Origin of the sequence: Micromonospora sp. NPDC047620 (assembly GCF_043205005.1) — a bacterium.
Taxonomy (GTDB): Bacteria; Actinomycetota; Actinomycetes; order Mycobacteriales; family Micromonosporaceae; genus Micromonospora.
Window position 1 is genome coordinate 171933 of sequence record NZ_JBIDDG010000011.1, and the last position, 57671, is coordinate 229603.

A 57671-nucleotide genomic window follows, 5' to 3' on the forward strand; every position below is an offset into this window, starting at 1 on the left:
GCGGGGCGAGCGACATGAAGGCCGGCCTCGCCGGCGTCATCCACACGCTCGTCGTCCTGCACCGCCTCGGTGTCCCGCTCGCCGGGAAGCTGTCGCTCGCGGCGGTCCCCGACGAGGAACAGGGCGGCTCGCGCGGGGCGGACTGGCTGCTCGACCAGGGGGTCCTCGACGGCGCGACCGGCGCGATCATCGCCGAGCCCGCCGAACGTACGCACCCGACGATCGGCCAGAAGGGCAGCAACTGGTTCCGGATGACGATCGACGGCAAGCCGGGGCACGGCAGCCTCCAGCCGTTGCACGGCGTCAGCGCGAACCTGCTCGCGGCCAAGGCCGTCATCGCCCTGCAGCAGCTCTGGGACATGAAGCCGTCGGCACCTGAGGACGTGCGCGACCTCATCGAGCGGTCGAAGACGTTCGCCGAGGAGCGTGAGGGCTACGGTCCCGGCATCGGTGCCGTCTTCGAGCACGTCACCGTCAACATCGGCACGATCCACGGTGGCACCTCCTCCAACGTCGTCGCGGACCGGTGCGTCGTCGACGTCGACACCCGCGTGCCGATCGGGTTGTCGCGGGCCGAGGTCCTCGCCCGGGTCGACGAGCTGCTCGCCGAGGCGGGTATCGAGGCGACGATCGAGCCGACCGGCTTCCGCAGCGAACCGAACTGGACGCTGCCGAGCGACCCCATCGTCGCCGAGCTCGTCGCGGCCCTGCGCGAACTGACCGGGGACCCCACCGCGGAGGGCGTGCTCCAGTGGGCGTCGTCCGACGCCCGCACCTTCCGCAGCCACGGCATTCCCGTGCTCCAGTACGGGCCGGCGGAGCTGGCCACCATCCACGGCTTCGACGAGAGGGCGCCCGTCGCCGACGTCGTCCTCGCCGCGAAGACCTACGCCCTGACCACCCTCCGGTACCTCGGCGTCGCCGAGACCGCTGTCGAAAGCGAATGATCGTGCTGTCCCACGTCCTCACGGCCCTCGACCTCCTCGACCGTCCCGATGCCTCCGGGAAACTCGTCGCCGATCACCTGCGCACCCTCGGCGACGACGCCTGCTCGATCACCGTCGAGACGGTGGCCGGCGAGCTCGGCTCGACCGACTTCATCCAGGTCACCGTTCCGGGCAGCCGCGGCAGGACCGCCGGCGGCGACGCCCCGACGCTCGGTGTCGTCGGGCGCCTCGGCGGCCTCGGCGCCCGGCCGGAACTCATCGGCTACGTGTCCGACGGCGACGGGGCCACCGCCGCCGTCGCCACGGCCGCCAAGCTCCTCGCGATGCACGCCCGCGGCGACATTCTGCCCGGCGACGTCGTCATCTCGACGCACATCTGCCCCGACGCGCCGACCCGCCCACACGACCCCGTGCCCTTCATGGACTCGCCCGTCGACATCACCGCGATGAACGAGCACGAGGTCACCTCGGAGATGGACGCCGTCCTGTCCATCGACACCACGAAGGGCAACCGCCTCATCAACCACCGCGGCATCGCGATCTCCCCGACGGTCCGCGCCGGCTACATCCTCCCCGCGAGCGCCGACCTCGTCAGCGTCCTGGAGACCGTGTCGGGGGAGCCCGCCGTCGTCTTCCCGCTGTCGACGCAGGACATCACGCCGTACGGCAACGGCCTGCACCACCTCAACTCGATCCTCCAGCCGGCCGTCGCGACGGCCGCGCCCGTCGTCGGTGTCGCCATCACCACGGTGACGCCCGTCGCCGGCTGCGCGACCGGCGCGAGCCACGAGGTCGACATCGCACTGGCCGCGCGCTTCGCCGTCGAGGTCGCCAAGGGCTTCACCGCGGGTGCGGTGTCCTTCCACGACGAGGCCCAGGCGGCGCTCCTCGAGAGCCTCTACGGCCTGGCCACCCACCTGCAGACGAGCGGGAAGGCTTCCGCGCGCGCCTGAGCGGGCGCGCGGGACCGAGCCCAGCGGCATACGGAACAAGGAGCACGGACATGGCTGAGACCCTGCTGTCGATCGAGAACCTCTCGATCCGCATCGACACGTCGCGCGGCCCGATCCACCCGGTCCGGGGCCTCGACCTGACCATCGCACGCGGCGAGATGGTCGGGCTGGTCGGCGAGTCGGGCTCGGGCAAGAGCGTCACCGCCATGTCGATCACGGGACTGCTGCCGGCGCGGCAGGCGCACGTCACCGGCGGGCACATCCGCTTCGACGGGCGCGACCTCGCCGCGCTGTCGGACCGGCAGATGCGCAGGATCCGCGGTAAGGACGTCGCGACGATCTTCCAGGAGCCGATGACCGCGCTCAACCCGGTCTTCACGATCCGTGACCAGCTCACCGAACCGTTGCGTCAGCACATGCGCCTCGGCCGACGGCAGGCGGCGGACCGGGCGGGCCAACTGCTCGACATGGTGGGGATCCGCAACACCGCACGCGTCCTCGCCGGGTACCCGCACGAGCTGTCCGGTGGAATGCGCCAGCGGGTCATGATCGCCATGGCCATGGCGTGTGAGCCGAAGCTGCTCATCGCCGACGAGCCGACGACCGCGCTCGACGTCACGACCCAGCTGCAGATCCTCGACCTCATCATGGACCTGCAGGAGCAGCACGGAACGGCGGTCCTGCTCATCACGCACGACCTCGGCGTCGTCGCCCAGACCTGCCAGCGGGTCGCCGTGATGTACGGCGGTGAACTGCAGGAGACGGCACCGACGGAGCAGCTTTTCGCCGCGCCACAGGCCGACTACACGAAGCGGCTGCTCAGCTTCATCCCCTCCGCCAACGAGCACGTCATCGAGGCCGTCGAGGCGCTCGCCGAGGAGAGCGCGGCGCCCGACGGCTCGGGGCCGGTTCGCGTCGAGGCAGGCACGGACGCTCCCACGGCATCCGACGACGACGCGCCGGTGCTGCTCGAGGTCACCGACCTGACGAAGATCTTCACCGGGCGGCGCCGCCGTCTGGGACGTCCGGCCGACACCGTCAAAGCCGTCGACGGCGTGTCCTTCCGGGTTCGCCGTGGCCGCACGCTCGCCATCGTGGGCGAGTCCGGTTCGGGCAAGTCGACGACCGGTCGGGCCCTGCTGCGCCTGCATGAGCCGACGTCGGGGTCGGTGACCTTCAACGGGGCCGACCTCCTCGCGGCGAGTGACGACGAGTTGCGTCGCCTCCGCTCCGAGATGCAGATCGTCTTCCAGGACACGTACGCCTCGCTCGACCCGCGGTGGACGATCCACCGGGCCCTCGCCGAGCCGCTGCGGTTGCACACGGACCTCGACGACGCGGCGATCCGCGCCCGCATCGTCGACGTCCTCGAGACGGTCGGCCTGCGGGAGGAGGACATCGACCGCTTCCCGCACGAGTTCTCGGGGGGTCAGCGCCAGCGGATCGGCATCGCACGGGCCCTCATCCTCAACCCGAGCCTCGTCGTCTGCGACGAGCCCGTGTCGGCACTCGACGTGTCGGTACAGGCCCAGGTGCTCGACCTCATGAAGCAGTTGCAGCGGGACCTCGGGCTCACGTACGTCTTCATCTCGCACGACCTGTCCGTCGTCGAGATGATGGCCGACGAGATCGTCGTCATGAGCCAGGGCCGCGTCGTCGAGCAGGGCAGCGTCGAGCAGATCTTCACGGCGCCGCAGCACCCCTACACCAAGGCGCTCCTCGCTGCGATCCCGATCGCCGACCCCACCGCGCGGGTCGACCGGGCCGTGCGGCGCCGCATCGTCGAGCGTGGCGTCGCGGCTGCCGACCTGCCCGAGAAGCAGGTGGCGTGATGCGCGAACCGGCTGAGGGCGGGGCGCGCAGCGTGAGGCCGGTGCTCGGTCTCGTCACGATCGGCCAGGCACCCCGCGTCGACCTGATCCCCGATGTCGAGGATGCCCTCTCCGGCGTCGACTGGGTCGAACACGGCGCGTTGGACCTCCTCGACGTGGAAGGTATCGCCCGGCTCGAACCACGCGGCGGAGAGCGTACCCTTGTTTCCCGGCTGCGGGACGGTTCGCGCGTCCGCCTCGGCGCGACGAGCATCGCCCCGGCGCTCGACGGCGCTCTCCGACGTTGCGTAGCCGATCACTGCGGGGCCGTCCTCGTGCTGTGTACCGGCCGCGTCGAGCACGGTCCGGCGTCGGTGCCGGTGCTCCACGCGGAGGACCTCGCCCACGACCTCATGGTGCGGCTCGTCGGTGAGGGACGGTTGGGTGTCCTGTGCCCCGTGCCGGAGCAGTTGACGGACATCCGGCAGCGGTGGGAGGGGCGCCTGGGCCGCCCGGTCGTCGCGGCAGCCGTGGACCCCTACACGGCCGGCCTCGACGAGGTGGCGGCCGCCGGACGAAGGGTCGCCGCGGGCGGAGCCGACGTGGTCTTTCTCGACTGCATCGGCTACACGGGGGAGCAGCGGGAAGTGCTCGCCGCCGAGGGCATCCGAGCCGAGACCGCCCGCCACCTCGCGGTGACGGCTGCGGTGGGTCTCCTGTCTTCCGCCTCGTGCGCTGACCAGGAGCGTTCACCGGGTTGGTGACCCGACAGGGGCGGCGTTCGGTCCGGAAATCAGGCGAGCCTGGACGCGAGCAGACCCGTCAGATCCGTGAACGATCGAGATTGGTTCACAGTCGGCTTCCGGCCCGCGGCGCCGAGTATCCAGACCTCGTCCGGACTCGGGTGAGAGGCCTCGCCGATCGCCACCTGGATCACCGATTCCTGTACCGGCGCCGCCGGCATGCGGTCTGTGACTGGCGCTCACCGATCGACTACGAACGGTCAACTGCCTGTCCGCGTGGCGCTACCAAGATGCGGGCCGGTGCTCCGCCCTTTAGGGCGGGGGTGAAGGCCCGCGCGGGAGGCCGGCTAGGCCCGAGCGTGCTCTAACCCGGCTGGTTCTGCTGCTCGATGTACTGGTGAAGGGCTGTCAGGGGTGCGCCGTCCCTCCGGTGTGCCCCGAGCCTGTGGCGGCCCCACCGTGACGTGGGACCGGGGTGATGCCGCCTCACCCGGAACGGGTGAATTCACCCGCGGGCCCGCGGACGTCCGCCAGGTTCATCCGTTCCGGGTGAGGTCCCCCCACCCCGGTCCGAATGATGCTGCCCGTGGTCCGGCGGATTCTGTGGGAGGTGGTGCCATGTCGGAGGCGACCAGGACGTTCTTCGAGGCGCTCGAACGCCACGGCCACGAACGCCTGCTGAGGAAGACGAACGGCAGCATCCGCTTCGACCTCGAGCACGGCCACGAGGTCGACCACTGGCTGGTGGAGATCCGCGGTGGCACCGTCCGGGTGTCGCAGCAGAACAGCGACGCCGACGCGGTCGTCCGCGCCGACAGCGCGTTCTTCGACCGGTTGGCGCGCGGCGAGGCCAAACCGCTCGCGGCGTGGCTGCGGAACGACATAACCTCCGAAGGACAGTTCCGGTTCATCCTCCTGTTGGAGCGGCTTTTCGCGCCGCCGCCCGGCGCGCGTCACCCGCGGATCGCCGCCCGTGGCCGTCGGAGGCAGGGATGAAAAGCGACCTCGTCAGAGTCCTGGACGGCAACATCTTCGTGTTGAGCGACGGCAGTGGCGACATAGACGCCGGCCCCAGCGTCCCCTTGGGGTTCTTCTCGTTCGACACCCGGTTCCTCTCCCGGTGGCGGCTGACCGTCAACGGCGAACGGGTGAGCGCGCTGGCCGTGGACGACGCGTCGTACTTCGAGGTGCGGTTCTTCCTGGTGCCGGGGGCCCCGACGCACTACGTGGACGCCAAGGTGTCGGTGATCCGGGAACGGTCGGTGGTCGGCAGCAGCTTCGAGGAGCGGTTGACGGTGCTCAACCATTCCGGGGAACCGGCTGACTTCACGGTCCGCGTGGACGCGGCCGGTGACTTCGTCTCGGTGCTCGCGATCGGGCAGGAATGGGTAAGACCCGGTCGGCTCTACCAGCACGTCGAGGACGGGCGCCTGCACCTCGGCTACGTGCGGGAGAAGTTCCGGCGGGAGACGGTGATCTCCACGACTGAGCCGGCGCAGGTCGACGAACAGGGGCTGACCTACCACATCCGGATCGAACCCCACGGGCAGTGGACCACCATGCTGCACGTCCAGGGGCTGGTGCTGCGCCCCGACGGTCAGGATGTCCGAGAGCACATTTCTCCCGGCCGCCAACGACGCGACGCCGCACGGCTGCAGGACGACCTGCGGCAGTGGCTCGACAAGGCTCCGCAGTTGGGCTGCGACTGGAAGCCGGTGGAGCGGGCCTACGAGCGCAGCCTGGTCGATCTCGCCGCGCTCCGGTTCGCGCCGCTGACGCTGCCGACCGAGCCGTTGCCGGCGGCGGGACTGCCGTGGAACGCGACTCTCACCGGCCGCGACGCCATCCTCACCAGCCTGCAGGTGTTGCCGTTCACGCCGGAGTTGGCCGTCCACACCCTGCGGATGCTCGGCATCGACCAGGGCTCCGTGCTCGACGACTTTCTTGACGAGGAGCCGGGCAAGGTCGCGCGCGAGGTCCGCTACAGCGAGCTGGTCGCGTTCGAGGAACGCCCCCAGTCGGAGTATTTCGGTGCTGCCGACAGCACCCCGCTCTACGTGATTCTGCTCGACGAGTACGAGCGGTGGACGGGGGACGCCACACTCGTGCGCGAATTCGAGGACGAGGCGCGTGCGGCGCTGCACTGGATCGACGAGTACGGCGACATCATGGGCGACGGCTACGTCTGGTACCAGCGCCGCAACGAGCGGACCGGGCTGGAGAACCAGTGCTGGAAGGAATCCCCGAACGCCATCTCGTTCCGGGACGGCCGGTTGCCGAGCCAGCCCCGGGCGACCTGTGAGCTGCAGGGCTACGCCTACGACGCCAAGATCCGCGGCGCCCGACTCGCCCGCCAGTTCTGGCACGACCCCGCGTACGCCGATCGGCTGGAAAGAGAGGCCGCCGAACTCAAGGACCGCTTCAACCGCGACTTCTGGATCGACGACGGCGAGTACTACGCGCTTGCCCTCGACGGCGACGGCCGCCAGGTCGACGCACTCTCCTCCAACATCGGCCACCTCCTGTGGAGCGGCATCGTCGACGAATCCCGAGCCGCGAAGATCGCCGAACATCTGCTCGGACCCCGCCTCTTCTCCGGCTGGGGCGTACGCACCCTCGCGCATGGAGAGGGGCGGTACAACCCACTCGGCTACCACGTCGGCACCGTCTGGCCGTTCGACAACTCCTTCATCGCCTGGGGCCTGCGCCGCTACGGATTCCACCAGGAGGCCGGGCGCATCGCCGAGGGAATCATCGGCGCGTCCCGATATTTCCAGGGGCGCCTTCCGGAGGCCTTCGGCGGCTACGACCGCGAGTTGACCCGGCACCCCGTCCAGTATCCGGCGGCGAACAGCCCGCAGGCCCTGGCCACCGCGGCCCCCCTGCTGCTGGTGCGCACGCTGCTCGGCCTTGAGCCGTACGGCGAGGATCTGGTGGTCGCGCCGGCACTGCCTGAACGGTTCGGTCGGATCGAACTGCTCGACATACCAGGGCGGTGGGGCCGCATCGATGCCATCGGCACCGTCGCACCCCAGGAGGCGACGCTCGGCGGATGAGCCTGGCGCGGTCACCTCGCTGACGGTGTCGGCGGTTGGCGCCGGCTGGCGGGGGCGGCTGGTCCGGGACGGCTGCCTGGTTCCGGAGTTGCCGGCCCTGGCCACCGCCAGGCTGTCTTCCTCCACGACTCCACAGGATGCAGCTTGACCAGGCCATTGTCATTGGGCGGTTATTGGTCTACGGTTCAGGACCAATAACCGCCCAATGTTCGAGGTGATCATGTACGAGCCCGCCGACATCAGCGATGTCGTCGTCGACGAGACCCGGCCGGTACCCGCGTACTACCAGGTCTACGAGGCGTTGCGGCAGCGGCTCGGCGGCTCCGACCTCCCCCCGGGCAGCCGGCTGCCCACAGAACGGGCCATGGCCGAGCAGTTGGGCGTGAGCCGGGCCACGGTCCGCGAGGCGCTGACCCGCCTCGAACGCGATGGGCTCGTCAACCGGCGGCAGGGCGACGGCACGTACGTGGCCGAACCCCGGGTCGAGCACGACATGCGGTTCCTGCACGGGTTCTCCGCCGAACTGGCCCGGCGCGGGCACCGAGTCCGCTCGAAGGTCCTCGCCATGGGCACCGTCCGTCCCTCCGCCCGGCTCTGCGAGGTCCTCCGGGTCGCCGACGGCCCGGACACGGTGATCGAGCTGCGCCGGGTCCGTTCCCTCGACGGCAGCCCGGTGTCGCTGGAGACGGTGTGGCTCTCCGCCGACCGGTGCGCCCCCCTGCTCGGCGTCGACCTGAACGACCGGTCGCTCTACGACTCGCTGCGCGCCTTCGGTATCCAGCCGGTACGCGGGCACGAGCAGCTCACCGCCACCATCCTCGACGACTTCGAGGCGACCTGCCTCGACCAGAGGGTCGGCGCCCCCGCCTTCCTGGTCGAACGGGTCACCTACGACGCCGCCGATCACCCGGTCGAGTACGTCAAGAGCGTCCTGCGCGCCGACCGGTTCACCATCCGCACCGACCTCGACCTCGAGGCGGCCCGTTCTCCTCACACACCCCCCACCACCGAAAGCTGACCGGAGGTTCCCCCATGAGCGAGCGCAGCGAGCGAAACATCAAGCACGGTCCGGATGCACCTCGTGACGGCCGCCGAGCGCAGGAAGAAACCGGCCCGAGCAACGCCGAAGCCCGGCGGGTCGAACGCCGTCGCGGTGCCGCGCGCTTCTTCACCCCCCGCCGGATCGCCCGCATCGCCATCCTCGTCGCGCTCAGCGCCGTCGGCGCGTTCATCAAGCTGCCCAGCCCGACCGGCACGGTGGCGCTCGACTCCGCGCCCGCCTTCCTCGCCAGCGCCGCGTTCAGCCCGCTCGAAGGGTCCATCGTCGGGGCGCTCGGGCACCTGCTCTCGGCCCTGACCACCGGTTTCCCGCTCGGCCTCCCCGTCCACCTGCTGGTCGCGGCCGAGATGGCCGTCTTCGTGGCGATCTTCGGCCTGCTGGCCCGCCGGGTGAACATCTGGCTCGCGATCGTCGTCGGCATCGTGCTCAACGGGGTCGGCGGCGCCGCCATCATGATCCCGATCGGCGGCGTCGGACTCTTCGCCGCGCTCGTGCTGCCGCTCACCGTCGGGTCGGCGATCAACATCCTGGTCGCTGCCGCCGCGACCCGGGCCCTGCGCTCCGCCGGCCTCGCAGAGGAGGAGACCAGATGACCGGCGCGGTACGCGGCGTCCGGCGAATCCGGGACCTCACCGTACTCGACCTCACCGACAGCTGCCTGGTCGTCGCCTGCGACTCCGTGGGCGGCATCGGCCCGAAGCCGCACGACACGGTGGCCGTACCGGCGTCGACCACCGCGCACTTCGCCACCCGCGTGCCGTTGCTGGAGGTGCTCTGCGCCGGAGCCACTCCGACCCTCGTGGTCAACACGCTCTGCGTGGAGGCCGACCCGCAGGGCCGGGAGATGATCGCCGCGGTCGTCGCGCTCGCCGCCGAGGTCGGCCTCGACGCCGACCGGGTCACCGGTACGACCGAGGACAACGTCCCCACCGTCGCCACCGGCATCGGCGTGACCGTCCTCGGCGAGGCGGCTCACGGGGCGCTGCGCCCCGGGGCCTCCCGCTCGGGGGACGTGGTGGTCTGCCTGGGGCTGCCCCGCTCGGCACCCCGGGACCGGGTCGTCCCCGGCCACCCCGACCTGGTCGGCCTCGCCGACCTGCGGGCCCTGCTCGACAGCGGCGTCGTCCACGACGCGCTCCCGGTGGGCTCCAAGGGCCTGGCCTGGGAGGTGCCGCAGCTCGCGGCCAGCGCCGGGCTCACCGTCGACTGGCGGAGCGACCATCCCGTACCGGTCGACCGCTCCGCCGGCCCGTCGGCCTGCGTCCTGGTGAGCTGCCGCCCGACTGACCTGACCACGGTCCGTGCCGCCTTCCCCGATCCGCTGCCGGTGAGCGTGGTCGCCGACCTGACCGAGGAGGCACCATGACCACCCGAGGACTGACCCGAGCCCCCGGCGGCGAGCCGCGGGGCACCGGCGACCCGGACGCCGTGCTGCGCGCCGACGGCGTCGGCTTCCGGTACCGGTCGGCCACCGAGCGCCAGCTCACCGACATCTCCTTCCAGATCCGGCGCGGCGAGCGGGTCGCCGTCATGGGCGCCACCGGGGCCGGGAAGACCACCTTGTTGATGATGTTCAACGGGCTCATCCCGCACCACCACGACGGTGAGATGCACGGGTACCTGACCGCGGTCGGCCTGGACACCGTCGAACACGACGTGGTCGACCTGGTCCGGCACGTCGGCCTGGTCATGCAGGACCCGGAGTCGCAGATCACCGGCCGGCTCGCGCTGGACGACGCGGCGGTCGGCCCGGCAAACCTCGGGCTGCCCCGCAGCGAGGTGCTGGACCGGGCCCGCCGAGCCCTCGACGCGGTCGGCCTCGGCGAGCTGGCCGACCGGGACACCGGGCAGATGTCCGGTGGGCAGCAGCAGCGGCTGGCCATCGCCGGCATCCTGGCCATGGCTCCGGAGATCCTCGTGCTCGACGAGCCGACCAGCGAACTGGACCCGGCCGGCACGGCCCAGGTGTTCGCGGTGGTGGAGCAGGCCGCCGCCGACCGGGACCGGACCGTGGTCCTGGTCGAGCACGAGCCGGAACTCGTGGCGCAGTGGGCCGACCGGCTGATCGTCCTGCACGACGGTGCCCTCGTACACGACGGCCCACCGGCGGAGTTCTTCGCCGCCGCGGAGCGGGCCGAGGCGGTGGGACTGCGACCACCGCAGGTGACCACCGTCTGCCACGCGCTCCAGCGGGCCGGCCGGCTGCCCGCCGACCGGACGGCGGTGACCCTGGACGAGGCGGTCGCCGTGCTCCAGGACCGGCTGCCGGTCACCGCCTCGGCACGCGCCGGCGCCCGAGCCCCGCAACCGGCGGTTGCGGCGGACGCGGCCGTCGTGATCGAGGCGGCCGGCCTCGGCCACCGCTACCCCTCCGGGGTGCAGGCCCTGTCCGACGTGGACGTCCGGGTCCGGGAGGGCGAGTTCGTCGCCCTGCTCGGCCGTAACGGCGCCGGGAAGACAACCTTCGCCCGGCACCTCAACGGCCTGCTCCGTCCCACCGCCGGCCAGTTGCGGGTGTACGGCCGCCCCACCGGCGACCGCTCGGTCAGCGACCTGGCCACCGACGTCGGGTACGTCTTCCAGAATCCGGACCACCAGATCTTCGCCCCGACCGTCCGCGACGAGGTCGCGTTCGGGCTGCGCAACGCGGGTTGGGCGGACGACCGGATCGAGGAGAAGGTACGCGAGGTGCTCGACCTGGTGGGCATGCGCGCCCATCTTGACCACCACCCGTTCCGGCTCGGTAAGGGGCAGCGGCAGCGGCTGGCGGTGGCCAGCGTCCTGGCCCTGGAACCCCGGATCCTCATAGTCGACGAGCCGACGACCGGCCAGGACTGGCGCGGCGCGCGGGCGATTATGGACCTGGTCCGCGAGCTGAACAGAGCCGGCCGGACCATCCTGATGGTCACTCACGACATGCCCCTGGTCGCCGAGTACGCACATCGGGCGCTGGTGTTCGATGCCGGGCGGCTCCGCGCCGACCTTCCGGTGGCCGACCTCTTCGCCGACGAGGACCTGCTCGCCGGGACCCAACTCGTCGCACCCCAGGTGACCCGCCTGGCCCGGCGGCTCGGGCTGCCCCCGGTCACCACCGTCGGAGCGTTCGTCGAACTGTGGGAGGAAGCCTGATGTTCCTCGAGTACCGGCCCGGCACGAGCTTCTTTCACCGGATGGACGTCCGCACCAAGCTCCTCGTCTTCGTGGTCGCGGTGGTGTTGACCTTCCAGTTCGCCCACCCGCTGCCCAACGCGCTGCTGGCCGTCGGCTCGCTGCTGCTCCTGCCCGCGCTCGGCGTGCCAGGGCGGCAGGTGGGCAAGCTGCTGGCGCCCTTGGCCCCGGTCGTCGTCCTGATTCTGGTCTTCGCGGCGCTCAGCCGGGGCCCCGGCGACTTCGACTCGTCCTCCTCCGCCCGGGTGCTGGTGCACCTCTGGTTCGGTGACGGCCTGCCGCTGACCGTCGGCGGCCTGGCCCACGGCGCCAACCTGGGCCTGCGGATCCTCACCATGGTGTGCCTGACCGCCGCGCTGATCGTCAGTACGCCGGTGGAGCACTTCGTCGCCCTGATGCGCATGGCTCGGCTGCCGTTTCCGGTGGTCTTCATCGTGATGACCGCCCTGCGGTTCGTCCCGACCATGCAGCACCGGGCCAACCAGGTACTGGACGCCCAGCGGGCCCGGGGCGCAAAGATCGACGGCGGGATGATCGGTGCGATTCGCGCCTACACCACCATCATGGTGCCGCTCTTCTCCACGGGCATCCGGATGTCCGAGGAGTTGGCCGCCGCGATGCTCAACCGTGGCTACGGCATCACCCGGCAACCCACCGCGCTGACCATCCTGCGTCCGACCTGGCGTGATCCCGCCATAGCCGTGGTGACCGCCGTGGTGGTCGGCGTGGTCGTCTGGGCCCGGCTGACGGGTTGGGGATCGTTGTGACCACTGTAGAACCGATGAATGGAGTACCGACATGACCGACCGAGCGACGCTGGACACCGTGACCACAGCGGATCGGGCACGGGGCTGCCTAGCCGGAGTGGCGCTCGGCGACGCCATGGGCATGCCCGGCGAGCTGTGGCCACGCCAGCGGGTCGTGTCGACCTTCGGCTGGATCGACCGTTTCCTTCCCGGCCCGGACGGCCACTTCGTGGTGGACGGCTTCGTCGCCGGCCAGGTCACCGACGACACGCAGCAGACGTACATGCTTGCCGAGGCGATCCTCGCCGCGGGCGGCACCGTGGACACCGCCGTGGTCGCCCGGCACCTCGTCGAGTGGGCCGACCGGGTGGGAGCGAGCGAGGGTAATTTCCTCGGCCCCAGTTCGGCCCAGGCGATCCGGCGGCTCCGGGAGGGGGCCGACCCGGCGGAGACCGGCAAGGGCGGGGAGACCAACGGCGCCGCGATGCGGATCGCCCCGGTCGGTCTGCTGCACCGCAGCGACCGACTTGACGCGCTGGTCGACGGGGTGGTGGCCGCCTCGCTGATGTCCCACAACACCAGCGTGGCAATCAGCGGCGCCAGCCTCGTCGCGGGCACCATCAGCGCCGCTGTCGAGGCGCCTGGTTCGGCCGACCGGCCCACCCGGCTGGCCGAGGCGCTGGAGGTCGGTTACGAGGCGGGCCGGCTCGGCGCGACCCGGGGCGAGCAGGTGGTCAGCCCCTCGGTGGTCCGCCGCGCCCGGTGGGCCGCCGACCTGGCGCGGCAGCCCGGGGACGACGCCGACTTCCTCGCGGACCTCTACGACCTGGTCGGTGGCGGCGTGGCGACCGCCGAGACGGTGCCCGCCGCGATCGGTCTGCTGGTCCGCTCGGGCGCGGAACCGTTGCGCTGCGCCGTGCTGGCGGCGAACCTCGGCGGGGACACCGACACCATCGGCGCGATCGCGACCGGGATGGCCGGCGCGGTCAGCGGGTTCTCCGCCATTCCCCGTGACCTGTTCGACCAGCTCCGGGCGGTCAACGGGATCGACCCCGAAAAGCTCGCCGACGCGCTGCTCGACCATCGTCACTGACCTGCATCGGGTGTGATCCTCGGCGACCCGCACGGGTTGGTCCGGGGGTTCGACGCCCGCCCCGACCGGGGCGGGCGTCGACGCGGGGCTCGCGATTGTCGGGCCCCGCGTCATACCCACGATTCGGTTTACCCTTCATGGGGACGGCTTGCCGCCGCGATCGAGTCCGAGACCCGGGCGACCACCGGCGGCCCCGCCACCGCGCCGCCGCCCGCGGCCCGCCGCCACCATCGCCACGACCGTCGTTGTCCTGGTCGGCGCCCGGCGATTCCGCACCCGCGGGGTCGACTCCGCCCGATGTTCGTCCGCGCCGCCGGACAGCCGCTCGTATGCGACCGTCGCGGCGGTCCCCGCCGCCTGCAGCCCAACACGACGGCGACCGACACCCGGACCGGCAATGCCGCGAGCATCCGCTCCAGCGGCGAACTCGCACACGCCTTCGCGGTATCGGAGCAGGAGCCAAGACGCGTACGCCCTACGCCTTTGCTCGACCTGATCTGCGTCGGCCAGGTGACGCCATCAGCGCCGACGGGAACGGGTGACGCGGCCGGTCAGGCCGGCGCCGCTTCGCCGATCGCCTGGTCCAGGATTTCCAGACCGAGGGCCAGTTCCTCTCGCGTCGTGGTGAGGGGTGGTGCGATCCGGAAGGTGCTTCCCATGCCGGGCAGTTGCACGACGTTCATGTGGAGGCCAAGTTCGAGGCAGCGGCGGGTGACCTGGGTGCCGAGGATGTCCGAGCCTTCACGCGTTTCCCGGTCGATGACGAGTTCGATCCCCTGCATCAGGCCGCGCCCCCGTACGTCTCCCACCACGTCGTGCCGGTCTCTGATGTCGAGCAGGCCGGCGCGCAGGAACCCGCCCAGCTCCCGTGCCCGTATGTCCATGTGCTCCTGCTGGAGGACGTCGAGCACGGTGTTGCCGACGGCGGCGACGAGAGGGTCGGACACGTGTGTGGTGTAGAAGAGGTAACCCAGCTCGTGTGCCCGTTGTTCGATCTCTTCGGTCGTGACCACCGCGGCGAGTGGTAGGCCGGCGCCCAGCGTCTTGGACAGCGTGAGGATGTCGGGCACGATGCCGTCGCGTTGGAAGGCGTACCACGTGCCGGTGCGGCACAGGCCGGTCTGCGCCTCGTCGACGATCAGCAGCATGCCGCGCTCGCGGCACTTGCGCGCCAGGGCGGCGAAGTAGCCCGGCGGTGGCTCGATGATGCCGCCAGAGCTGAGGATCGGCTCGACGATGCACGCCGCGAGACTCCCCGACGACTGGGCATCGACGAGGGCGAAGCCGTAGTCGAGCTGCCGCTGCCAGTCAAACTCGCCGTCGGAGGTGGTGAAGTCGGGGCGGTACGGGTTGGGCGTGGGGATCGCGAAGTTTCCCGGCGGCGTAGGCCCGTAGCCCCGGTGGCCGGCGCTGTATGTTGCGGCGGCCGCGGCATGCGTCATGCCGTGCCACGACTTGGCGAAGGCGACGATCTCGTGTTTGCCCGTCACGAGCTTGGCCATCCGAATGGCCGCCTCGTTCGACTCGGCGCCGGTCGTCAGCAGCAGCGCCTTCTCGAGTGGCGGGGGGAGGGACTCGGCGAGCCGGCGCGCGAGGTCGACGACCGAGCGCGACAGCATGCCGCTGAACAGATGGTCCAGGCTGGCGATTTCCCGCCGCACCGTGTGGACGATCGCGGGATGACAGTGGCCGAGAATGGCGCTCATCTGACCTGAGGTGAAGTCCAGGATCCGCCGGCCGTCAGCGGTGTACACGAAGCTGCCGGCCGCGCGCTCGATGATCTCGGGCGTGAACGGACCGCCGTAGCGCACCAGATGGCGGTCGACGTCAGACCAGAACTGTTCGGCGGCGCTCTGCTCCGTAGTCAGCGTCATACGCCTCACGATAGGGCCGTTCGTTATGCGCGAAAAGCTGAGGTTTCTGGCTACGCTGTGCGGAATTCGCGCACAAGGAGTTTCCGATGCGGCTGAACACAGCGCGCCTGGAGATGCTCAGCCTGCTGGACGGCCTCGGCACCATGCGGGCCGTCGCCGCGGCCCTGCACATGAGTCCGTCGGCAGTGTCGGCGCAGTTGGCGGTCCTGGAGGCGGAGACCCACACCGAACTCCTGCGGCGCACCGGCCGCCGCGTACAACTCACGCCTGCTGGGCATACGCTCGCCCGACACGCCCGCATCATCCTCGACCAGGTCAAGGCCGCCGAGGTGGACTTACAGGGTCTCTCCGGACAACCAACGGGACCGGTACGCCTCGCGGCCTTCTCCAGCGCCATCCGGTCCGTCGTCATTCCGCTCGCCGTGCGGCTCCAGAAGACGCATCCAAGGGTCGAGCTTGAGGTCGCCGAACTCGATCCGCAGGCCAGCCAACCGGCCCTGCGTCGCGGTGACTACGACATCATCGTGACGGCGGATTTCATCGACGGGTCCATGCCGCTGCACCCTGACGTGCATACGATCCCGCTGCTCACCGATGCCATCGTGCTCGTGCTGCCACGGTCGCAGGTCGCACCGGACGAACCGGCGGACCTGGCCGACTTCGCCGATGCGGCCTGGTCCATCGACATGCCCGGCACGTACCTGTCCAACCTGGTGACGAGCACCTGCCGGCAGGCCGGCTTCGAGCCAGTGGTGGCTGGCCGCTTCGCCAGCTACGAACTGCTTCTGGCGCATGTCGAAGCCGGCCTGTCCGTGTCGCTCCTGCCCGAGCTTGCCGTCGACCGTCGCTACCGCGTCGACACCCGCCCGCTGCGCCGACCGTTGAGCCGCCACGTCTATGCGGCCGTGCGCAGCCGATCAGCTCTCACCGCAGCGAGCCAGATCGTCCTGGACGAACTACGCGGCCTCTCAAGGACGTCCTCCAACGTCTGGCGAGACGGGTCCGACCGCCAGCCGTTGGGGGGCCGGGTGGTCGGCCGTGACGGCGGAGGCGGCGACGAGGAGCATGTGAGGCATCTGCCGGATCGGTACGAAAGACGCGGTCGTCCCTGAACCGGTGGGCCGGAACCTGTCAACAACGCCCTGCCCGTCCGATGCGCGCACGTGCCTTGAACGCCGAGAGCCACCGGCGGGACGAGAGGCTGCCCCCGGGCAACGGGGCTCCCAAGGCGACCTGACCCTGCCCCGACTCGGACGGGTCGGCACGGCAAGCCGATCCTGGCCCCGCCGTTCGTCGAGTGACTCATGGGGCTGCCCGGCCACTGGCTGTTCTTCGCGGGCAGCCGACCGCTGCCCGCGAAGAACCCCCCAAGCCTTCGTCACCCCGACCACCCCGTAGCCGGCATGCTGGCCCACCGGCGAGCCGGACCCGCTGATACCGGCATGCTGGAGCGACCCGAGCAGTTCCTGGTCCTACTCCACGTCGACGTCCACGTCGATGTTGCCGATGCAGACGACGACGTTGTTGGGCTGAGTCCTGTTGTCGTTCGTCGTCTCGACCGCTGCGGACTGCTCGACGCTGACGTCGCTGTCCCGGATCGTGTTGTCGCTGATGATTTGGGCGACGGTCACCTCGTTGCTCTGCTCGTTGGTCGCGCAGACAACCTCGGTGCGGTCCCAGGCCCCGGGCTCCGTGTGTCCGTAGGGCGCGGCGAGTGCGGCGGCGGGCGCACCGAGCAGCAGGGCGGCGCTGCCCAGCGCTACCCCGCCGGCGAGCCTGATCAGAAACCTCTTGGACATGTCCCTCACTCCCTTCTGGTCGGCTCAGGAAGACGAGCCACGACGAACATAAGAAGGATTCATGTCCGGTCGGAGCGCTTTCCAGGTTCTTGAGGCGAACATGCCTTCGGCTGCTATAAGTAGTTGTTTCACATTTCCGGGTGGTAGGCCCGGTTCAGGTCTGGTCTGCGACGACTCAGACGGCCTGTCCGGCGAGAGGAAACCCGAACGGGTGGAGCTGCGCCGAGGCGGGGGAGTCATCCTGCCGAGCGGCGGCGAGCGGAAAAGCTGAGCGTCCAGCCGGACGCGGCCACAGCGGCGATCGCGGCTGCGACAGCGGTGTCATGCGCGCCGCGGTGTGTCGGATGCTGGCTCGCCCTCGCTCCGGCGGCTGGGGCGAGGCGAGGGCGTGCCCGCCCTTTCGGCCAAAGTCTGATACGGCCTGGGGGTAGGGGTAATGCCCGTGCTGCTCATCGGCCTCCTGAACCTTCGTTGTAGCAGGGAATGGGTGGGTCATGGGCCACCGTTGCCATATACCCCTAGGGGGTATATGGTGCCGGTGGAGGTGGACGGCATGAGACACGAACACGCGACCCATACCGACCCGGCGCACGTGACCGGTGAGGCGCGACACCACGGGCATCACGTGCAGGTGGGCGAGCAGAGCCCTGGTGGGGCGCATGAGGGGCATTCAGACGGTCCCGGATCGGCGGGTAGCCACGCCGGCGGCCACCACGACCACGCGGGGCACGGATCCGCCGGTGGGCACGGCGGTCATGACAAGCACGCGGGGCACGACCCGGAGCAGTTCCGGCGCAAGTTCTGGCTGAGCTTCGCGCTGACGATTCCGATCGTGGCGACGAGCCACATGGTGATGGGCTGGTTCGGCTACACCCTCGACTTTCCCGGCATGAGCTGGGTCGGCCCGGTCCTCGGCTCGGTGGTCTTCCTCTACGGAGGCTGGCCGTTCCTGCTCGGCGGGATCCGCGAGGTACGCGACCGCGCTCCGGGGATGATGCTGCTGGTCTCGATGGCCATCGCGGTGGCGTACGTCGCGTCGCTGGCGACCAGCCTTGGCGCGTTCGACCTGGACTTCTGGTGGGAGCTGGCGGCGCTGGTGACGATCATGCTGTTGGGGCACTGGCAGGAGATGAAGGCGATCGGCCAGGCGCAGGGTGCTCTCGCCGCGCTGGCCGCGTTGCTGCCCGACGAGGCCGAACGGGTCGACGACGACGGTACCCCGCGCCGCGTGCCGCTGGCCGAGTTGCGGGTGGGCGACGTGGTGCTGGTCCGCTCCGGTGCCCGGGTGCCGGCCGACGGCTCGATCGTCGACGGTGCCGCTGAGCTGGACGAGTCGATGATCACGGGGGAGTCCCGGCCGGTGCCGCGCGGCGTGGGCGATCGGGTGGTGGCCGGTACGGTGGCCACCGACTCCGCGTTGCGGGTCCGGGTCGACGCGGTGGGCGAGGACACGGCACTGGCCGGCATCGGTCGGCTCGTCGCCCAGGCGCAGGCGTCCAGTGGCCGGGCGCAGGTCCTGGCTGACCGGTTCGCCGCGATGCTGTTCTACGTCGCGACCGCCGCCGCGTTGGTCACCTTCGCCGCCTGGTGGGCGCTGGGGGACCTCGACCAGTCCGTGGCCCGCACGGTGACGGTGCTGGTGATCGCCTGCCCGCACGCCCTCGGGCTGGCCATCCCGTTGGTGATCGCGCTGTCCACCGCGGTGTCGGCCAAGGCCGGCATCCTGGTCAAGGACCGCCTCGCCCTGGAGCGGATGCGCACCGTCGACGCGGTGCTGTTCGACAAGACCGGCACCCTGACCAAGGGCGCCCACACCGTCACCGCCACGGCCGCCGCCGGCGGCACCACCGAGGACGAGGTGCTGCGGATCGCCGGCGCGGTCGAGGCCGACAGCGAACACCCCCTCGCCAAGGCTCTGGTCAAGGTCGCGCAGGACCGGGGGCTGCGTGCGACCGCCCGGGACTTCCGATCGCTGCCCGGTCGGGGGGTCCGGGCCGTCGTCGACGGCACCACCTGGGCGGTCGGCGGCCCCGCCCTGCTGCGGGAACTCGGCGCGCAGGTTCCCGAGGAGCTGGACACCGTTGCGCGGGGATGGTCGGCCCGTGGTGCGGCGGTGCTGCATCTGATCCGTCTGCCGGAGACCGGCCAACCGGCCGCGGTGGGTGCGTTCGCCTTGGAGGACGAGGTCCGTCCGGAGGCCCGCCAGGCCATCTCCGACCTGCGCGAACAGGGCGTCAAGAAGATCGTGATGATTACCGGAGATGCCCGCCCGGTTGCCGAGGCGGTCGCCGCCGACCTCGGGTTCCGGCCGGGAATGGACGAGGTCTTCGCCGAGGTGCTCCCCGCCGACAAGGACCGGGCGGTCGCCGAGCTGCAAGCCCGGGGGCTGACCGTGGCGATGGTCGGCGACGGCGTCAACGACGCTCCCGCCCTGGCCCGCGCCGACGTCGGCCTGGCCATCGGCGCCGGCACCGACGTCGCCATCGAGTCGGCGGGGGTCATCCTGGCCTCCTCCGACCCGCGCGGTGTCACCGGCGTGCTCCGGCTGTCCCGCGCGTCGTACCGGAAGATGATCCAGAACCTGGCCTGGGCCGCCGGCTACAACGTGGTGGCGATCCCACTCGCCGCTGGAGCGCTGGCCTGGGCCGGCGTCACGCTCAGCCCGGCGGTCGGTGCGGTGCTGATGTCCGCCTCCACCATCGTGGTGGCGCTGAACGCCCAGCTGCTGCGCCGGGTCAGGCTCACCCCCGGACAGCACTGACACACGCACGAACGGCGGCCCGGTCGGGATGATCCGACCGGGCCGCCGCGCGCCTGAACAAATGCAGGCGATTCGGTACGTCGGTCAGGGCGTCATCGGTTGCCACGTCGCGCCCGAGTCGGCGCTGCGCAACACCTGGCTGTCCTCGGTGGCCAGGTAGATGAGGTTCTCGTGCACGGTGAGCGCGGGTCGACGGCCAGGTCGTAGGCCTCGATCGTGGAACGGGTCTGCCACGTGACCCGGTCAGTGCTGGCCACCAGGGCGCCGCTGGTCGAATCGAGGCCGTACACGACGCCGCCGGAAGAGCGCAGCAGGTGAAAGTCGGCCTGCCCGGCCACGCCGCCACGCAGCCGCGCTTCTCGCTGGTCGAGGCGAGTCCGCAGGTCCTCATCCGTGGGCTCGACCAGGAAGGTGCCGTCCGGCCGCAGCGGCGTGGGGATGCGTCGACGTCCGTGCTGCAGCCGCCGGACGAGCGTGGTGGCGGCTCGGTCCTGGTCGAGGTCGACGTAGTGGTAGGCGCCGCCGGCGGCGTCGAGCACGGCTCGACTGCGTCGCACGTCGGGGTACCAGTCGGTGCCGTAGACCACGAGCCCAGGGCTGGTGGGGTAGTGGTCGGAATGATCTGCACCAGTCATGTCGACTCCTGCGACCGTGTTGATGCGGCCGGTCGTGCCCGTGCCGGGACGGACACGACCGGCCAGGTGGTCAGCTGACGAGCTGGTAGCCGGCCTGTTCGACCGCGGTGCGTACGTCGGCGGCCGCCAGTGCGGCGTCGCTGGTGACGGTGACCCGGCCATCGGTCACATCGACCTCGACGCCCGTGACGCCGGCGACGGTGCTGAGGTGCTTGCGCACCGAGTTGGCACAGCCCCCGCAGGTCATTCCGGACACGGTGTAGGTGGTCCGGATGCCGTCCAGGGTGGCGGTGGCCGGCGGGGCGGTGTCAACGGCAGTGGCGCAGCCGCAGCTGGATTCGCTGTCGCACATGGACATCTCCTCTGGTGGGTGTGGGTAGGCAAGGCAGATCAGGACTGGACGGGGCGGTCAGAGGCATCGAAGCCTCCGCAGCGTGGCTTCGGGGTTGGGTCGCCGGCTGGGCGGCACCGCATACATCCGCGCCGGTGCTCGTCTGCCCCTCTGGTCACCCGGAGCCCTCCCTCAGCGCGGCGGAGCTGCGGTGTGGTCCCGTCCTCTGACTGGGTGCCGGTGTCCCGTCACGATCCGCCTCTCTCGATAAGCGCAAGCTACCCCAGGGGGGTATATGGCGCAAGGGGTTCGCGTGATCGGGCGTCGTTGACGTGGATCACTTGACGCGCGATACCCCTAGGGGGTAAACATTCCCCACTTACCCGTACCCCCTAGGGGCATAAAGGAGTGGTTGTGATGTCATCCGGATCCAAGCGGTGGTGGGCGCTCGGCCTCATCGCGCTCGCCCAGTTCATGGTCATCATGGACACCTCGATCATCGGCGTCGCTCTACCTCGGATGCAGACGGACCTCGGCTTCTCGCCGGAGAACCTGTCCTGGGTGTTCAACGCCTACGTCGTCGCCTTCGGCGGCCTGCTGCTGCTCGGCGGCCGGTTGTCCGACCTGTTCGGCGCCCGCCGCATGTTCACCACCGGCTGGCTGATCCTCCTGGTCGGGTCGGCCGCCGCCGGCCTGGCCGACAGCGTCGCCGTCGAGCTGGCCGCCCGCGCCGTCCAGGGCGCCGGCGCCGCCCTGATCGCGCCCTCGGCGCTGACCCTGCTGATGATGCTCTTCGGCGCCGAGCCGCGGGAACTCACCAGAGCCCTTGCTCTCTACGGAGCCGCGGCACCCGCCGGCGGCACCGCCGGTGTCTTCCTCGGCGGCGTCATCACCGAGTACGTCAGCTGGCCCTGGGTCTTCTACATCAACATCCCGATCGCACTGGTCGCCGTCCTCGCCACCCCGGCGCTGATGCCGGCCGGTGGCGCCCGCCGAGGCTCCCTCGACGTCGCCGGAGCGCTCACCGTGACCCTCGGTCTCGGGGCCGCCGTCTACGCCATCGTCCGCGCCCCCGAGGTCGGCTGGTCCTCCGGGCAGACCTGGTTGGTCCTGGCCGGCGCCGTCGCCGCCCTGGCGGCGTTCCTCGCCATCCAGGCCGCGCGCCGGGAGCCGCTGATGCGCCTGTCCATCTTCCGCGCCACGAACCTCGCCGCCGCGAACATCGCCCAGCTGCTGCTCGGCGCGGCCTGGATCCCGATGTGGTTCTACCTCAACCTGTACCTGCAGCAGGTCCTCGGCTACAGCGCCTTCCCCAGCGGTGCCGCGCTGCTGCCCATGACCGTCCTCATCATGGTCGGGATGATCGCCCTCGCACCGCGGGCCATCAACCGATTCGGCCCCAAGCCCATGGTCGTGACCGGCCTCGCGGTCCTCGCCGCCGGCCTCGGATGGCTCGCTCTGATCCGCCCCGACGGCACCTTCGTCGCCGACGTCCTGCCCGCCTCGCTCGTCGCGGCGCTGGGCATGTCACTCGCCTTCATCCCGTCGCTGGGCACCGCGATCTCCAGCGCCCGCCCCGAGGAAGGCGGACTGGCATCCGGCATCGTCAACACCAGCTACCAGGTCGGCTCCGCCCTCGGCCTGGCCGCCATGACCGCCGTCGCAGCGTCCTACGGCGCCGACCAACTCGGCGACCTCCCGGCCCTGACCGACGGCTACTCCGCCGCCTTCATCGGCGCCGGGATCATCGCCGCCGCAGGAGCTGTCATCGCGGCGATCACCCTGCGCAGCACCGCACCCCACCCGGAACAGACCACCGACGCCCAGCCCGCCCAGGATCAGCTGATCTGACTTTCCGCCACTCGCGACGCCTCCGAACGGCTCGCCGCGGAGATCGCTGCCGTCGCAGACAACGCTGGCCCCACCGCCGAGCGCCGCTAGGGCGAGGACATCGGAACCACTACTCGCGGGATCCGCCACCTGGTGACGTCTTCGGGGCGGTCGGCCGTAACGGCCGACCGCCCCGAAGCTCGGCAAGGGGAGGAAGGTCAGGTGATGTCGCGGCGCATGGGGATGATGACGGCGATCAGCGAGGCGGCGAGTGCGTACGTGGTGAGCAGTAGTGCGCCGGTGGCTGGTGGCAGTAGCTGGATGGCCGTGCTGCCGACCTGTTCGGACATGGCGTCAGCGAGGTAGGTGAAGTCGGTGAGGGAGGCGGTGGCGCCACCGGGCAGGACTGGATAGAGCGCGTTGATGCCGGGGATCATCATGAGCAGCGTCTCGCCCAGGTACAGGTAGCCGATCACGACGCACAGGGCTATGACCTGGTGGCGGATCAGGGCGCCCATGCCCACGCCGATCAGCAGATACACGACCATGGCCAGGCCGATGCGGGCCAGCAACGCCAGCACCGTGCTGGCCGGCAGGCCGAGCGCGACGCCGCGGGCGGCGGCGACCGCGAAGAGGGCTGCGGCGGCGGTGCCGGCGAGGATCAGCCCGTACGCCAGTCCACCGACGCCGTACGCGGCGAGCTTGGCCGCCAACACCTGCCAGCGGCGCGGCGCGAACAGGAACGTGACGGCGGCGGTACGGTGCCGGTACTCGGACGTGACGGCGAGTGTGCCGATGGCGGCCGGCACGAACGCGGTGTAACCGAGGATGCCGAGGATCGAGCGGATGCCGGTTTCGGTGTCCAGTCCGGGCATGGGTGGGTCGAAGTTCTCCGGACCGACCAGCGCCATCGCGCCCATCATGCCGCCGCCGATCAGCACGGCGGCGAGCAGCAGCCCACTCCACATGCGGGTGGCCAACAACCGGCGGAACTCGGCCTTGATCAGGTGGTTCATCAGATTTGCGGCGTGGAAACCAGGCCGTTCAGGGCCGGAAGGAAACGCCGCTGCCTCCCCCCAACGGTCGTGCAACACAATGGATTGATAGCTTGTGAAATGTGGGTGGGGTGGTGAAGCGGGCATACAAGTACCGCTTCTATCCCACCCCCGAGCAGGCTGAACAACTCCGCCGCACCTTCGGGTGCGTGCGCCTGGTCTACAACAAAGCCCTCGAGATGCGGACCCGCGCATACGCCACGGAACGCCACTCGATCAGCTACGCGGAATCGTCGGCGGCCCTGACCGAATGGAAACGCGGCGAGGAACTGGCGTTCCTCAACGAGGTGTCCAGCGTTCCGCTGCAACAAGCGTTGCGGCATCTGCACGCCGCCTACGCGGCGTTTTTCGCCAAGCGCGCCCGATACCCCCGTTTCAAGTCGAAGAGGAAGTCGCGGGCCAGCGCCGAGTACACCCGGTCGGCGTTCCGCTGGCGGGACGGGAAGCTGACTCTGGCGAAGATGGACGCCCCGCTGGACGTTGTGTGGTCGCGTCCGTTGCCCGAGGGCGTCGTACCGTCGACCGTCACCGTGTCTCGAGACGCGGCCGGCCGCTGGTTCGTGTCCCTGCTCGTCGAGGACCTGACCGTCCAGCCGCTTCCACCGGTGGATACGGCGGTTGGCGTCGACGCGGGGCTGACCAGCCTGGTGACCTTGTCCACCGGGGAGAAGGTCACCAACCCCCGTCACGAGCGGGCCGACCGGCGGAAACTTGCCAGGGCCCAGCGGGACCTGGCCCGCAAGGAGAAAGGCTCGGCCAACCGGGCCAGAGCTCGACTCAAGGTCGCCAAGGTTCACGCCCGGATCGCCGACCGGCGACGGGACCACCTGCACAAACTGTCGACTCGACTCGTCCGCGAGACTCAAACGGTCGTGATCGAGGACCTGACTGTGCGCAACCTGCTGCGCAACCACCGGCTGGCCCGCGCCATCTCCGACGCGGCCTGGTCGCAGTTGCGGGCCATGTTGGAGTACAAGGCCGCCTGGTACGGGCGCACCCTGGTGGCGGTGGACCGCTGGTTCCCGTCGTCCAAGCTGTGCTCGGACTGCGGGAGACTGACTGAATCCCTGCCGTTGAACGTTCGATCGTGGCAATGCCCGTGTGGTGTGACCCATGACCGGGACATCAACGCAGCGAGAAACCTTCTGGCCGCCGGGCTGGCGGACAGGTAAAACGCCTGTGGAGCTGGTGTAAGACCTCAACGGAGTCCCTCCGGGCGGGCAGTCGGCCATGAAGCAGGAAACCCCCACGGGCGACCGGGGGAATCCCGGCCCTTCAGGGCCGGGAGGATGTCAAGCGGTGGTCGCCCTGTCGGTGGTCAGGTGGAGGAAAAGTTGTTCGAGGCTGGGGTTCTCGGTGACCAGCTCGTGTATCCGCAGCCGGCACGTGGCGGCCAGGTCGGCGACGTGCGGCGCGTCCAGCCCGTATACCCGTAGCCGGCCTGCCGCGACGGCTTCGACCCGCGGTGCGTCGCCGTCTGGCCGGCTGACTCGCAGGGCGGCGGCCAGCCGGTCGGCATCCGGCGAGCTCACCAGCACCGCTGGCGGTCCGGCGAGCCGTGACCACGGTCCAGCGGCGACGAGCTCGCCGTGGCGGACTACCACCACGTCGTCGACGAGCTGCTGGATCTCGCTGAGCACGTGGCTGGAGATCAGGATCGTGCGTCCCTCATCGGCCAGCCGGCGCAGGAAGCCACGCAACCACAGCATGCCTTCGGGGTCGAGGCCGTTGCTCGGCTCGTCCAGCAGCAGCACCGAGGGGTCGCCGAGCAGGGCGGTGGCGAGGTTGAGTCGTTGCCGCATGCCGGTGGAGAACCCACGGGTGCGGCGGTCGGCGGCCTCGGTGAGGCCGAGCAGGTCGAGCAGGTCGGTGACCCGGCTGTCCCGGTAGCCGCCCATCGCGGCGTAGACGCGCAGGTGGTCGCGGGCGGTGTGGCCGGGGTGGAACGCGCTTGCGTCGAACACCGCCCCGACGGTGCGCGACGGCCGTGGCAGCCGCCCGTACGGCTGGCCGCCGATCGTCGCGGTGCCGGAGGTGGGTGACACGAGGCCGGTCAGCATGCGCATCGTGGTGGTCTTGCCCGCGCCGTTCGGGCCCAGGAAGCCAGTGACCACGCCCGGTTCGACCGTGAAGGTCAGATCACGTACGGCGGTGACCTCGCCGTACCGCTTGGTCAGGTGCGAGACCTCGATCGTCAGGCGGTCGCCGTTCACGCGCCGGCCGCCAGCGCGCGTCCGATCGCGTCCGCGATCTCCGGCGCGGCGGGATTGGAGAGCACGACCTCGTCGAACTGACCACCGGCGGCCGCCCGGTCCAGGCCGAGATGCAGCCCCAGCTCGCCCCGGCGTGCCGCCACGAGCTGACGGGGACCGGCGAACAACCCCCAAACACCGATCTCGACGAAGCCGGACACCACCATTCCGCGCCGGGCGCCCCGCGCCAGGCGCAGCGGGTCGGCCACAACGGCCACACTCCGCACCGCGGTGACGGGGACAGCCAGCCGCTCCCGCCCGATCCAGAGCCGCTCCCACCCGGTGAACCGGATGTCGACCAGCTCGATGGCAACCGTGACTGAGGCCATCAGCCATTCCCTTCCCTCGGGTCGGAGCCTTCGCCCCGCTCCGGCGTCTGTTGTGGACTGTCGGTGGCTGCCGGCTGATCGGCCGGCAGCAGGATGGTGGCCAGCAGTCGAGGCACCCTTCCCTCGCCGGGCTCGTTGCCCAGCAGCGGGCCGATGACCTGGCTGAGGTCGGCGGCGAACTTTGCCAGCTCCGCGTCGGTCAGGTGGAGCACGAGCTGCTGGTACCCGACCCCGTCGGCGGCGAAGTCGATCCGCTCGCGGGCGAGGTAGCGGGAGAACTCCGACAGCAGGCTCGACACGAAGGCGGTGAAGTAGCGGGCGTGATCTTCGGGCGTCGCGGTGGCCAGGGCTGCGGCGTCCAGCGTCGCACCGTGGGCCGGCAGGGCGTAGACCCGCTCGACGGCCCCGCGGATCCTGCGCTCCTCCACCACCTCGATCAGGCCGGCCTTGACCAGCGTGGCCAGGTGCCGGTACAGCGTGGCCTGCGGGATGTCCGGCAGCAGCGCCGCCAGGTCGTGCGTGGTCAGTCGCGCACCCGCCACTGCCCGCAGGACCCGGATGCGCACCGGGTGCAGCGCCAGCTCCGCCCAACGTTCCCTCGACAACTCCACCGGGCAACGATATCACTATCGAGAATGATAATGGCAGGCGTGGTGGTTCCGGAGGCGGACAGGTGTGTCCGGTGCCCGCGTGGGTACCCGTCCGGCCGACCCGGAGGAGACTGCGGTGACGGACGAGGCGCCCGACTACTTCCAGCCCGAGCACGGGCTGGTGCTCACCCACCTGTTGATCGTGCGGGACGTGGACCGTTCGCGGGAGTTCTACCGCAGCGTGCTGGGAGCGACGGTGGTGCGCGAGCGGCAACCGGCCATTCTCCGACTGCACAACGGCTACATCGTGATCAACGACGAGGGCGGCCCGACCGACGACAAGCCGACCGTCCGGGCGCAGGCACCGGCGGACCCGGACGTGCTCAGCGGCGCGCTCAACATCCGGGTCACCGACGTACGCGCCGTCTACGAGCTGTGGCGTTCCCGCGGCGGACAGTTCCTTACCGAACCGAAGGATCACGGGGTGGAGATCCGCTGCTACCTGCGCGATCCGGACGGCTACCTCATAGAACTCGGTCAGGGCACCGGAATCCTCGCCGAGATGGGACGACCGGCCTCCACCCAGCGGTGACCCGCACACGTCGACTTCGAAGCGGACGGCCTGGGTCGAAACGCCACTCGGTCGAGACAGCCCCGCGGACCTGGCCGCGGCGGTGTGCCGCCGGGCGCGGGGATGGTTATCCCGTGGTCAGGCCGACGATAAACGGGAGCGTGGCGATCGAGAGTAGTGTCTGCGCGCCGGTGATGGACGCGATGAGGTGCGTCGCCGCCCATCCGCCTGGCGAGGACGTAGGCGGATGGTGCGGTCGGGACCGCGCAGATGATCGCGATGCTGGTGAGCGTCGCGCCGCTGACACCGAGGGCTGTGGCGATGGCGACCGCCGCGAGGGGCAGGGCGACGAGCTTGAGTGCGGATGCCGAGAGGATGTCGACGACATCACGCCGCCGCAGGCGGAAGGTGATTGCCGCACCTGCCGCCAGCGTTCCGCACACCAGCGCGGGCGCGGACCCGCGTACACGTCGCAGACCTGCAACGCCTGCAGCATGTCGCTCCGGAGTCCCGCGAGAGCCAAGCGGTCTTCCGGTGTGTCGCCTGCGGGCACCAGGACAACGCCGACGTGAACGCGGCCAAGAACATTCTCGCCGCCGGGCTGGCGGTGACAGGGCGTGGAGACCTCGCCGTTAGACGGTCCGTGAAACGCCAACCACCCAAACGGCTCGCGGCGTGAACGTGCCTCAGCCACGGGAATCCCCCGGCTTCAGCCGTGGGGAGGAGGTCAAGCGGATGCTGCGCTGGACCAGCGAGGTCAGTTGCGGGCCGTTCGCGCGGAGCGGGCGACGCAGCCCGATGATGAGCACGGAGACGACGACGACCGGGACGGTCAGACTGGGCAGCAATGCCGCCGGCGAGGCCGCGGCCAGGTCGGTCGCGGCGATCGAGGTGACGAACAGTGCGGGCGTGAAGAAGCGGTAGCTCATCCACTCGATGCCGCGCCAGAATCCCGGGTCGGTCACCAGCCGCCGGCGCAGCACCGTGCCGAGTCCGAGCAGCAGCACGATCGGGACGACCGCCATGACGACGAGATGCATGTCAACGACTGTGTTGCAATGGGTCAGTGCAGTTCAACCATGACAATATGACCGGGGTCCGGCTCGCCGCCGATCTCGCCAACCTCGTGGTCGAGGGCCGGCCCGGCATGGGCGGGACCGGGGCGGGCGAGATCGAGGCGGTCCTGCGTACGCACGAGATCCGCCGACCGGCGCTCATGCCCGGGCAGGCACAGATCCTGCGGGTGTGGGGTGTGCGGCTGCGAGCCGTGTTCGAGGCGCCCGGGGCCGACGAGCGCTGCGCGGCGATCAACGCGCTGCTGGTCGAGGGGACTGCCGGGGCGTTTCTGACCACCCATGACGGGCTGCGTCCGCACCTGCACTTCACGCCCGAGGACGATGATGTCGTCGGCCGGGTACGAGCGGTCACGGCCGGCGGTCTGGCGATCTTCGCGGTCGAGGCGGAGGGGCGGCGTCTGGGCGTATGCGCTCGGTCGACATGCGTGACGGTGTTCGTCGACACCAGCCGCAACGGGCGTCGCGATTACTGCTCGACGCGGTGCGGCAACCACGACGCTGTGCATCGCCATCGGACCCGGCACCGAGCAGGCAGGTGATCGATGATCGGTCCGCGCACCGGATGGCAGGGCCCCTACCTCGGCCGGAACCTGCACTCGCATCGAGAAAATCCCAGCTCTCTATTGCATCCGGCCATCCGGGCAGGCCAAGATCACCCAAAGCAAGAGGTGGTCTGCTCCCCGAGCGTCACCAGCGCTCTTCTGCGCGCCGCTCGGTGGTAGGTGGATCCACGAGAGGAGTACGCGTGCAGGTTCACACGAAGTCGACGATTCTTCGCTCCCGCGCGGCCCTGGCTGCCGCCGTGACGGCCGCGCTGGCCGGTTCCATCCTCACCGCTCCGGCCGTCTCCGCCGCCGCTCCCGAGGGACCGGGGCAGGGCAGCTGCAAGATCGCCGAGGACCCGTCCTGGTCGGGCTGGAGCAACCACGAGCAGGTCGGCGACCAGCTGGCGCAGATCGAGCGCGCCAGCGGCGGCCGGGTGGACGTCGAGGTGGTCGGGCGCTCCCCGGAGGGCCGGGAGCTGTACACGGCCCGGGTCGGCACCGGCGACAAGGTGCTGCTGGTCACCAGCGCGATCCACGGCAACGAGCGGACCGGCACCGAGGCGCTGCTCGGGATCCTCAAGCGCCTGGGCAGCGCCGGTGACGCGCAGACCCGACAGATCCTCACCGAGGTCACCTTCGTCGCCATGCCGATGGTCAACCCCGACGGCGGCGAGCTCAATCGGCGCATGAACGTACGGTCCTGGGACGAGACGGTCGCGGAGTTCCCGCAGCTGGCCGGCGCCCCGCGCGCCTGGTACCACCGGCTCAACGGGGACGGCATCAACCTACCCGGCTACGACCTGAACCGCGACTTCAACCCCGACCTCGACTACGTGCCGCGCGCCACCGACCTTCCGGGCCGTGACACCGACGCCGGGTTCTTCCTCTCCCCGGAGTCGCGGGCCATCCGCGACGTGTACGTGGGTCTGCGGGAGGAGAAGGGCGCCGTCGACGCGTACATCGACCTGCACCACATGGGGCCGTGCGACCGGCTCACCGGCGGGGAGCAGGACGGCAACCTCATCTCCGTCTCGCTCGACTACCCGCCGCTGGGCGTGCAGGACGGCGCCGCGTACAAGGCGACGTGGCCGGCGCTGGACCAGGACAAGTCCCGCCGCTACGCCCTCACCGTCGCCAACGGCATGACCGCGAAGTACGGCGACCAGTCGAAGCTCGCCGCGATCGGCCGGTACTACCACCCGGACAGCCGGGAGTACGCGGGCCAGGGCCGCTCGGCGTTCGCCCTGAACGGCACCGGCACGGTGCTGTTCGAGGTGCGCGGCCAGCAGGACGACCTGGGTCAGAAGCAGCACGGCATGCTCGTGCAGAGCGTGCAGACGGGCGTGGAGTCGCTGCTCAACGGCCTGTCCGACGGCACCGTCGACCGGGTCGACGGTGACGACTTCTTCGACCTGCCCGACTACGGCTGGGACACCACCAACGACTGACGATCCTTGACGGCTGGCGGCCCCGGGGCAGGAGCTCCGGGGCCGCTGGCGTCGGCTGGATGGCGCCCCGTTCCGGGGCCGAGTTGCTCGTCTGGCCGGTGGCGGGGAGGTGTTACTAGACCGCGCGGGCCACACAGATCCTGGCGTCGAGGCGGGGCCCGGCCTCGTAGAGCATGTAACTCACGCCGCCGTCGGTGCCGAACGCCGGCGCCGCCACCCGGCCGTTGTCCGACGCGATCGGCCGGTGGAACACTCCGAGGTGGACCTCGCGGTCGAAGTTGTTGCCGATCTCGGTCAGATACATGTTGCCGCTGTTGCCGTGATACGCGAGATACGCGGTGCCGTTGCGCTTCAACAGGTGCGCCGCGGAGATGTCGGTGAGCCCGTCGCCCGACGGTGACACCAGCGGGTTCGGATCGAACTGCCAACCGCTCCAGCCGTTCGGCGACCAGCCCCAGAAGATCTTCCGGGCGCCGGGGCCGATCGTGTGGAGGCCCATGAACACCATCACGTAGCGGTTGCCCTTGCCGGCCACCGAGTGCTCGAAGACCCGCGCGTAGGAGGTCTCGGTCGTGTCGGGCACCAGCCTCGTCGACAGGATCGGCGTCTCGTCGGTGAAGTGGATGCCGTCGGTCGAGCGGGCGACCCGGGTCGTGTAGTTCTCGCCGTGGAAATACAGGTAGAACTGCCGGGTCGGCGCGTCCCAGACGACGTGCGGCGACGACACGTGGCTCACCGTCGTGGTCGGCAGCACCCGGTCGACGATGGGGTTGTTGGCGTACTCGGTGTAGGGGCCCTCGAGTCGGTCGGCGTAGGCGAGGCAGATCCCGCCGGGCGCGTCGTGCGGCGCGTAGTAGAGGTAGTACCGGCCGAGATAGCCGCTGATCTTGTCGTAGACTCCGCGCACGCACGGGAAGATGAACTCGCCGGTCGGGTTGTAGCGCAACGGGCCGGCGAACGCGTCGCGCACGTACCGATAGTTGGGGAAGCCGGCCGGTGCGGCGAGCGCCGGCGTGGGCGTCGCGGCAAGGCCGGCGCCGGTGGTCGCGACACCGACGGCCGCCGCACCACGCAGCAGCGTGCGTCGGGAGAAAGAGCCTTCAGGGGTACGCGTCATCGCGTTCCCTCCGTTCGTGAGGCGGGCCGATGGGGGCAGGGGAGCGGGCCGGCCGTGACGAGTCAGCGGGTGTCGTTCAGCTTCGCTGAGCGGCCGTGCGGTGTGGACGGCCGTCGCGGACGGGTTTGTTGGTTGACGAGTCTGCGCGCGCCGTCTCGGCGGCGTCAAGATGCTAATGCGAATTAGCAAGGCGGTTTCGGCGGGCTTCGGCCGGTGCTGCCGCCAGCATCATCGGCCTGTCGGCTGAACCCGTTTCGCTCGCCGTGAACCGCGACCCGCTTCCCTACGTGCAGGGAGCGTAGCTCGATGACGACGCGCATGTGCTCACGAGGCGAGAGCCGAATGTGATGTTCTCCCGTGCCATGAGAATCACTTCGGGAGCCGCTGCGATCACCTTGTTCGCGGCTCGACGATCGGCTGCGAAATTGTTCCTGCCGCCCAGGTAGTAGTCGTACATGCCCGCAGCAGTGGGGACGGAGGGGCCGATGCCGTCCGACTGGACTGAGCTTTCCGTGGTCATCTGTTTCTGAGTCCTACCCCAAGAGCGTCCACATGGGTTGCCCAGATCCGATGTGACCTGACAGCCCCGCGAAGCAGCCCGGTCCAGTAAGGGGCGTTCAGTAACCTTGTGACGGAATCATCATCCGCGAGCGGTCACGAGCGTGATGTAGCCGGTGGAGTACACCGTTGTCGCGGCGTTCGGTCCGAGCGTGACGCGTCCCGCCGGCACCTTTTTGGCGAACACGACGAAGTGGCGCTGGTCCTTGTCGTTGGTTGGGATGATCATGTCAGTGCGTTGGAAGCCCTGCTGGTTCAGCCACGTCGGCCACCAGTTGTCCACCTCCGGTGCTCCGCGTCTGTCGAAGGCGGCGTACACGGTGGCGTCGCGTGCGACATCGAAGACCAGGTAGTCCGCCGGGGAGGTCAGTCGCTTGTCGTCGCTGGCGCCGGGGATCAGCACTGCTCCGGTGAGCGGGTCGGGAAGGCTGGTGAAGACGGGCGGCCGGTCGACGAAATGCTTGGTACCTACTACCGCAGGGCGGACCGTAGTCAGCTTCGACGGTTTGTGTACCTGGACGTCCTCCAGTTTGAGCATTGGCCGCTTGCTCGGGGTGTTGGTCCCGGGCGTTGCGCTGGGTGTCTGCGGCCGGCCGCTCGGGGTGTTGGTCCCGGGCGTTGCGCTGGGTGTCTGCGGCCGGCCGCTCGGGGTGTTGGTCCCGGGCGTTGCGTTGGGCGTCTGCGGCCGACCGTCCGGGACGTCGGTCCCGGACGTTGCGTTGGACATCTGCGGCCGGTCGCTCGGGGCGCCGTTGCCGAACACGATCCCTATGCCCAGCAGGCCGAAGACCACGACCAGCGCGACGACGACGCGCGCGATCGCGAGCCGAGACCACCGCCGCCGCGCCGGGGGCGGCACGGCCGCCGGGGGGGTGCTTCCGGCCGGGCCGCTGACCGGGCGTACCGACGTGGCCGGCGGCTGCGCCCGGTGCTTCGCGCCGCGCCTCGTCTTGGGCGCCGGCGCGTCCACGGCTGTGCCCGCGTCCACGGCTGTGCCCGCGTCCACGGCTGTGCCCGCGTCCACGGCTGTGCCCGCGTCCACGGCTGTGCCCGCGTCCACGGCCGAACCGGGTGCTACGTGTCGACTAACAACGCGGTGCTCGCCGCTGTCACCTCCGGCGGCCGTCAGCGGCGCGCCGGTCCGGGCCGCCGTGGTGGCCGGCGCGCCGGGCTTGGGCCGCCGGGGCGCCGGGATGCCGCGCTCCGCGCGGGCGTCGGCGCTGAGCATCGCGGCGCCCAGCGCGACCGCGTGCTTCGGATGGGTATTGATCATGATCGGTCGCCGCAGTGTGTCCCGCAGCAACTGGGTAACCAGAGGGATCTGGGACGATCCGCCGACCAGAAGCACGGCTGTGAGGTCCTGCAGGGTGATCCCGGCGGCGGTCAGGGTCCGCCGGAACGTCTCGATGGTGGTTTCCACAGGCGGTGTGATCATCTGCTCGAACGCTTCCCGAGTCACGGTCACGTGCCGGACCGCGTCGGGCAGCGGCACCGTGATCTCCGCCTTCTCGCGGGTGGACAGCGCCTCCTTCGCGAGCATGCAGTCGCGCTGCACGGCGGCCAGGATCGAAGCGGTACCGGGATCGGTCGGGTCCAGCGCGGTGATCGCACCGCCCAGCTGGCGGTCGACGTGGTCCATGATCGCCTGGTCGAAGTCGGCGCCGCCGAGCCATTCGATGCCCTCGGGCGTACCGATGATCTCCAGCCCGTCTCGGCCGTTGCGGACCACCGCGCTGTCGAATGTGCCCCCGCCCAGGTCGTAGACCGCCAGCAGACCGTCCGGGGGCAGTGGCTGGGTGGAGCAGTAGTACGTGGCCGCAGCCACCGGCTCCGTGACGGTGACTACGGTCGGGCCGTCCGACCCGGCCACCGACCCCGGCTCGGCCTGCGGGCGGGGCAGGCCGGCCAGGTGCGGGATGGCGGCGAACTGCTCTCGCCGGTAGGGGCCCCACACCGCCGGGTGGGTCAGCACGATCCGGTCGGGCGGGGCGCCCCGGGCCTCGCTGACGGTGTCCACCACGGAACGGAGCAGGGCGGCCATCAGGGCGGTGGGGGAGTACGGGGCCCCGTCCAGGATCACCGGGGTGGGATCACCGAGGCGGCGCTTGAACTCCCGCGCCACCCGGCTGGGGTCCTGCAGGCCGAGGCGGTCGGCCGCCTCACCGGTCAGCAGCGCGCCCTGCTCGTCGAGGTAGGCGACCGACGGGGTGACGACCGCCTGCCCGGCCAGCGGCACCATGTCCAGGGCCCAGGCGGAGGCGGTCGCTGCGGCGGTGAAGCTGGTACCCAGGTCGATACCCACCCCATACATACCAGAGTCCCCTCGCCGAGCCCGCCGCCGTTACCATGCACAACGTTGTAGCTGGTTAACGGCGCCATCACGATACGCCGCAGTATTCGGGGTCACAAGATCGCCGGTGTTGACATCGGGAGGCTAGCAAGTGGACGTTGCGGTGGCCGACGACGGCGCGCTGTTCCGGGAGGGGCTGCAACTGCTGCTGTCCGCCGCGGGGCACGAGGTGGTCGGCTGTGTCGAGGACGGCGACCGGCTGCTGGAGTTGTTGGCCCGTACCCCCGTCGACGTGGCCATTCTGGACATCCGGATGCCGCCAGGGGCCGACGGCGGACTGCAGACCGCCCAGCGCATCCGGGCGAAATACCCCGACGTCGGGCTGCTCCTGTTGTCCCAGCACGCCGAGGCGCACTACCTGTTCCGGCTGCTGGAGATCGGCACCGAGCGGATCGGGTACCGGCTCAAGGACCAGGTGGCCGGGGTGGCCGTGCTCGCCGACACGCTGGTGCGCATCGCCGCGGGTGAGATCGTGATCGAGCCGGCGCTGGCCGCCAACCTGGTGGACCGGCCGAGCCCCCCGGTACGGAGTCTGCTGGCCGATCTCACCGAGCAGGAACGCGCCGTGCTGCGACTCATGGCGGAAGGGCGGTCGAATTCCGGGATCGCGGCGGGGTTGTTCCTGTCGGTCAAGACGGTCGAGAAACGGATTGCCAGCATCTTCACCAAGCTGGACCTGCCGGCCGAGTCGGCAGCGCACCACCGCCGGGTCCTGGCGGTGCTCGCGTACATGCGCTCGAACCAGATGGCGGACTAGAGCCGTGCTTCGGGCCACCGGCGACGAGCGGGCGCAGCCGTCCCGTCCAGGCGGGTCGTTCACCGCCCTGGTCCAGCTGGCGTCCTCGGGTGCGCTGCCCGCGCCGGCCGGGCCGCAGGACCCGCTGGGCGGGTACCGGCCGGTTCTGCGCACGCTGCTGCGGGAACTCGCCCAGGCGCACACGGTGCGCTACGCGGCACTGTGGCTGCCGGCGGAGACGGCACCCGGCACCAGCGGCCCACCCTGGGCACCCGCCGTCGCATGGCAGTCCCGGCGCTGGGGGCGGGGCACGCTGCCGAATCCGGTAGCCGACCCGGACCTGCTGCTGGACGCGGCCGGGGTGGTCGCGACGGCGGACGTGACCGACGGCGGGGCACGGTACGGGGTGCTGGTGCTGGCACACCCGGAGGACCCCCGGCATTCGCTGGCCGGGACGGCGTCGCTGGGCGAGACGGCGGTCTGCGTCGGCCTGCTGCTGCGTCAGGCCCGCCACCGCGCGGCGTGCGTCGCCGTGCGGGCCCGGGTCGACCAGGCGGTACAGCGGGTCGGCGCGACCCGGCTGGAGCTGCTCACGGTGCAGGCGGTGGAGCGCGACCGGCTCGCCACCGCGGTCACCGCGACACCCGGCCGGCAGCTACAGGCGATCCTGGACCGCACCACGGACCTGAAGCGGGCGCTGCGCGCCGGCTCCCCGGAGGCCACGGCGATCGTCGGTGGCATCCGGGCGGGGCTGGGCGAGATGATCGAGCAGTTCCGGTCCGTCGTCCGTGGGGTGTACCCGCAGGTGCTGCGCAGTACCGGCGTGCGCGCGGCGCTGGAGGAGGTCACCGCGACGCTGCCCGTGCCGGTGGTGTTCAGCGGCGAACTGGGCCGGCGCCAGGGCTGGGAGGTCGAGTCCGGGCTGTACCAGGCGGGCGCGTCCGCGGCGGCGGCGCTGGGCGCCAGCGGCGGCGAGCAGCCGGTGACCCTGGAACTGGGCCGGTCCGGCGGCGTGCTGACGATCCGCGCGCAGCGGGCCGGCACCGAGCCGGCCGAGGTCGCCCTGGCGCTGCGGGACGACTCCCGGCGGCTGGCCGCGCTGGGCGGCCGGCTGCGGGTGGAGCGGGCCGGCCGGGACGAGCCGACCGTGGTGGACATCCTGCTGCCGGAGCGGCTCGGCGGCGACTGGCCGGAGTCCGCGCGTACCGCCGAGCCGCAGCCGGCCGTGCCGCAGCCGGGCGAGCCACAGTCGGCCGTGCCGCAGCCGGGCGAGCCGCAGCCGGCCGAGGCCGCCGCCGCGCCCGAGCTGTTGGCCGGTGTTTCCGTGCGTCGCCTGCTGACCCTGCTCGTGACCAGCCGGGAGGCGTCGGTGGACAGCCCGCCGTTACGGGTCGCGGTCGACCGGCAGGACGGTAGGGCCAGAGTGGCGGTGGTCGGGACCCCGGCGTCCGAGCTGCTGTCGGCGCTGCGCGGGCCGGCCGGTACCGCCCGGTGGGAGCCACCGGCCGGAGTGGTCCCGCCGACCGGATACCAGTACCAGCCGTACCCGCGGATCACGCTGGACCCGGCTCGCGGGGCACCACCGTGGCGGCCCGTCCGGCTGTCCGACTGGTCCGGTGCCGCGTGGCCGGACGCGGCGGCCGGGGTGGAGCGGATCCTGGTGGAGGGACCGGTGGACGCGCTGCGCGGGCTGCGGCTGCTGCACCACCGCGACGACGTCGACGCCGACCTCGCGGCCCGGCTGCGCCGCTGGACGGGAACCGCCGACGGGCCCCCCGACGCGGTCGTGCTGGCGCTGTCCGGGCCGCCCAGCGCGGCGGAGTCGGAGTTCCTGACCGCCCTGCGGTCGCCGTACGGGGAAGGGTTCCCCCCGGTGGTGATCTGCGCGCTGCGCGCGGGCACCGCCGCGACGGCCGGCTCACCGCCGGAACCGGGGTCGATGTGCGACGCGGTCGTGGACTGGCGTGCGGCCCCGGACGGCGGTACCGAGATCGAGGCGGCGCTGCGTACCCGGGTACGCGCCCGGACCGGGGTGCTGGCCGCCCGGTGGGCGCTGCGCGCACTGGTGGCCTGCCTGACCACGGGGCAGTTGGACGACCAGTTCGCCCGGGCGGTGGAGGCGGCCGTCACGGGCGCGCACGAGATACCCGAGCTGGACCTGTTGCAGGCGTTGCAGGGCGGGCGGATCCGGCTGCCGCGCGGGCACGACGAGGCGGTGCGCCTGCTCGGCGCGCATGGTCTGGACGCGCGGTCCCGGCTCGGCCTGGCCGGTGACGCGGACCCGGGGGAGGTGACCCGGGCCGCGAACCGGGCACTGGTGTTCTGGCGGGCCCAGGCCCTGACGCCGGACACGGGACTGGCCGGGCGTAGTGCGTGCGCGCTGCTGGTACGGACGTGCGAGCGGCTGCTCACCGACGGCGTCGAGTGACCGGCGTCCGGCACGGGCGGGAGGTCCGGCGGTGCCGGCGGGACGGCTCAGAGCGTCACGAACCCGCTGACCCGGGTGCCGGTGGTCGGGCTCGACCGCACCGTCAGCGTGCCGTCGACCGAGGCCAGGCGGGCGGCGAGCTGGCGCAGCGGCATCCGGCCCTCGGTGTCGAAGCCCGGCCCGGTGTCGTCCACCTCGAAGCTGAGGCCCCGGCGGGAGGTACGTAGCGTCAGCGTGACCGCGGCGCCCGGAGCGTGCTTGTGCGCGTTGCTGACCGCCTCCAGGCAGGCCAGGTAGACGGCGGCCTCCACCTCGGGCAGGTACCGGTAACCGACCAGTTCCGGGTCGATGTCCAGGGTGACCGTGTCGAGCGCCTCCAGCCGGGCCGTCAACGCGGCCACCAGACCGTGGTCGGCCAACGGTGCCAGCAGGCCGGTCGCGGTGGTGTGCAGCACCTCCTCGGTGCTGGCCAGCAGCTCCCGCAGCCGGTCGAGGTGCTGGCCCGCCTCGGCGGCGTTGCCGGCGCCGAGCTGGTGCTCCACCATGGCCAGCGACATCTGCAACGCGACCATGTGGTGCTGGGCGCCGTCGTGCAGGTCGCGCTCCAGCTGGTACCGCTGGTGTTCCATCTCGCCCGCGGCCCGCAGCCGGGTGTCGGCCAGCAGCAGGGTGCTCTGACCGATCAGCCGTTCGGCGCCGGCGGTGATCAGCTGGGCCTGGATGTCGCTGACCAGCAGGCGGGTCACCGCGTGCAGCTCGGGCCACCGGCGCAGCCGCTCGGCCGCCGTCGGCGGCTCGACCACGAGGTCGGCCAGGACCTGCTCGCCGTCGCACAGCCGGACCGGCGCCGCCCCGGGCACGGGTACCGCCGCCTCGGCGCCGGTAGCGGTCCACCAGTACTCCTGCACGGTGTGTTCGGTCGCCGTGTCCGCGTCGTGGCCCGCCGGCAGGGGCAGCCATACCGCGATGGTGACCGTGGTGGCCTCCAGACACCCACCCAGCGCCCGGGCCAGGGCTTCGGCCTGCACTCCCGGCAGCGGCCGACCCGGCAGGCCGTGCACCGCGTCAACCACCCGTGCCACATTGTCCGGCGGCCCCGGCACCGGGGACGGCCCGTCGGCTCGCTGCGTCGAACGGCGCATGCCCGTCACTGTAGGCGGCTTTGGCCGGGCCGGCTGACCCGGCTCGTGGCCCGCGGCGGCCCGCCGCCACGGTAGCCGCCGGGGGCTCACGCGGCGCAGAGCAGGTGGTTGACCGTTGCCTTGCGGGCTGCCCGCAGCGCGTAGTGCACCCGGCTCTTGACGGTGCCGACCGGTACCCCGAGCGTTGCGCTGATCTCGGCCGCGGTCCGCCCGTTCAGGTAGGTCTCCACCAGCGCGGCCTGGTGCTCCGGCCACAGCCCGCGCAGCACCTGCTCGACCAGGAGGGAGTCCACCACGACGGCCGTCGGGTCCGCCGTGGCCACCTCGGCGGCGTTCTCGATGTCCACCTCGGTCGGCCGGGCCTTCTTCATGCGGTACCCGTCCATCACCAGGTTGTGCACCACCCGGCGCAGCCAGCCCAGCACCGACCCGCGGTCGGCGGTGAGCTGGTCCAGGTGCGTCCACGCCCGCAGGAACGCCTCCTGCACCACGTCCTCGGCGCGCCCGGTGTCGCCGTCGGTCAGCCGCTGCGCGTACCTCAGCAGCGGCTGCTGGTAGGCATCCATCAGTTCGCGCAGGCGGGAATCGCTTTCCAACGCGCTGCTGTGTCGCTTGCTCTGCACCCGTTCGGCCATGCCCAAGACAGTGCCGCCGCGGGCCGGTCGCCCGACATGGTGCGGCCCCTGCTCCTGCGGGTGCCACCCCTCGGGTTGGAGAGGGTTATCCCTACGCCATGCACCGGTACCGGCGGCCCGCGCCGCGCCACCGCTCGTTCGCGTGCTGACCGGTGAACCCGACGGTGCCGCGATGCCGTGCCCCATGTGGACGACCTCGCTCACGGGCAGGCGGCGACGGTCGTCCGGCGCCGCCGCGACGGCCGGTACCGCGGCCGGGCGGCGGCCCGAGGACGGCGCCGTGGCGCCCCGACCGAAGAGGTGGGCATGGAGGAGACGGACTTCCCGGCGGTGGGCATCGGGATTACGACGCACAACCGGGGCGTCGTGCTGCGTACCGCGTTGGAGGCGATCCGCAAGTATGCGCCCAGCGGTGCCGCGATAGTCGTGGTCGACGACGCCAGCGACGAACCGGTGGAGGAGGCGACGTTTCGCTTCGACAGCAACGCCGGTATCGCCCGGGCCAAGAACAAGTGCCTGGAACTACTGCTCGAGCGGGGCTGTACGCACCTGTTCCTGTTCGACGACGACTGCTGGCCGGTCGTGGACGGCTGGGAGCGGCCCTACATCGACAATCCCGAGCCGCATCTGATGTACATCTTCACCGACACCCCACGTGGCCGGCTGACCGACTCGCTGGAGATCTACCGGGACGCGCAGCTTCGGGCGTACACCCATCCGCGCGGATGCATGCTCTACTTCGAGCGGCGGGTGCTGGACCGGGTGGGCGGGTACGACACCCGGTACGGCCGGTGGGGGTACGAGCACGTGGACCTCTCCAACCGGATCTACAACGCCGGCCTGACCTCGTTCCGGTTCGCTGACGTGGTGGGCAGCGGAGACCTCATCTTCAGTTGCGACGAACGCACCAGGGTCGGCTCCAGCGTGTCCGACATCGAGCGCTTCACCCTGGTGCGCAATCTCAAGACCCGGTCGGAGGCCAGCTACACCTCGGCCGAGTACCGCGAGTTCCGCACCCGCCCGGTCGGTGCGGCGGCGACGCAGAACGTGGTGCTGACCACGTACCTCACCGCGCAGCCCGACCCGCAGCGCGGCACCACCTGGACACCGAACTACGCCGACCTGGCCGAGTTGCGCCGCTCTGTCGAACGGCACGGGCGGCGGTTGGTGGTGCTGCACGACTGCCTCGACGAGCCGGACACCGACCTGGTCACGCACGTCCGGGTGGCGCCGGGCGGGGAGGTCAGCTCGCCGTACTTCCACCGCTGGCTGTGCTGGTGGCGCTACCTGCGCGAGCACCCCGAGATCGACCAGGTGTGGTGCGTCGACGGTACCGACGTGGAGATGCTGCGCGATCCGTTCCCGGAGATGGACGACCGACTGTACGTGGGCGACGAGCCGGCGCCGCTGTGCATTCCGTGGATGGTGTATCAGCACGGCGGCAGCGCCAAGCTGTTGCAGTTCCTGTCCGACAACCGGGGTATCCCGCTGCTCAACTGCGGGCTCACCGGCGGTCGGCGGGAAACGGTGCTGGAATTCTGTCGGGACATGTTCGACTTCTGCGTCACCAACGCCCGGGAGGCCGGCCCGCTCGACATGGGGCCGTTCAACTACGTGGCCCGTACCTGGTACGCGGGGATGATCGTGCACGGCCGCCAGGTCAGCACGGAGTTCCGTAAGGACGACCGGGCCAGCACCGAGTCGTGGTGGCGGCACAAGTAGTCGTATCCGGCCCGTGGCAGGAGTGAACCCTACTGGCGTACGAGGCGTGCCACAGATGAACCCCCGGACGCGGGTGAAGGAGGGCGGTGACCGTGGACGTGGACACGGACCTGGATGTGGCACCGGAGACGACACGGGACGCCGACCGTGACGAGAGCATGCACGCGTTGCTGCTGCGGTTGGCCGGCTCGCTGCCGGACCGGGTACTGACCGACGCGCGGGACGCGCTGGCCGCCGGCCGGCGGCTGGACGTCGTACAGGCGGTCGCCTTCGAGGCGGTCTCCCAGCCGCTGCAACTGGACGCCGACGAGATCGCGGCGCTGCGCGAGGAACTGGCACTCAGCGGCGGGGACATCGACCTCGGCCTGGCGCTGGAGGAGCTGCGCGGGGAACGCCCGCCGGCACCGTGGCAGTTCCTGTCCGACCTGCCGACCAAGCAGGAAGACCTGGCGTTGATGGCGCTCCCGCAGGACCGCACCGCCGACCCGGTCGACGCCCTCGATCCGGCGGACCGGGCGCTGGTGGCCGCGGCGTCGGCAATCCCGACGGTACGCGCGGTGTGGCGGGCGTGGCGGATGCCGTCCAGCGCCCGGCCCTGGCAGGACCCGGTACGCGTGGCCGTGGTCAGCGTCGACGACACCATGGATACCCTCCCCGCACTCAGCGCCCAATTGCGGCAGATCATGGCCGAGGCCGGGGACGCCGAGGCCCAGGTCGAGGTCTGCTGGGCCGGGCTGCACGCGCCGTACTACCAGACCCTGGCCCGCTCGTCCGGCGCCCTGCTGTGGGCGGCACGGCCGGCCGCGCCGGTGGCCACCGCCCGGCTCTTCGACGGCGTCGATCCGGTACGCGGCCCGTGGTTCGCCAGCAACCGGCCGGTGGTCTCCGATCCCACGGAACGCGACGACCTGCTCGCCGCGCTGCGCGGGGGGGTGGTCATCGCGTGGAGCAGCGCCGGGATGCCCGACATCCTGGCCCCGGACCGGGGCGACGTGGTACCGATGCACCTGCGTACCGACGGGATCTGGCTGTGGAGCGAGGGGGTCGCGTACTACCTGGAGAACTACGGCCTGGCGCCGGATCCGCAGTTGGCCGCGCACCTGACCGGGGATGAGCCCGACGAGCCCCTGGACGAGATCTCCGTGCACCGCGCCCTGGTGCACCTGTGCCGGCCCGACGCCGAGGCGGTCGTCTGGTCGCCGTCCGGTGCCGACGACGACCCGGTGGCACCGGCCGACGCCCCCTCGTCCGACATCCCGTCGCCCGACGGCCTGGCGCCGGCCCACCCGGAGCTGCCGGACGTGACACCCGAGGCAAGGCCGGACGCCGGTACGCTCCGGCCGGTGTCGCCGTGACCGAAATGCTCGCCCTGCGGCAGCGGGCACCCCTGCCGTCGTCCTGGAAGGTGTCGCCGCCGGCCCAGGGCGAACCGGTCGGGAAGCACGTGGCGCGGTACCTGCGACAGGCGTCGCAGGCGGTGGGCGCCGCCGTGGCGCGCATCCTGCCGGACGCCGGTGCGCGGGTGCCGGTGCTCGATCCGGGGCCGTGGGAGGCACCGGGATCGGTCACCCCCGGCCCGGCGGGTTGGTTCGCGCTCGCGGTCGAGGCCGGCCGGTCCGGCTTCCGGCTGGCCGGCCGGCCGGTGGCCGCCGCCGACCTGGCCCGGGCGATCTGGCACTGCCCCCGCTGGCGGGGCCGGCCGGTGCTGCTGGTCACCCAGCGGTCCGCGTCGGCCGACGGGGTCGGACCGGTGCTGCACCAGCTCGCGGCCGACCTGGGGGCACCGGTCTACGCCTCGGACTCCGGGATCCGCTTCACCTTCGGGCGCGCCTCCGCGAACGGGCTGTTCTGGTGCTGGCGTCCGGGCGGCGGGGACGAACCGGAGCCGGCGGGCAACGTGCTGCCCCCGCTGGGACCGGTACGCGTCCGTCCCACCCCGACCGGCCGGGTGCCGGGCCGCAACCACCAGCCGTCGTCCCTGGTGCCGTCCCCCGCGACCCCCGATCCGGGGACCGCCCCGTCGCCCGCCGACCCGGCAGAGGCCACGTCACCCGCTGCGGCACCGGAATCCGGGCCCGAGCTGCCCTCGCCGGTGGAAGCGGCGTTCGAGGCGCACAGCCTGGCGCTTCCGGTGATCGAGCTGCCCCGGCCCGACCTCAGCGTCCAGCGCATGGCGCTGACGGAATTCGACGTGCCCCGGCTGGAGCTGGACACCTGCCGGCCGCTGACCGCCGACCCGGACGCCGCCAGCCCCACCGTGTCCGTGCCGGCTGCGGCCACCCTGACGGCATCCGTGCCGGCTGCGGCCACCCTGACGGGATCCGTGCCGGCTGCGGCCATGCCGGAAGCCACGGACGCTCCGACGACCGGCCCGGAGAGCACCGATGCCCCGGCGAACGGCGCGGGCGGCGGTCCTCCGCCGGCGTCACCCGCCAACCGGGGCGCGGCGTGGTTCGGGGTACGGGCCCGCACCGACGAGGCGGACCGGGAGCGGCTGCGTACCGTGCTGGGCTGGAAGTTCCAGGCCCACTCCCGGACGGTGGCCCGGGCGCTGTCGCTGCACCCGGGGCTGCGCAGTGCGGTCGGCGCGCACGACGTGATGGCCGGGCTGGTCACGGTGCTGGCTCTGCTCGACGGGGTGGGCGCGCGGGTCAACGACGCGCTGCGCGGTGGAGGCACGCCCGACGAGGACGTCCAGTTGCTGGCCCGGTGCGCCCGCGCCGGTCTGGAACAACTGCCGGCCGTCGGGGGACCCGTCTTCGCCGCGGTACCCGCCGGACTCAACGTCGGCCGGTACCGGGCCGGGGACCTGGTGGTGGAGCCGGCGTTCACCACGGTGTCGTGCCACGGTGGCACCGAGGGCGACGCGGGCCGGTACGCGATCTGGTCGGCCACCGCGCGGCGGCTGGACCAACTGGGAATCGCGGACGGGCCTGGTGTCCGAGCCGGGCGGGCGATGTTCGCCGCCGGTTCCCGCTTCGCGGTGCTCGGCGTCGACGAGGGGCCGGACGGCGCGCCGTACGTGCTGCTGCGGGAGGTCGTCTCCGGGCACCGCGACGGCGCACTCGACGAGCGGGTGGCCGGCAAGCTGCGCGACGCGCTCGCCGCCCAGCCGCAACGCGCGGCGCCCGCGCCGCTGCCGTGGCCGCTCGGCTTCGCGGCCGGCGACCGCCCGTTCGCGCTCGAACCCGGACCGGGCGGCGCGTGATGTACGAGGAGACGATCTCCGGCTTCCTCCGGTCCGACCCCGGCGGCCCGGCCCGGCCCGGCCCGCCCCGCGCCGGCACCATTCCCGGCGGCAACACCCCCGGCGGCGACAGTGAGCAAGGAGCGAACTCGTGACCACCAGCGTGCTGTCGGTGTCGGCCAGGGACACCGGATGCCTCACCGACATCTCCCGGGCACTGGAGTCGGCGGCGCCCGGCGACACCGTCGCGGTACGCCCTGGCGTGTACCGCGAGGCGCCGCTGTTCCGCCGGAACGTTGTCCTGGTCGCCGAGGACGGACCGGGCACCGTCACCATCGAGGTGCCCCCGGGCGGGGCCATCCTGGCCGCCGGGGGCGAGATCCTGATCCAGGACATCGCCATCCGTGGCAGCGACGAGCGGATGCCGCTGCTCCAGGTGGCGGCCGGCCGGGTCCGTCTGGAGGCGTGCACCGTCGACGCCACGGCGGCGGCCGCGATCCACGTGCGCGGGGGCACCGTGGAGATGCGCGGCGGCGCGATCAGCAACTCCGGCGGGGCCGGCGTGGTCCACGAGGCCGGCACGGGCGAGTACACCCGCGTACGGATGAGCGGCATCGCCAAGTGCGCGATCATGACGGCCGGGTCGAGCGCCCCGGTGTTCCGGGACTGCACGTTCACCGGGATCGGGGAGGCGGCGCTCCTGGCCGTGGGCGCCAGCGCCCCGCGCCTGGAGGACTGCCGCATCGACGAGGTCGGCCAGTACGCCGTCGTCGCGCAGCAGACCGCCCGGCCGTACCTGACCGGGACCACGGTGTCCGGCGGCGAGGTCGGGCTGCTCGTCAGCGACAGGGCGACCCCGGTGCTGGAGCGCTGCGAGATCCGGGACGCCCGGGTGCACGCCGTGGTGACCATGGGGCAGGCGGCGCCCGCGCTCTCCGACACGCGCGTCACCCGGGCCCGGGGCCACGGCCTCGACTGCCGGGACACCTCCGCGCCGACGCTGACCAACTGCGAGGTGCGTGACTGCGGCGCGGCCGGGGTGGTGGTCAACGGCACGGCGACGCCGCACCTCACCGGGGGTACCGTGGCGGACTGCGCCGACGCTGGGGTGTTCCTGACTGGCCGGTCGAAGGCGCGGCTGGACGGGGTCGGGGTCCGCGACGTCCCCATCGGCGTGGCGATCGAGCAGGAAGCCGCCCCGCACCTGCACGGCCTGACCATCGAGGGCATCCGCTACGGCCTGCACGCGACCGGCGGAGCCGGCCGGTTCTCCAACGGCCAGGTCACCGGGGCGCGGACCGCCGGGGCGAAGCTCGCCGACAGCGCGACCACCGTGCTGTCCAACTCCCGGATCACCGGCTGCCGGATCGGCGTGGAGGTGGCCGGGAACGCCCGGCCCACCCTGTCCTCGATGGCCGTGGAGGAGTCGGGTGGGGCGGGCGTGCGGACCGGCGGCCCCAGCGCGGCCACCCTGTCCCGCAGCCGGATCAGCGGCAGTCACGGCCCGGGGATCCGGGCCGGCGCCGGCAGCACCGTCACCGCCACGGACTGCGAGATCGTGGGCAACCAGGGCCCGGGTGTCGCGGTGGAGACCGACGCGCCGGTGCGGCTCCACGGCGGGGTGGTGCGCGGCAACGGCGGCGTCGCCGTGGACGCGCCGAGCCCGACCGCCGCAGTCGAGTTGTCAGGAGTGGACACCGGCCACAACGGACGCCCGATCTCCCTTCCGCCGCCCGGGGCCGGGCGGCCGGACGCACCGGGGGCCGACGCCCCGAAGTCCGCTTCCGCCCCGACCGGAGGCGCCGGGTCGGACGTCGCCCCGCCCGGGAAACCGTCCGGTGCCCGCCCGTCGGGCCCCGCGCCGTCCGACGTCGGGTCACCCGCTCCGGCGGTGCCCTCCGGCGGCGGTCCCGATCCCGGTGACGGGCCGCCGAGTGGCGGCGCGACGGGTGGCGGCGGGGAGGCGGACGGGCCGGTGGCCGCGCTGCTGCGCGAACTGGACGGACTGGTCGGCCTGGCCGGCGTCAAGCACGAGGTGGCCACCCTGGTCGGGCTCAACCAGATCGCCAAGCGTCGCAGGGAGGCCGGACTGCACGTACCGCCCATGTCCCGGCACCTGGTCTTCGCCGGGCCGCCCGGCACCGGTAAGACCACCGTGGCCCGCATCTTCGCCCGGATCCTGGCCACCCTCGGGGTGCTCGCCAGCGGGCAACTGGTCGAGGTGTCCCGCAGCGACCTGGTCGCCGAGCATGTCGGCGGCACCGCGGTGAAGACCACCGCCCGGTTCGAGGAAGCCCTGGGCGGGGTGCTCTTCATCGACGAGGCGTACACGCTCTCGACCGGCGGGGGCAGCGGCCACGACTTCGGCCGGGAGGCCATCGACACCCTGGTCAAGCTGATGGAGGACCACCGGGACGAGGTGGTCGTGGTGGTCGCCGGGTACACCCCGAACATGCGTACCTTCCTGGCCGCCAACCCGGGTCTGGAGTCCCGCTTCGCCCGTACCATCCAGTTCGACAGCTACTCCGACGACGAACTCGCCGAGATCGTCGAGCGGCTCTGCCGCGCCCACCACTACGCGCTGGAGTACGAGACGCGGCAGGCCCTGGTGCGCCACTTCAGCGACATGCCCCGCAACGAGACCTTCGGCAACGCCCGGGTGGCGCGCCAGGTCTTCGAGGACATGCTGGGGCGTCAGGCGTACCGGCTGTCGAACAACCCGCAGGCCCCGGACCTCGAACTGGCCCGGCTGCTGCCGGAGGACCTGGGCGAACAGGCGGCTGCGCCGTCGGCGGCGGCCGGCGTGGCGCAGGCCGTCCAGGACCTGCTCGGAAAGCTGAACGCGATGGTCGGCCTGGACGCGGTCAAGCGCGAGGTGACCGACGTCATCGACCTGATCGCCTCCACCGAGGCCCGGACCCGGGCCGGTCTGCCCGCTCCGACGATCTCCCGGCACCTGGTCTTCGCCGGGGCGCCCGGCACTGGCAAGACCAGCGTGGCCCGGCTGTACGGGCAGCTGCTCAACGCAATGGGTGTGCTGCGCACCGGGCAGCTCGTCGAGGTCAGCCGGGCCGACCTGGTCGGCGAGTACGTCGGGCACACCGCCGTCAAGACCACCGACGTGTTCAACCGGGCGCGCGGCGGCGTGCTGTTCATCGACGAGGCGTACGCGCTGGCCGGCCAGGGCAACGACTTCGGTCGGGAAGCCATCGACACGCTGGTGAAGCTGATGGAGGACCATCGGGACGACATCGTGGTGATCGCGGCCGGGTACACCGGGGACATGCGCCGGTTCCTGGCCAACAACGTCGGGCTGGCCTCCCGGTTCAGCCGGCAGGTCCCGTTCGAGTCGTACACCTCCTCGGAACTGGTGTCCATCGTGCAGACGCTGGCCCGCGACAGCGGCTTCGACTTCAGCAACGACTGCCTCCCGGTGCTGTCCGAGCACTTCGACAGCCTGACCCGGGACGAGACCTTCGGCAACGGCCGGTACGCCCGCCAGCTGCTCGAACGCACCATCACCAAGCAGGCCAACCGGCTGCGCCGCGCGACCGCACCGACGGTCGACGACATGCGCCAGCTGTACGCGGCCGACGTACGGGCAGCCCTGGCCGCCTGACCCAGTAGCGACGAGAGAAGGTGCCCGGAGATGCCGGCAGTGAGTATGAGCGGTACGTGGCGGATCACGGTGGTGGGCAAGGAGTCCCTCTACGCGCAGCGGCTGGTGTTCTCCGGCGACGTCCAGAAGACGCTCGAACTGGAGGTCGGGACGTCGGCGTCCGCGAGTGGGCGGCGCTGGAGGCTGCGGTTCGAACACCACCGTGGGGACGGCGTCTGGCGGCCGAACGTCTCGGTGGAGGCGGGTGCCATCGTCCGGTGCGGCAACGAATTCCAGCGGTTGATCGCGACGAAGGACGTGTACTGGACCGGTGACCGTGGACACGACGACCTGAAGCTGCTGCTCACCCGGCCGGCGTCGGCGGGTGCCCCGGAGGAGGGAGTGGGCGGGGAGCCCTTCGCCGTCGACGTCAACCTGCACGGGCTGCCGGGCATGCCGGTGCTCCCGTCGATGGACGGCGCGGATGCGACGTCGGAGAGGCTGCGGTCGTACAGTCGGCCGGGGTCGGCGGGAACTCCCCTGCGGAGACGGTCCTTCTGATCGCCGCGGGCCCCGGCTCGCCAGGTCCGGCCGACGGCGTTGCCGGAATCGCGCGGTGCGAACAGCATCGATCCCGGTACCGGTCAACCCTTTCCGGCTCGCAGCCGTGTAGTGGATGTGAGCACCAGACCTTTCCGGCGGCCGGCCCGCCGCAACGGACCCGAGCTGCCGCACGGCGAGATCACCCTGCAGGAGCCGCCGGTCGTCCCGGAGGTCCAGCCCGCCGGGTTCCGCTCGCTCGGGATGATCCTGCCGAGCCTGCTGATGACCGGCGGGTTCATGTTCATGATGATGAGCAACTCGCTCAGAGGCCCGATGGGCATGGTCATGCTGGTCATGATGGGCGGCGGCATGCTGGGCATGGCCGTGTTCCAGATGACGATGAACACCGGCAACCGCAAGCAGCAGATCAACGGCGACCGGCGCGACTACTTCCGCTACCTGTCCCAGACCAGGGCGCAGGTCCGCCAGTACGCGGCGGAACAGCGGGACGCGCTGGCCTGGCGGCACCCCGACCCGGAGTCGCTGTGGTCGCTGGCGATGACCAGCCGGCTGTGGGAGCGCCGGCCGACGCATCCGGACTTCGGCGAGATCCGGGTCGGTACCGGCGCCCAGCGGCTCGCGGTACGGATGACCCCGCTGGACACCAAGCCGGTGGAGGACCTGGAACCGGTGTGCGCCAAGGCGTTGCGCCGGTTCATCAAGGCCTACACGACCGTGCCCGACCAGCCCGTCGCGCTGTGCCTGCCCGGCTTCGCGCACGTGCGGATCAGTGGCGACCGGGACGTGGCGCGGGGCATGGTGCGCGCCATGCTCGCCCAGTTGGCCACCTTCCACGCCCCGGACGAGCTGCGGCTGGCCCTCTGCGTCGGCCCCGAGCAGGCCGAGCGGTGGGAGTGGGCCAAGTGGCTGCCGCACGCCAAGCATGCCACCGACGTCGACGTGGCCGGGCCGGTACGGCTGTTCGGCACCACGCTGGAAGAGGTGGAGCGGCTGCTGGGCGCGGAGTTCGCGGGCCGCTCCCGGTACGACGACGACGCCCAGCCCTCCCGCGAGGAGCCGTTCGTCGTGGTGGTCTGCGACGGTGGCGTCATCCCGCCGGGCACCCGGCTGACCGTCTCCGGGTACCGCAACGCCGTCCTCGTCGACTTCGACGGTCGTGGCCTCGCCGACGGGGACAACGTGCTCAACCTGGAGGTGTCCGCGACCGACGTGGACATGATCGAGAAGGACCACGTGGGCCGGGAGGTGCGTACCCGGCTCGCCGCACCCGACCACCTGGACCTGCCCCGGCTGCGGACGCTGGCCCGGATCATGGCCCGGCACGCCACCAAGGTCACCGGCGAGCAGCCGGCCAGCGGGCTCAGCGCCGTCCTCGACCTGCCGGACCTGCTGGACATCCCCGACCTGGACACCTTCGACCCGCGTGCCCGGTGGGAGGCACGCTCGCCCGCCGACCGGCTGCGGGTGCCCATCGGGGTGGCCGCCGACGGCTCCCCGATCGAGCTGGACATCAAGGAGTCCGCCGAGGGCGGGATGGGGCCGCACGGCATGCTCATCGGCGCCACCGGATCGGGCAAGAGCGAACTGCTGCGCACCCTGGTCCTGGCCCTGGCGGCCACGCACTCCTCGGAGACCCTCAACTTCGTGCTGGTGGACTTCAAGGGCGGCGCCACCTTCGTCGGGCTGGACCGGCTGCCGCACGTCTCCGCGCTCATCACCAACCTGGCCGACGAGGCCGCGCTGGTCGACCGGATGCAGACCACCCTCCAGGGCGAACTGGTACGCCGGCAGGAACTGCTGCGCAGCGCCGGCAACTTCACCTCGGCACGCGACTACGAGAAGGCCCGTGCCCAGGGCGCCGAACTCGACCCGCTGCCCACCCTCTTCGTGGTGGTGGACGAGTTCAGCGAGCTGATCGCGGCCAACCCCGAGTTCATCCAGCTGTTCGTGATGATCGGCCGGCTCGGCCGCTCGCTCGCGGTGCACCTGCTGCTGGCCTCGCAGCGCCTGGAGGACGGGCGCATCCACCAGCTCGAGGGCCACCTGTCGTACCGCATCGGGCTGCGTACCTTCTCCGCGATGGAGTCGCGGGCCGTCATCGGCGTACCCGACGCGTACGAGCTGCCGGGCGATCCGGGCAACGGATACCTGCGCTCCAGTGTCACCAGCATCACCCGGTTCCGGGCCGCGTACGTGTCCGGCCCGCACCGGGTACGCAGCACCGGGCTGCACCGCGAGGTGATCGCCAGCCAGGTGGTCCCGTTCACCGCCGGGGCCGCCGCACCCGCCGTCCCGGCACCGCGCCCGCCCTCGGACCCGGCGCCGGACGAGTCGACCGACACCGGCACCACCGTGCTGCACGCGCTGGTGGACCGACTGGTCGACCAGGGTCCGCCGGCACACCAGGTGTGGATGTCGCCACTGGAGGACGCGCCGACCCTGGACGACGTGCTGCCGCCGCTGCTGCCCGACCCGGAGCACGGGCTGCGTCCGATCGACGCCGGCCAGCAGGGGTACCTGCAGGTGCCGGTCGGTCTCATCGACAAGCCGTTCGAGCAGATGCGCGACCTGCTCGTGGTGGACCTGGCCGGGGTCGGCGGGCACGTGGGCGTGGCCGGCGGACCGCAGAGCGGCAAGAGCACCCTGCTGCGGTCGCTGGTGTGCGGGCTGGCCCTGACCCACTCGCCGCGACAGGTGCAGTTCTACTGCCTCGACTTCGGCGGCGGTTCGCTGGCCGGGCTGACCGGCCTGCCGCACATCGGCGGGGTCGCCGGCCGGCACGAACCGGAGCGGGTGGGCCGCACGGTGGCCGAGGTCCGCTCGATCCTCGTCGAGCGGGAACGGCGCTGCGCTGATCTGGGCATCCACGGCCGGGACGCCTACCGGCAGGCGCAGGCCGACGGTCGCATCCCGGAGGACCGGTTCGGCGACGTGTTCCTGGTCGTGGACGGGTGGTTCGTGCTGCGCCAGGAGTTCGAGCCGGCCGAGGAGATGGCCCGGGACATCGCGGCCCGTGGCCTGAACTACGGGATCCACGTGATGATCACCATGGGCCGCTGGTCGGAGCTGCACATGTCGATGCGGGACAAGATCGGGACCCGTCTCGAACTGCGCCTGGGCGACCCGGTGGAGTCCGGGATCGACCTGCGTGCGGCGGCCCAGGTGCCCCGCCGGCCGGGGCATGGGCTGACCGACGCGAAGCTGCACTTCCTCGGCGCGCTGCCGCGCATCGACGGCGTCCAGTCGGCCGACGGGCTCGCCGCGGCCACCGCGCACCTGGTGTCCGCGGTGGCGGACAACTGGGCCGGGGAACGTGCCCCCGCGGTACGCACCCTGCCGGCCTCGCTGCCGATGGCCGAGCTGCCGGCACCGCAGGACACCCGCATCGCGCTCGGCGTGGACGAGGACCAGCTCGCGCCGGTGTGGCACGACTTCCGGGCGATGCCGCACCTGACCGTGCTGGGGGACACCGAGAGCGGCAAGACGAACCTGCTGCGTCTCATCGCCCACGCGATCGTCGCCAGCCACACCCCGGCCCAGGCGCGCATCATGGCCGTCGACTACCGGCGGCAGCTCTTCGACGACGTACCGGCCGAGTACCGGCTCGGCTACTCGGTCTCGCCGGACAGCACCCGGGACACCGCCGCCGAGGCGCTGGCCGGGCTCCGGCCGCGGATTCCCGGCCCCGACATCACGCCGGAGCAGCTACGCGCCCGCGACTGGTGGTCCGGCCCCGAACTGTACGTCCTGGTCGACGACTACGAACTGCTCGCCGGGCCGGACAACCCGTTGGCCCACCTGACCCCGTTGCTGCCCCAGGGTGGCGACATCGGCCTGCACGTGGTCGTCGCGCGGGCCGCGGCCGGGGCGATGCGGCTGTCGATGGACCCGCTGCTGCGGCGCATCCAGGAACTGAACACTCCGGACGTGGCGCTGTCCTGCCCGCCGACGGAAGGCCCGCTGCTGGGTAACACCAGGCCGCGTCCGCTGCTGCCGGGCCGGGCGCTGCTGTGCACCCGGCGTGGCAGCCGGCTGATCCAGACGGCACTGGTACCCGCGCCCGTGCCCACCGGGGCCGGCCGATGACCCGCACCGCCACCCGCCCGCGCCGTACGCCCACCCCACCGGCCCAGCCCGCCGAGCCGGCCCGTACCGCCGTGGCGGCCGAGCCCGCCGAGCCCGCTACGGCGGCCGAACCCGCTGCGGCGTACGCGGCGGCCGAGGAACTGGCCCGGCGGCTGCGGGCCCTGGCCTGCCTGCCCGGACCGTCCGCCGCGCCGACCGCATGGCCCTGCGACACGGGGCTGCTGGACTGGCTGCGCCGGATGACCTACCCCGCCCTGTACACCTGGGCGGCCGAGGAGAACCTGGCGCGCCGCTGGATCGGCGGCGACATCTTCGGCTCCCGCCGGCTGTCGCGGGCACCGGAGTTCCTCGCCGGCACCGACCTACGCCGTCTGCCCCCGCACCTGGTCGCGCCGCTGTTGCGGCGGGTGAGCATGACGCGTCCGGCGCCGAGCGCCGCCGAGCTGACGCCTGCGGCCCTGGCCGCCGACGCCGGCCGGGTCAGCACGTTCCGGCGCGACGGGGTCGCCCGGCTCTGGGGCCAACCGGAGCACACGCCGCCGCTGCCCGACACCACCACCATTCCGCACGTCGTGCACGGCATCTGGCTCGGCCGGCCGCTGCCCGAGTCGAACGGCTTCTGGGCCAACTACGGCGCGGCGGCCGACAGCTACGCCGGCCAGGTCGACTTCGTGCTGTGGACGGACATCCCGCGGGCCCGCTTCGACGCGGCCCGCGCCACCCCGCCCGCCCCGGCCGGCCGGCCCGATCCGCTGGCCCCGGTACGCGCCCTGCTGACCTGGGCCGACACCCACGGCATCCACCTGGTGAGCGTGGCCGAACTGTTCCACGCGAACGCGCCGATGACCCTGCACAGCCCGTACGCCCTGGAGCTGAACCGGGGGCTGCCGCAGGGTTTCGCGGCGGCCAGCGACCACCTGCGGGTCGAGGTGGTGCACCGGTTCGGCGGCCTGTACGCCGACGGTGACCTGCACTTCCTTCCGGCCACCGCGCTCCCGCCGGACGAGCGGGCCGACAGCTCGGCGAGCCAGGGTGCCGAGGGCCCGCCGGGCGGTGGGTACCGGCTGTTCCGTGGCCGGTGGCACGGGCCGCCGGAGGCCGACGGGCCGGCCCGGTTGCCGGAGCTGTTCGACCGGGTCGCCGCGTCGACGCACGGGTTCACGCTGCACGCGCTCACCGACGAGATCGTCCTCAACGACGTCATCCTGGCCCCGGCGGGGCATCCCGCGCTGGCGTTGTGGCTGGAGGGCGCGCGGTACAACTACCTGCGCGACCCGCGCGACCTGTACGCCGTCGGCGCCTCCCAGCCGGCCGGGTCGGACCCGCCGCTCACGTCGGACCCGCCGCCAACGTCGGATTCGTTGCGCATGTCGGACCCGCAAGGCGGGTCCGGCCCGCCGGTCGCGGGGGCGTCGGGGTGGCGGGGGGAACCGGCCTCCTGGACCTGGGCGGTCACCGCGATGCGTACCGGGCGGGTGCACCACTGGCTGCTGGCCCGGCTGGGCATCGGCGCGGCCGATCTGGTCAAGCCGGCCCCGGCGGTACGCGGGCACAGCGAGCTGAGCTGGCTGCCGCCGGTCGACGGTCAGCCGCCGGTCGTCTGCCCCGACCCGGACCCGCTGCCGACTCTGGTCGCCTGCGTGGACCTGCTGCGCTGGCAGCACCTGTCGCGCTCCGGGGACCTGTGCCTCACCGCGGTCGCTCCGCTGGTCCGCGGGCTGCCCGAGCCGGACACCGCGTGGACCGCGGTGCTGCTCGCCTTCGGGTACCTGTCCGTCGACCTCGGCCCGGTCACGTCGGTCACCGATCGGCGACGCAACCAGGACCGGACCCTCGACGTGGTGGTGCTGCCGCCCGAGGCGGAGGCGCTGCTGGATCGTGCCGCGACACCGGCCACCTGGTTCGGTTCCGGTACCCGCTCCGGCGACGGTGGCGGAGCCGGACCGAAGGTCACCGCAGGCCGGGAGTACTGGTTCCTCGGCGAGCGCACGGTCCCGGCCCGGCTGCTGCCGCCGCGGCCCGACCCACCGGACGGACGCGGCGGGCGCGACCACGTCACGGACCTTCCGGCGGCAGCAGCCGGATGACAGAAAAGGAGAGTCATTATGGCAACCCCCAACAGAGGGGTCGTGGGCGGCGAGTTCGGCCTGATGGCCGACGAGGCGACCATCACCGGCATGGTCATGGCGTTCGCTCAGGCCCAGACCGAGGCCAGGAACAGCCACTCGAACGTCGTGGCCGCGAGCCAGGCGCTGACCGCCTCGTGGTCGAGCGACCTGGCCGCGCCGAAGTTCCTGGAGGCCATCGGCAACTGGGTGGCCGGCTTCCAGAAGGTCCAGCAGGGCCTGAACATGCTCAACCAGAGCATGCAGCAGTACTCGCGACTGACCACGACGACCGAAGACGACAACGCCATGCAGGCCGGCAGTTGGGCCTGGCAACAGCCTCTCCCCGGGTCTGTCGCGGGTGCTTTACAAAGAGTGACCGTCAGATGGACGTCTTCCCGCTGCCGGCCCAGCGGAAGACATTCGGCCTGAGCGCTCACATCACCCGCCTTCCGGCGACGCGCGCCGGATGACGAACAAGGAGAGTCATGGCAGAGAATCAGTACGGGTACGACGCGCGAGGCATCACACTCCCGATCGTCGCCGATGAGGCGACCATCACCGGCATGGTCATGGCGTTCGCCCAGGCCCAGACCGAGGCCAAGAACAGCAGCGCGAATGTCCAAGCCGCAGGCATAGCGCTGCAAAACTCGTGGCAGAGCGACGTGGCCGTGCCTCGGTTCCTTGAGGCCGTCCAGCAGTGGCTGGCCGGCTTCCAGAAGGTCCAGCACGGCCTGAACATGCTCAACCTGAACATGGAGCAATACGCGCAACTGACCACCACGACCGAAGACGACAACGCCGTGCAGGCCGGCAGTTGGGCTGCAGGGGACGGCCTGCTGTACGGCAGGGCCCAGAGGGTCCAAATGCCGATGGCCCCACTCGGACGGATCGAGCGGTAACTCCGGCCAGTGCCATTGTGACCTACGAGAAGCGGGTCCCTTCTCCAGACGGTGCGTGACCTGGCGCTGGCCGCGTCCAGTTGCGGCAACTGGACGCGGCCGTGGTTCAGCGACCAACCAGAACCTGAAACCGGACCACCATGCCGGTACGGGGCGGCACGACCTGACCGACGCATGGTGGGCGCCGTCTGCGCCCCTGCTGTCGAGGAACAAGCAGCGAGGTCGGCCGCCGAAGTGCAGTAAACGGCAGCTCATCTACGAGATCCGGTGGCGGGTTCGGGTGGGTTCGCCCTTGATGGCAGAGCGGCCACACAGGCAGCGTGGCGAAGAGCGCGAACACGGCTGCCATCACCGTCGCCACGCAGATGATGACCCCGGCCGTGCGGCTGATCCCCTCGGTGACCGCCAGCCGGGCCGGTGGCCCTCGGTCGTGGCCCTCCCGGATCCGGCTCCGGGGTCCTGAATTGCATCGCCGTTTATCAGAGAGGACCCCTCATGAACCGGTTCGACGGACGTACCGCCATCGTCACCGGCGGTGGATCCGGCATCGGCCAAGCCACCGTCCTGCGCCTGCTCGACGAAGGCGCCACCGTGCTCGCCGCCGACATCTCCACCGACGGACTCACCGACACCCAGGCCCGCGCCGACAACGCCGGCACGGCGCCGCGGCTGAGCACCACGGTGCTCGACATCGCTGACGAGACCGCCGTGCAGGACGTCGTCGGCCGCGCCATCACCGACCTGGGCCGCCTCGACGTCCTCGTCAACGCCGCCGGGATACTGCGCGGCGCGCACACCCACGACTGCAGCCTCGAACTGTGGAACCACATCATCGCCGTCAACCTGACCGGCACCTTCCTGGTCACCCGAACCGCCCTACCCGCACTGCTGGACACCGGCCGCGGCGTGATCGTCAACTTCAGTTCGACCTCCGCCTCGTTCTCGCATCCGTTCATGGCCGCATACTCGGCCAGCAAAGGCGGCATCGAGGCGTTCACCCACGCCATCGCCGGCGAATACGCCAAGCAGGGCCTACGCGCCGTCAACATCGCACCCGGCAGCATCAGCAGCGGCATCACCAACAACTTCACCAGGCTCGTGCCCTCCGACATCGACTACACCCTGCTCCGCAAACTCACACCCGCACTCGGACAGAATCACGCCGCACCGGAGACCGTCGCAGGAGTCGTCGCGATGCTCGCCTCCGACGACGGAGCCTTCATCACCGGCACAGAGATCCGCATCGACGGCGGCACCCACCAGTAACTACGCCGGGATGCGCGCGCAGCCCTTGCGCGAGTGGTCCGGCCTCCCGGCCCCTGGCGATGCCGACGACCGGCGGGCAGCGTGGCGACAGTCGCGGTTCGCCCGGGTCCCGGCCCGTATCCGGGTTCCCCGGTCCGCCGGTGGTCGACCCCGCACCCGACCCGACCGGGTCTTGGCGGACAGGGTCTACAGCTCGCGCGGCCACCGCGCGAACCCACCCGCGGGAGGATTAAAAAGTCGTGAACCCCAGCGACAGTGCAGGCGTGTTCGGGATATGAGCGCCGAGCGCGGGGAACTCTGCCGACTGCTGGTCGTCGGACCGACCAGTCAGGTCGACGTGAGTCTGCCCACCCACATCCCGTTGGCCGACATGATGCCGGCCCTGCTGAGCGCGCTGGGACCGGACCTCGCCGATCGTGGGCTGGAGCACAGCGGCTGGATCGTGCAGCGGCTGGGTGAACCGGCCTTCGACGAGTCGCGCACCGTAGGCGATCTCGACCTGCTCGACGGCGAGGTCGTGCACGTACGCCCGCGTACCGACCAGATCCCGCCGCTGGCCTACGACGACCTGGTCGACGGCGTCTCGGCCGGCATCCGCAAGC

At 71.5% G+C, this 57671-nt stretch carries 48 protein-coding genes and 1 pseudogene (2 of these 49 cut by a window edge); 35 read left to right on the forward strand and 14 right to left on the reverse strand.

Annotation, left to right across the window (positions count from 1 at the left end; genetic code table 11):
* From ACGF5C_RS15900 to ACGF5C_RS15955, 12 genes are all read left to right on the forward strand, one after another.
* Nucleotides 1–947, forward strand: the 3' portion of a protein-coding gene (locus ACGF5C_RS15900; protein WP_393302055.1) for a M20 family metallopeptidase. Its footprint begins 379 nt before the window's first position; 947 of the gene's 1326 nt are visible here — the last part of the coding sequence; its start codon lies off the left edge, out of view; the stop codon is at nucleotides 945–947.
* Nucleotides 944–1900: a DUF1177 domain-containing protein gene (locus ACGF5C_RS15905; protein WP_393302057.1), complete on the forward strand. Its 957-nt coding sequence runs from the start codon at nucleotides 944–946 to the stop codon at nucleotides 1898–1900. Before ACGF5C_RS15900 ends, ACGF5C_RS15905 begins: the two co-directional genes overlap by 4 nt.
* 50 nt (nucleotides 1901–1950) lie before the next feature.
* Nucleotides 1951–3732 carry an ABC transporter ATP-binding protein gene (locus tag ACGF5C_RS15910; RefSeq protein WP_393302060.1) on the forward strand — a complete coding sequence of 594 codons (1782 nt, stop codon included), beginning with the start codon at nucleotides 1951–1953 and terminating at the stop codon, nucleotides 3730–3732.
* The gene (locus ACGF5C_RS15915) at nucleotides 3732–4475 is read left to right on the forward strand and encodes an AroM family protein (RefSeq protein ID WP_393302063.1); all 744 of its coding nucleotides are present in this window, start codon (nucleotides 3732–3734) and stop codon (nucleotides 4473–4475) included. The genes ACGF5C_RS15910 and ACGF5C_RS15915 overlap by 1 nt, the downstream gene beginning before the upstream one ends.
* Before the next feature lie 597 nt (nucleotides 4476–5072).
* The gene (locus ACGF5C_RS15920; protein ID WP_393302066.1) at nucleotides 5073–5450 is read left to right on the forward strand and encodes an SCP2 sterol-binding domain-containing protein; all 378 of its coding nucleotides are present in this window, start codon (nucleotides 5073–5075) and stop codon (nucleotides 5448–5450) included.
* A complete protein-coding gene (locus tag ACGF5C_RS15925; RefSeq protein WP_393302069.1) occupies nucleotides 5447–7510 on the forward strand; it encodes a glycogen debranching N-terminal domain-containing protein in 2064 nt (687 codons plus the stop codon). The genes ACGF5C_RS15920 and ACGF5C_RS15925 overlap by 4 nt, the downstream gene beginning before the upstream one ends.
* A 205-nt stretch (nucleotides 7511–7715) precedes the next feature.
* On the forward strand, nucleotides 7716–8528 hold the full coding sequence (locus tag ACGF5C_RS15930; RefSeq protein WP_393302072.1) for a GntR family transcriptional regulator: 813 nt from the start codon (nucleotides 7716–7718) through the stop codon (nucleotides 8526–8528).
* A 14-nt stretch (nucleotides 8529–8542) separates the two neighbouring features.
* Complete coding sequence (locus ACGF5C_RS15935; protein WP_393302075.1) at nucleotides 8543–9163, forward strand: ECF transporter S component; 621 nt, start codon at nucleotides 8543–8545, stop codon at nucleotides 9161–9163.
* The gene (locus tag ACGF5C_RS15940; protein ID WP_393302078.1) at nucleotides 9160–9936 is read left to right on the forward strand and encodes a hypothetical protein; all 777 of its coding nucleotides are present in this window, start codon (nucleotides 9160–9162) and stop codon (nucleotides 9934–9936) included. Before ACGF5C_RS15935 ends, ACGF5C_RS15940 begins: the two co-directional genes overlap by 4 nt.
* Nucleotides 9933–11699, forward strand: coding sequence for an ABC transporter ATP-binding protein (locus ACGF5C_RS15945; RefSeq protein WP_393302081.1), 1767 nt, complete (start codon nucleotides 9933–9935; stop codon nucleotides 11697–11699). Before ACGF5C_RS15940 ends, ACGF5C_RS15945 begins: the two co-directional genes overlap by 4 nt.
* Nucleotides 11699–12505: an energy-coupling factor transporter transmembrane component T family protein gene (locus tag ACGF5C_RS15950; RefSeq protein WP_393302084.1), complete on the forward strand. Its 807-nt coding sequence runs from the start codon at nucleotides 11699–11701 to the stop codon at nucleotides 12503–12505. Before ACGF5C_RS15945 ends, ACGF5C_RS15950 begins: the two co-directional genes overlap by 1 nt.
* A 31-nt stretch (nucleotides 12506–12536) precedes the next feature.
* Nucleotides 12537–13577, forward strand: coding sequence for an ADP-ribosylglycohydrolase family protein (locus ACGF5C_RS15955; protein ID WP_393302087.1), 1041 nt, complete (start codon nucleotides 12537–12539; stop codon nucleotides 13575–13577).
* 551 nt (nucleotides 13578–14128) lie between these two features.
* Here the strand turns inward: ACGF5C_RS15955 and ACGF5C_RS15960 are convergent.
* Entirely contained in the window at nucleotides 14129–15451 is a 1323-nt protein-coding gene (locus tag ACGF5C_RS15960; RefSeq protein WP_393302091.1) for an aspartate aminotransferase family protein, read from the reverse strand.
* A gap of 86 nt (nucleotides 15452–15537) precedes the next feature.
* On the opposite strand from ACGF5C_RS15960, the gene ACGF5C_RS15965 reads away from it, so the two are divergent.
* On the forward strand, nucleotides 15538–16563 hold the full coding sequence (locus ACGF5C_RS15965; protein WP_393302094.1) for a LysR family transcriptional regulator: 1026 nt from the start codon (nucleotides 15538–15540) through the stop codon (nucleotides 16561–16563).
* Between the two features lie 360 nt (nucleotides 16564–16923).
* On the opposite strand, the gene ACGF5C_RS15970 is transcribed toward ACGF5C_RS15965, so the two are convergent.
* Nucleotides 16924–17250 (reverse strand): hypothetical protein, encoded by a 327-nt coding sequence (locus tag ACGF5C_RS15970; protein ID WP_393302097.1) that lies wholly within the window; start codon nucleotides 17248–17250, stop codon nucleotides 16924–16926.
* A 553-nt stretch (nucleotides 17251–17803) separates the two neighbouring features.
* Between ACGF5C_RS15970 and ACGF5C_RS15975 the strand changes: the two genes are divergently transcribed.
* Entirely contained in the window at nucleotides 17804–20011 is a 2208-nt protein-coding gene (locus tag ACGF5C_RS15975; RefSeq protein ID WP_393302100.1) for a heavy metal translocating P-type ATPase, read from the forward strand.
* Nucleotides 20012–20103: 92 nt separating this feature from the next.
* Here the strand turns inward: ACGF5C_RS15975 and ACGF5C_RS15980 are convergent, their stop codons facing one another.
* Together ACGF5C_RS15980 and ACGF5C_RS15985 are read right to left on the reverse strand one after the other, a co-directional pair.
* Complete coding sequence (locus tag ACGF5C_RS15980) at nucleotides 20104–20646, reverse strand: glutaredoxin family protein (RefSeq protein ID WP_393302103.1); 543 nt, start codon at nucleotides 20644–20646, stop codon at nucleotides 20104–20106.
* A 70-nt stretch (nucleotides 20647–20716) separates the two neighbouring features.
* Nucleotides 20717–20998: a heavy-metal-associated domain-containing protein gene (locus ACGF5C_RS15985; protein ID WP_393302106.1), complete on the reverse strand. Its 282-nt coding sequence runs from the start codon at nucleotides 20996–20998 to the stop codon at nucleotides 20717–20719.
* Between the two features lie 396 nt (nucleotides 20999–21394).
* Here ACGF5C_RS15985 and ACGF5C_RS15990 point away from each other — a divergent pair, with 396 nt between their 5' ends.
* Entirely contained in the window at nucleotides 21395–22828 is a 1434-nt protein-coding gene (locus ACGF5C_RS15990; RefSeq protein WP_393302109.1) for an MFS transporter, read from the forward strand.
* 197 nt (nucleotides 22829–23025) lie between these two features.
* Here ACGF5C_RS15990 and ACGF5C_RS15995 read toward each other — a convergent pair whose 3' ends face one another.
* Nucleotides 23026–23823: an ABC transporter permease gene (locus ACGF5C_RS15995; RefSeq protein ID WP_393302112.1), complete on the reverse strand. Its 798-nt coding sequence runs from the start codon at nucleotides 23821–23823 to the stop codon at nucleotides 23026–23028.
* 113 nt (nucleotides 23824–23936) lie between these two features.
* Here ACGF5C_RS15995 and ACGF5C_RS16000 point away from each other — a divergent pair, with 113 nt between their 5' ends.
* A complete protein-coding gene (locus ACGF5C_RS16000) occupies nucleotides 23937–25034 on the forward strand; it encodes an RNA-guided endonuclease InsQ/TnpB family protein (protein WP_393302115.1) in 1098 nt (365 codons plus the stop codon).
* A 120-nt stretch (nucleotides 25035–25154) separates the two neighbouring features.
* Here the strand turns inward: ACGF5C_RS16000 and ACGF5C_RS16005 are convergent, their stop codons facing one another.
* From ACGF5C_RS16005 to ACGF5C_RS16015, 3 genes are read right to left on the reverse strand one after another with little or no spacing between them, the layout of a single operon-like run.
* On the reverse strand, nucleotides 25155–26075 hold the full coding sequence (locus tag ACGF5C_RS16005) for an ATP-binding cassette domain-containing protein (protein ID WP_393302118.1): 921 nt from the start codon (nucleotides 26073–26075) through the stop codon (nucleotides 25155–25157).
* A complete protein-coding gene (locus ACGF5C_RS16010; RefSeq protein WP_393302121.1) occupies nucleotides 26072–26443 on the reverse strand; it encodes a hypothetical protein in 372 nt (123 codons plus the stop codon). Before ACGF5C_RS16010 ends, ACGF5C_RS16005 begins: the two co-directional genes overlap by 4 nt.
* Complete coding sequence (locus tag ACGF5C_RS16015) at nucleotides 26443–27054, reverse strand: helix-turn-helix domain-containing protein (RefSeq protein WP_393302124.1); 612 nt, start codon at nucleotides 27052–27054, stop codon at nucleotides 26443–26445. Before ACGF5C_RS16015 ends, ACGF5C_RS16010 begins: the two co-directional genes overlap by 1 nt.
* 79 nt (nucleotides 27055–27133) lie before the next feature.
* Between ACGF5C_RS16015 and ACGF5C_RS16020 the strand changes: the two genes are divergently transcribed.
* A complete protein-coding gene (locus ACGF5C_RS16020; protein WP_393302127.1) occupies nucleotides 27134–27625 on the forward strand; it encodes a VOC family protein in 492 nt (163 codons plus the stop codon).
* Nucleotides 27626–28016: 391 nt separating this feature from the next.
* Nucleotides 28017–28283, forward strand: a complete 267-nt coding sequence (locus ACGF5C_RS16025; RefSeq protein WP_393302130.1) for a zinc ribbon domain-containing protein — start codon at nucleotides 28017–28019, stop codon at nucleotides 28281–28283.
* A 7-nt stretch (nucleotides 28284–28290) separates the two neighbouring features.
* On the opposite strand, the gene ACGF5C_RS16030 is transcribed toward ACGF5C_RS16025, so the two are convergent.
* Entirely contained in the window at nucleotides 28291–28644 is a 354-nt protein-coding gene (locus ACGF5C_RS16030) for a hypothetical protein (RefSeq protein ID WP_393302133.1), read from the reverse strand.
* 47 nt (nucleotides 28645–28691) lie between these two features.
* Here ACGF5C_RS16030 and ACGF5C_RS16035 point away from each other — a divergent pair, with 47 nt between their 5' ends.
* Nucleotides 28692–29219 (forward strand): CGNR zinc finger domain-containing protein, encoded by a 528-nt coding sequence (locus tag ACGF5C_RS16035; protein ID WP_393302136.1) that lies wholly within the window; start codon nucleotides 28692–28694, stop codon nucleotides 29217–29219.
* A 206-nt stretch (nucleotides 29220–29425) separates the two neighbouring features.
* Nucleotides 29426–30673 carry a M14 family zinc carboxypeptidase gene (locus ACGF5C_RS16040; RefSeq protein ID WP_393302139.1) on the forward strand — a complete coding sequence of 416 codons (1248 nt, stop codon included), beginning with the start codon at nucleotides 29426–29428 and terminating at the stop codon, nucleotides 30671–30673.
* 115 nt (nucleotides 30674–30788) lie between these two features.
* Here the strand turns inward: ACGF5C_RS16040 and ACGF5C_RS16045 are convergent, their stop codons facing one another.
* From ACGF5C_RS16045 to ACGF5C_RS16055, 3 genes are all read right to left on the reverse strand, one after another.
* The gene (locus ACGF5C_RS16045) at nucleotides 30789–31790 is read right to left on the reverse strand and encodes a hypothetical protein (protein ID WP_393302142.1); all 1002 of its coding nucleotides are present in this window, start codon (nucleotides 31788–31790) and stop codon (nucleotides 30789–30791) included.
* Between the two features lie 283 nt (nucleotides 31791–32073).
* Nucleotides 32074–32310 carry an SAM-dependent methyltransferase gene (locus ACGF5C_RS16050; protein ID WP_393302145.1) on the reverse strand — a complete coding sequence of 79 codons (237 nt, stop codon included), beginning with the start codon at nucleotides 32308–32310 and terminating at the stop codon, nucleotides 32074–32076.
* A 120-nt stretch (nucleotides 32311–32430) separates the two neighbouring features.
* Nucleotides 32431–34650 carry an Hsp70 family protein gene (locus tag ACGF5C_RS16055; protein ID WP_393302148.1) on the reverse strand — a complete coding sequence of 740 codons (2220 nt, stop codon included), beginning with the start codon at nucleotides 34648–34650 and terminating at the stop codon, nucleotides 32431–32433.
* Between the two features lie 139 nt (nucleotides 34651–34789).
* On the opposite strand from ACGF5C_RS16055, the gene ACGF5C_RS16060 reads away from it, so the two are divergent.
* Entirely contained in the window at nucleotides 34790–35455 is a 666-nt protein-coding gene (locus ACGF5C_RS16060; protein ID WP_393302151.1) for a response regulator, read from the forward strand.
* 4 nt (nucleotides 35456–35459) lie between these two features.
* Nucleotides 35460–37862 carry a hypothetical protein gene (locus tag ACGF5C_RS16065; RefSeq protein ID WP_393302154.1) on the forward strand — a complete coding sequence of 801 codons (2403 nt, stop codon included), beginning with the start codon at nucleotides 35460–35462 and terminating at the stop codon, nucleotides 37860–37862.
* Between the two features lie 47 nt (nucleotides 37863–37909).
* On the opposite strand, the gene ACGF5C_RS16070 is transcribed toward ACGF5C_RS16065, so the two are convergent.
* Together ACGF5C_RS16070 and ACGF5C_RS16075 are read right to left on the reverse strand one after the other, a co-directional pair.
* Nucleotides 37910–39004 carry a sensor histidine kinase gene (locus tag ACGF5C_RS16070; protein ID WP_393302157.1) on the reverse strand — a complete coding sequence of 365 codons (1095 nt, stop codon included), beginning with the start codon at nucleotides 39002–39004 and terminating at the stop codon, nucleotides 37910–37912.
* 86 nt (nucleotides 39005–39090) lie between these two features.
* Nucleotides 39091–39639, reverse strand: a complete 549-nt coding sequence (locus ACGF5C_RS16075) for a sigma-70 family RNA polymerase sigma factor (protein ID WP_393270700.1) — start codon at nucleotides 39637–39639, stop codon at nucleotides 39091–39093.
* 306 nt (nucleotides 39640–39945) lie between these two features.
* Here ACGF5C_RS16075 and ACGF5C_RS16080 point away from each other — a divergent pair, with 306 nt between their 5' ends.
* The 13 genes and pseudogenes from ACGF5C_RS16080 to eccD all read left to right on the forward strand — a co-directional run.
* Entirely contained in the window at nucleotides 39946–41361 is a 1416-nt protein-coding gene (locus tag ACGF5C_RS16080; RefSeq protein ID WP_393302160.1) for a glycosyltransferase family 2 protein, read from the forward strand.
* A gap of 86 nt (nucleotides 41362–41447) precedes the next feature.
* Nucleotides 41448–42716 (forward strand): hypothetical protein, encoded by a 1269-nt coding sequence (locus ACGF5C_RS16085; protein WP_393302163.1) that lies wholly within the window; start codon nucleotides 41448–41450, stop codon nucleotides 42714–42716.
* Entirely contained in the window at nucleotides 42713–44569 is a 1857-nt protein-coding gene (locus ACGF5C_RS16090) for a hypothetical protein (protein ID WP_393302166.1), read from the forward strand. Before ACGF5C_RS16085 ends, ACGF5C_RS16090 begins: the two co-directional genes overlap by 4 nt.
* On the forward strand, nucleotides 44569–44703 hold the full coding sequence (locus tag ACGF5C_RS16095) for a hypothetical protein (protein WP_393302169.1): 135 nt from the start codon (nucleotides 44569–44571) through the stop codon (nucleotides 44701–44703). Before ACGF5C_RS16090 ends, ACGF5C_RS16095 begins: the two co-directional genes overlap by 1 nt.
* Nucleotides 44700–48167 (forward strand): right-handed parallel beta-helix repeat-containing protein, encoded by a 3468-nt coding sequence (locus ACGF5C_RS16100; RefSeq protein WP_393302172.1) that lies wholly within the window; start codon nucleotides 44700–44702, stop codon nucleotides 48165–48167. The genes ACGF5C_RS16095 and ACGF5C_RS16100 overlap by 4 nt, the downstream gene beginning before the upstream one ends.
* 30 nt (nucleotides 48168–48197) lie before the next feature.
* Nucleotides 48198–48707 (forward strand): hypothetical protein, encoded by a 510-nt coding sequence (locus ACGF5C_RS16105; RefSeq protein ID WP_393302175.1) that lies wholly within the window; start codon nucleotides 48198–48200, stop codon nucleotides 48705–48707.
* A gap of 117 nt (nucleotides 48708–48824) precedes the next feature.
* The gene (gene eccCa, locus ACGF5C_RS16110) at nucleotides 48825–52796 is read left to right on the forward strand and encodes a type VII secretion protein EccCa (protein ID WP_393302178.1); all 3972 of its coding nucleotides are present in this window, start codon (nucleotides 48825–48827) and stop codon (nucleotides 52794–52796) included.
* The gene (locus tag ACGF5C_RS16115; RefSeq protein ID WP_393302181.1) at nucleotides 52793–54883 is read left to right on the forward strand and encodes a hypothetical protein; all 2091 of its coding nucleotides are present in this window, start codon (nucleotides 52793–52795) and stop codon (nucleotides 54881–54883) included. The genes eccCa and ACGF5C_RS16115 overlap by 4 nt, the downstream gene beginning before the upstream one ends.
* A gap of 18 nt (nucleotides 54884–54901) precedes the next feature.
* Entirely contained in the window at nucleotides 54902–55333 is a 432-nt protein-coding gene (locus ACGF5C_RS16120) for a WXG100 family type VII secretion target (protein ID WP_393302184.1), read from the forward strand.
* Nucleotides 55334–55389: 56 nt separating this feature from the next.
* Nucleotides 55390–55803 (forward strand): hypothetical protein, encoded by a 414-nt coding sequence (locus ACGF5C_RS16125; RefSeq protein ID WP_350680944.1) that lies wholly within the window; start codon nucleotides 55390–55392, stop codon nucleotides 55801–55803.
* Between the two features lie 124 nt (nucleotides 55804–55927).
* A pseudogene (locus tag ACGF5C_RS16130) lies at nucleotides 55928–56095 on the forward strand (transposase); the annotation flags it as partial.
* A gap of 203 nt (nucleotides 56096–56298) precedes the next feature.
* Nucleotides 56299–57069, forward strand: coding sequence for an SDR family NAD(P)-dependent oxidoreductase (locus ACGF5C_RS16135; RefSeq protein ID WP_393302188.1), 771 nt, complete (start codon nucleotides 56299–56301; stop codon nucleotides 57067–57069).
* Nucleotides 57070–57343: 274 nt separating this feature from the next.
* Nucleotides 57344–57671, forward strand: partial view of a type VII secretion integral membrane protein EccD gene (gene eccD, locus ACGF5C_RS16140; RefSeq protein WP_393302191.1) — the 5' end (the start) only. Its footprint extends 1052 nt past the window's final position; 328 of the gene's 1380 nt are visible here — the first part of the coding sequence; the start codon lies at nucleotides 57344–57346; its stop codon lies beyond the right edge, outside the window.

Coding starts and splice junctions, on each gene's coding strand:
- ACGF5C_RS15905 (WP_393302057.1), top strand. CDS start 944: ATGATCGTGCTGTCCCACGTCCTCACGGCCCTCGACCTCCTCGACCGT.
- ACGF5C_RS15910 (WP_393302060.1), top strand. CDS start 1,951: ATGGCTGAGACCCTGCTGTCGATCGAGAACCTCTCGATCCGCATCGAC.
- ACGF5C_RS15915 (WP_393302063.1), top strand. CDS start 3,732: ATGCGCGAACCGGCTGAGGGCGGGGCGCGCAGCGTGAGGCCGGTGCTC.
- ACGF5C_RS15920 (WP_393302066.1), top strand. CDS start 5,073: ATGTCGGAGGCGACCAGGACGTTCTTCGAGGCGCTCGAACGCCACGGC.
- ACGF5C_RS15925 (WP_393302069.1), top strand. CDS start 5,447: ATGAAAAGCGACCTCGTCAGAGTCCTGGACGGCAACATCTTCGTGTTG.
- ACGF5C_RS15930 (WP_393302072.1), top strand. CDS start 7,716: ATGTTCGAGGTGATCATGTACGAGCCCGCCGACATCAGCGATGTCGTC.
- ACGF5C_RS15935 (WP_393302075.1), top strand. CDS start 8,543: ATGAGCGAGCGCAGCGAGCGAAACATCAAGCACGGTCCGGATGCACCT.
- ACGF5C_RS15940 (WP_393302078.1), top strand. CDS start 9,160: ATGACCGGCGCGGTACGCGGCGTCCGGCGAATCCGGGACCTCACCGTA.
- ACGF5C_RS15945 (WP_393302081.1), top strand. CDS start 9,933: ATGACCACCCGAGGACTGACCCGAGCCCCCGGCGGCGAGCCGCGGGGC.
- ACGF5C_RS15950 (WP_393302084.1), top strand. CDS start 11,699: ATGTTCCTCGAGTACCGGCCCGGCACGAGCTTCTTTCACCGGATGGAC.
- ACGF5C_RS15955 (WP_393302087.1), top strand. CDS start 12,537: ATGACCGACCGAGCGACGCTGGACACCGTGACCACAGCGGATCGGGCA.
- ACGF5C_RS15960 (WP_393302091.1), bottom strand. CDS start 15,451: ATGACGCTGACTACGGAGCAGAGCGCCGCCGAACAGTTCTGGTCTGAC.
- ACGF5C_RS15965 (WP_393302094.1), top strand. CDS start 15,538: ATGCGGCTGAACACAGCGCGCCTGGAGATGCTCAGCCTGCTGGACGGC.
- ACGF5C_RS15970 (WP_393302097.1), bottom strand. CDS start 17,250: ATGTCCAAGAGGTTTCTGATCAGGCTCGCCGGCGGGGTAGCGCTGGGC.
- ACGF5C_RS15975 (WP_393302100.1), top strand. CDS start 17,804: ATGAGACACGAACACGCGACCCATACCGACCCGGCGCACGTGACCGGT.
- ACGF5C_RS15980 (WP_393302103.1), bottom strand. CDS start 20,646: ATGACTGGTGCAGATCATTCCGACCACTACCCCACCAGCCCTGGGCTC.
- ACGF5C_RS15985 (WP_393302106.1), bottom strand. CDS start 20,998: ATGTGCGACAGCGAATCCAGCTGCGGCTGCGCCACTGCCGTTGACACC.
- ACGF5C_RS15990 (WP_393302109.1), top strand. CDS start 21,395: ATGTCATCCGGATCCAAGCGGTGGTGGGCGCTCGGCCTCATCGCGCTC.
- ACGF5C_RS15995 (WP_393302112.1), bottom strand. CDS start 23,823: ATGAACCACCTGATCAAGGCCGAGTTCCGCCGGTTGTTGGCCACCCGC.
- ACGF5C_RS16010 (WP_393302121.1), bottom strand. CDS start 26,443: ATGGCCTCAGTCACGGTTGCCATCGAGCTGGTCGACATCCGGTTCACC.
- ACGF5C_RS16030 (WP_393302133.1), bottom strand. CDS start 28,644: ATGCATCTCGTCGTCATGGCGGTCGTCCCGATCGTGCTGCTGCTCGGA.
- ACGF5C_RS16035 (WP_393302136.1), top strand. CDS start 28,692: ATGACCGGGGTCCGGCTCGCCGCCGATCTCGCCAACCTCGTGGTCGAG.
- ACGF5C_RS16045 (WP_393302142.1), bottom strand. CDS start 31,790: ATGACGCGTACCCCTGAAGGCTCTTTCTCCCGACGCACGCTGCTGCGT.
- ACGF5C_RS16050 (WP_393302145.1), bottom strand. CDS start 32,310: ATGACCACGGAAAGCTCAGTCCAGTCGGACGGCATCGGCCCCTCCGTC.
- ACGF5C_RS16070 (WP_393302157.1), bottom strand. CDS start 39,004: ATGCGCCGTTCGACGCAGCGAGCCGACGGGCCGTCCCCGGTGCCGGGG.
- ACGF5C_RS16075 (WP_393270700.1), bottom strand. CDS start 39,639: ATGGCCGAACGGGTGCAGAGCAAGCGACACAGCAGCGCGTTGGAAAGC.
- ACGF5C_RS16080 (WP_393302160.1), top strand. CDS start 39,946: ATGGAGGAGACGGACTTCCCGGCGGTGGGCATCGGGATTACGACGCAC.
- ACGF5C_RS16095 (WP_393302169.1), top strand. CDS start 44,569: ATGTACGAGGAGACGATCTCCGGCTTCCTCCGGTCCGACCCCGGCGGC.
- ACGF5C_RS16105 (WP_393302175.1), top strand. CDS start 48,198: ATGCCGGCAGTGAGTATGAGCGGTACGTGGCGGATCACGGTGGTGGGC.
- ACGF5C_RS16115 (WP_393302181.1), top strand. CDS start 52,793: ATGACCCGCACCGCCACCCGCCCGCGCCGTACGCCCACCCCACCGGCC.
- ACGF5C_RS16120 (WP_393302184.1), top strand. CDS start 54,902: ATGGCAACCCCCAACAGAGGGGTCGTGGGCGGCGAGTTCGGCCTGATG.
- ACGF5C_RS16125 (WP_350680944.1), top strand. CDS start 55,390: ATGGCAGAGAATCAGTACGGGTACGACGCGCGAGGCATCACACTCCCG.
- ACGF5C_RS16135 (WP_393302188.1), top strand. CDS start 56,299: ATGAACCGGTTCGACGGACGTACCGCCATCGTCACCGGCGGTGGATCC.